This window comes from Pseudacidovorax sp. 1753, assembly GCF_040544975.1.
GTDB lineage: Bacteria > Pseudomonadota > Gammaproteobacteria > Burkholderiales > Burkholderiaceae_C > Xenophilus.
In genome coordinates, this window is the sequence record NZ_JBEPKY010000005.1 from 221,118 (window position 1) to 277,987 (window position 56,870).

49 protein-coding genes (2 of these 49 cut by a window edge) are annotated in these 56,870 nt (G+C 71.4%); 31 read left to right on the plus strand and 18 right to left on the minus strand.

Translation table 11 applies throughout. From position 1 onward, the window contains the following. The 7 genes from ABIC63_RS08195 to ABIC63_RS08225 all read left to right on the plus strand — a co-directional run. Nucleotides 1–161, plus strand: the 3' end of a protein-coding gene (locus ABIC63_RS08195) for a phosphotransferase (RefSeq protein WP_354319375.1). Its footprint begins 901 nt before the window's first position; only the last 161 of its 1,062 coding nucleotides appear in the window; its start codon lies beyond the left edge, outside the window; the stop codon is at nt 159–161. Between the two features lie 30 nt (nt 162–191). After that, a complete protein-coding gene (locus tag ABIC63_RS08200; RefSeq protein ID WP_354319376.1) occupies nt 192–1,409 on the plus strand; it encodes an acyl-CoA dehydrogenase family protein in 1,218 nt (405 codons plus the stop codon). A gap of 22 nt (nt 1,410–1,431) precedes the next feature. Beyond that, nucleotides 1,432–2,505 carry a DUF7064 domain-containing protein gene (locus ABIC63_RS08205; RefSeq protein ID WP_354319377.1) on the plus strand — a complete coding sequence of 358 codons (1,074 nt, stop codon included), beginning with the start codon at nt 1,432–1,434 and terminating at the stop codon, nt 2,503–2,505. Further along, nucleotides 2,502–3,317: an enoyl-CoA hydratase/isomerase family protein gene (locus ABIC63_RS08210; protein ID WP_354319378.1), complete on the plus strand. Its 816-nt coding sequence runs from the start codon at nt 2,502–2,504 to the stop codon at nt 3,315–3,317. The genes ABIC63_RS08205 and ABIC63_RS08210 overlap by 4 nt, the downstream gene beginning before the upstream one ends. Before the next feature lie 15 nt (nt 3,318–3,332). After that, the gene (locus tag ABIC63_RS08215; RefSeq protein WP_354319379.1) at nt 3,333–4,205 is read left to right on the plus strand and encodes a MaoC/PaaZ C-terminal domain-containing protein; all 873 of its coding nucleotides are present in this window, start codon (nt 3,333–3,335) and stop codon (nt 4,203–4,205) included. A gap of 59 nt (nt 4,206–4,264) precedes the next feature. Further along, nucleotides 4,265–5,248 (plus strand): NADPH:quinone oxidoreductase family protein, encoded by a 984-nt coding sequence (locus ABIC63_RS08220; RefSeq protein WP_354319380.1) that lies wholly within the window; start codon nt 4,265–4,267, stop codon nt 5,246–5,248. Between the two features lie 78 nt (nt 5,249–5,326). Continuing rightward, nucleotides 5,327–6,058 (plus strand): enoyl-CoA hydratase/isomerase family protein, encoded by a 732-nt coding sequence (locus ABIC63_RS08225; RefSeq protein WP_354319381.1) that lies wholly within the window; start codon nt 5,327–5,329, stop codon nt 6,056–6,058. Between the two features lie 73 nt (nt 6,059–6,131). On the opposite strand, the gene ABIC63_RS08230 is transcribed toward ABIC63_RS08225, so the two are convergent. The 5 genes from ABIC63_RS08230 to ABIC63_RS08250 all read right to left on the minus strand — a co-directional run bounded on the left by ABIC63_RS08230 (nt 6,132) and on the right by ABIC63_RS08250 (nt 12,334). Beyond that, nucleotides 6,132–7,235, minus strand: a complete 1,104-nt coding sequence (locus ABIC63_RS08230) for an NAD(P)-dependent alcohol dehydrogenase (RefSeq protein ID WP_354319382.1) — start codon at nt 7,233–7,235, stop codon at nt 6,132–6,134. 51 nt (nt 7,236–7,286) lie between these two features. After that, nucleotides 7,287–8,450: an AraC family transcriptional regulator gene (locus tag ABIC63_RS08235; RefSeq protein ID WP_354319383.1), complete on the minus strand. Its 1,164-nt coding sequence runs from the start codon at nt 8,448–8,450 to the stop codon at nt 7,287–7,289. Between the two features lie 81 nt (nt 8,451–8,531). Beyond that, a complete protein-coding gene (locus ABIC63_RS08240; protein WP_354319384.1) occupies nt 8,532–9,785 on the minus strand; it encodes a cytochrome P450 in 1,254 nt (417 codons plus the stop codon). A gap of 82 nt (nt 9,786–9,867) precedes the next feature. Beyond that, nucleotides 9,868–11,304: an aldehyde dehydrogenase family protein gene (locus ABIC63_RS08245; RefSeq protein WP_354319385.1), complete on the minus strand. Its 1,437-nt coding sequence runs from the start codon at nt 11,302–11,304 to the stop codon at nt 9,868–9,870. 19 nt (nt 11,305–11,323) lie between these two features. Next, on the minus strand, nt 11,324–12,334 hold the full coding sequence (locus ABIC63_RS08250) for a PDR/VanB family oxidoreductase (RefSeq protein WP_354319386.1): 1,011 nt from the start codon (nt 12,332–12,334) through the stop codon (nt 11,324–11,326). Between the two features lie 180 nt (nt 12,335–12,514). Here ABIC63_RS08250 and ABIC63_RS08255 point away from each other — a divergent pair, with 180 nt between their 5' ends. The 7 genes from ABIC63_RS08255 to ABIC63_RS08285 all read left to right on the plus strand — a co-directional run bounded on the left by ABIC63_RS08255 (nt 12,515) and on the right by ABIC63_RS08285 (nt 21,407). Beyond that, a complete protein-coding gene (locus tag ABIC63_RS08255; RefSeq protein WP_354319387.1) occupies nt 12,515–13,657 on the plus strand; it encodes an epoxide hydrolase family protein in 1,143 nt (380 codons plus the stop codon). A gap of 98 nt (nt 13,658–13,755) precedes the next feature. After that, nucleotides 13,756–14,760, plus strand: a complete 1,005-nt coding sequence (locus tag ABIC63_RS08260; RefSeq protein ID WP_354319430.1) for an NAD(P)H-dependent flavin oxidoreductase — start codon at nt 13,756–13,758, stop codon at nt 14,758–14,760. 115 nt (nt 14,761–14,875) lie between these two features. Further along, entirely contained in the window at nt 14,876–16,084 is a 1,209-nt protein-coding gene (locus tag ABIC63_RS08265; RefSeq protein ID WP_354319388.1) for an acetyl-CoA C-acetyltransferase, read from the plus strand. 10 nt (nt 16,085–16,094) lie between these two features. Beyond that, nucleotides 16,095–18,257 (plus strand): 3-hydroxyacyl-CoA dehydrogenase NAD-binding domain-containing protein, encoded by a 2,163-nt coding sequence (locus ABIC63_RS08270; protein WP_354319389.1) that lies wholly within the window; start codon nt 16,095–16,097, stop codon nt 18,255–18,257. Then, entirely contained in the window at nt 18,254–19,042 is a 789-nt protein-coding gene (locus tag ABIC63_RS08275) for an SDR family NAD(P)-dependent oxidoreductase (protein ID WP_354319390.1), read from the plus strand. Before ABIC63_RS08270 ends, ABIC63_RS08275 begins: the two co-directional genes overlap by 4 nt. 20 nt (nt 19,043–19,062) lie before the next feature. Then, complete coding sequence (locus tag ABIC63_RS08280) at nt 19,063–20,340, plus strand: acyl-CoA dehydrogenase family protein (RefSeq protein WP_354319391.1); 1,278 nt, start codon at nt 19,063–19,065, stop codon at nt 20,338–20,340. A 20-nt stretch (nt 20,341–20,360) separates the two neighbouring features. Further along, nucleotides 20,361–21,407, plus strand: a complete 1,047-nt coding sequence (locus tag ABIC63_RS08285) for a phosphotransferase family protein (protein WP_354319392.1) — start codon at nt 20,361–20,363, stop codon at nt 21,405–21,407. Between the two features lie 74 nt (nt 21,408–21,481). Here ABIC63_RS08285 and ABIC63_RS08290 read toward each other — a convergent pair whose 3' ends face one another. The 3 genes from ABIC63_RS08290 to ABIC63_RS08300 all read right to left on the minus strand — a co-directional run bounded on the left by ABIC63_RS08290 (nt 21,482) and on the right by ABIC63_RS08300 (nt 24,561). Further along, nucleotides 21,482–22,615 carry a CaiB/BaiF CoA transferase family protein gene (locus tag ABIC63_RS08290; protein ID WP_354319393.1) on the minus strand — a complete coding sequence of 378 codons (1,134 nt, stop codon included), beginning with the start codon at nt 22,613–22,615 and terminating at the stop codon, nt 21,482–21,484. A 189-nt stretch (nt 22,616–22,804) separates the two neighbouring features. Then, nucleotides 22,805–23,575 carry an enoyl-CoA hydratase-related protein gene (locus ABIC63_RS08295; protein ID WP_354319394.1) on the minus strand — a complete coding sequence of 257 codons (771 nt, stop codon included), beginning with the start codon at nt 23,573–23,575 and terminating at the stop codon, nt 22,805–22,807. A gap of 11 nt (nt 23,576–23,586) precedes the next feature. Further along, on the minus strand, nt 23,587–24,561 hold the full coding sequence (locus ABIC63_RS08300; RefSeq protein ID WP_354319395.1) for an NADPH:quinone oxidoreductase family protein: 975 nt from the start codon (nt 24,559–24,561) through the stop codon (nt 23,587–23,589). A gap of 173 nt (nt 24,562–24,734) precedes the next feature. On the opposite strand from ABIC63_RS08300, the gene ABIC63_RS08305 reads away from it, so the two are divergent. Next, nucleotides 24,735–25,703 carry a Bug family tripartite tricarboxylate transporter substrate binding protein gene (locus ABIC63_RS08305; RefSeq protein ID WP_354319396.1) on the plus strand — a complete coding sequence of 323 codons (969 nt, stop codon included), beginning with the start codon at nt 24,735–24,737 and terminating at the stop codon, nt 25,701–25,703. A gap of 49 nt (nt 25,704–25,752) precedes the next feature. Here the strand turns inward: ABIC63_RS08305 and ABIC63_RS08310 are convergent, their stop codons facing one another. Next, nucleotides 25,753–26,910, minus strand: coding sequence for an acyl-CoA dehydrogenase family protein (locus ABIC63_RS08310; RefSeq protein WP_354319397.1), 1,158 nt, complete (start codon nt 26,908–26,910; stop codon nt 25,753–25,755). 201 nt (nt 26,911–27,111) lie between these two features. Between ABIC63_RS08310 and ABIC63_RS08315 the strand changes: the two genes are divergently transcribed. The 3 genes from ABIC63_RS08315 (at nt 27,112) to ABIC63_RS08330 (ending at nt 31,153) form a co-directional block, all read left to right on the plus strand. Continuing rightward, nucleotides 27,112–28,656: an acyl-CoA synthetase gene (locus ABIC63_RS08315; RefSeq protein WP_354319398.1), complete on the plus strand. Its 1,545-nt coding sequence runs from the start codon at nt 27,112–27,114 to the stop codon at nt 28,654–28,656. 107 nt (nt 28,657–28,763) lie between these two features. Next, nucleotides 28,764–29,249 carry a DUF3606 domain-containing protein gene (locus tag ABIC63_RS08325; RefSeq protein WP_354319436.1) on the plus strand — a complete coding sequence of 162 codons (486 nt, stop codon included), beginning with the start codon at nt 28,764–28,766 and terminating at the stop codon, nt 29,247–29,249. Nucleotides 29,250–29,377: 128 nt separating this feature from the next. Beyond that, complete coding sequence (locus tag ABIC63_RS08330) at nt 29,378–31,153, plus strand: ABC transporter ATP-binding protein/permease (protein ID WP_354319399.1); 1,776 nt, start codon at nt 29,378–29,380, stop codon at nt 31,151–31,153. Nucleotides 31,154–31,202: 49 nt separating this feature from the next. On the opposite strand, the gene aroQ is transcribed toward ABIC63_RS08330, so the two are convergent. Genes aroQ through ABIC63_RS08360 form a run of 6 tightly spaced genes read right to left on the minus strand, consistent with a single transcriptional unit; the run spans nt 31,203 to nt 35,628 of the window. Continuing rightward, the gene (gene aroQ / locus ABIC63_RS08335) at nt 31,203–31,667 is read right to left on the minus strand and encodes a type II 3-dehydroquinate dehydratase (protein WP_354319400.1); all 465 of its coding nucleotides are present in this window, start codon (nt 31,665–31,667) and stop codon (nt 31,203–31,205) included. A 19-nt stretch (nt 31,668–31,686) separates the two neighbouring features. Next, nucleotides 31,687–32,508, minus strand: coding sequence for a shikimate dehydrogenase (gene aroE, locus ABIC63_RS08340; protein ID WP_354319401.1), 822 nt, complete (start codon nt 32,506–32,508; stop codon nt 31,687–31,689). Continuing rightward, on the minus strand, nt 32,505–33,761 hold the full coding sequence (locus tag ABIC63_RS08345) for a CaiB/BaiF CoA transferase family protein (RefSeq protein ID WP_354319402.1): 1,257 nt from the start codon (nt 33,759–33,761) through the stop codon (nt 32,505–32,507). Before ABIC63_RS08345 ends, aroE begins: the two co-directional genes overlap by 4 nt. Continuing rightward, nucleotides 33,758–34,237 (minus strand): MaoC family dehydratase, encoded by a 480-nt coding sequence (locus ABIC63_RS08350; RefSeq protein WP_354319403.1) that lies wholly within the window; start codon nt 34,235–34,237, stop codon nt 33,758–33,760. The genes ABIC63_RS08345 and ABIC63_RS08350 overlap by 4 nt, the downstream gene beginning before the upstream one ends. Before the next feature lie 24 nt (nt 34,238–34,261). Then, complete coding sequence (locus ABIC63_RS08355; RefSeq protein ID WP_354319404.1) at nt 34,262–34,672, minus strand: VOC family protein; 411 nt, start codon at nt 34,670–34,672, stop codon at nt 34,262–34,264. Then, nucleotides 34,669–35,628, minus strand: a complete 960-nt coding sequence (locus tag ABIC63_RS08360; protein ID WP_354319405.1) for a ketopantoate reductase family protein — start codon at nt 35,626–35,628, stop codon at nt 34,669–34,671. The genes ABIC63_RS08355 and ABIC63_RS08360 overlap by 4 nt, the downstream gene beginning before the upstream one ends. A 102-nt stretch (nt 35,629–35,730) precedes the next feature. On the opposite strand from ABIC63_RS08360, the gene ABIC63_RS08365 reads away from it, so the two are divergent. From ABIC63_RS08365 to ABIC63_RS08410, 10 genes are all read left to right on the plus strand, one after another. Further along, entirely contained in the window at nt 35,731–36,639 is a 909-nt protein-coding gene (locus tag ABIC63_RS08365) for a LysR family transcriptional regulator (RefSeq protein WP_354319406.1), read from the plus strand. A 93-nt stretch (nt 36,640–36,732) separates the two neighbouring features. Then, nucleotides 36,733–37,047, plus strand: a complete 315-nt coding sequence (locus ABIC63_RS08370; RefSeq protein ID WP_354319407.1) for a carboxymuconolactone decarboxylase family protein — start codon at nt 36,733–36,735, stop codon at nt 37,045–37,047. A 93-nt stretch (nt 37,048–37,140) separates the two neighbouring features. Next, nucleotides 37,141–37,674, plus strand: a complete 534-nt coding sequence (locus ABIC63_RS08375; RefSeq protein ID WP_354319408.1) for a sigma-70 family RNA polymerase sigma factor — start codon at nt 37,141–37,143, stop codon at nt 37,672–37,674. Next, a complete protein-coding gene (locus ABIC63_RS08380; protein WP_354319409.1) occupies nt 37,671–38,681 on the plus strand; it encodes a FecR family protein in 1,011 nt (336 codons plus the stop codon). Before ABIC63_RS08375 ends, ABIC63_RS08380 begins: the two co-directional genes overlap by 4 nt. Before the next feature lie 113 nt (nt 38,682–38,794). Beyond that, nucleotides 38,795–41,269, plus strand: coding sequence for a TonB-dependent siderophore receptor (locus ABIC63_RS08385; RefSeq protein WP_354319410.1), 2,475 nt, complete (start codon nt 38,795–38,797; stop codon nt 41,267–41,269). A 104-nt stretch (nt 41,270–41,373) separates the two neighbouring features. Further along, nucleotides 41,374–42,024, plus strand: a complete 651-nt coding sequence (locus ABIC63_RS08390) for a nickel uptake transporter family protein (protein WP_354319411.1) — start codon at nt 41,374–41,376, stop codon at nt 42,022–42,024. Nucleotides 42,025–42,057: 33 nt separating this feature from the next. Continuing rightward, nucleotides 42,058–42,693: a hypothetical protein gene (locus ABIC63_RS08395; RefSeq protein ID WP_354319412.1), complete on the plus strand. Its 636-nt coding sequence runs from the start codon at nt 42,058–42,060 to the stop codon at nt 42,691–42,693. Nucleotides 42,694–42,707: 14 nt separating this feature from the next. Next, nucleotides 42,708–43,856 (plus strand): efflux RND transporter periplasmic adaptor subunit, encoded by a 1,149-nt coding sequence (locus ABIC63_RS08400; protein WP_354319431.1) that lies wholly within the window; start codon nt 42,708–42,710, stop codon nt 43,854–43,856. Then, on the plus strand, nt 43,850–45,856 hold the full coding sequence (locus ABIC63_RS08405) for an ABC transporter permease (RefSeq protein WP_354319432.1): 2,007 nt from the start codon (nt 43,850–43,852) through the stop codon (nt 45,854–45,856). The genes ABIC63_RS08400 and ABIC63_RS08405 overlap by 7 nt, the downstream gene beginning before the upstream one ends. A 2-nt stretch (nt 45,857–45,858) precedes the next feature. Continuing rightward, a complete protein-coding gene (locus ABIC63_RS08410; protein WP_354319413.1) occupies nt 45,859–47,286 on the plus strand; it encodes an efflux transporter outer membrane subunit in 1,428 nt (475 codons plus the stop codon). Here ABIC63_RS08410 and ABIC63_RS08415 read toward each other — a convergent pair. Both ABIC63_RS08415 and ABIC63_RS08420 read right to left on the minus strand, forming a co-directional pair. Beyond that, entirely contained in the window at nt 47,268–48,908 is a 1,641-nt protein-coding gene (locus ABIC63_RS08415) for an FAD-dependent oxidoreductase (protein WP_354319414.1), read from the minus strand. The genes ABIC63_RS08410 and ABIC63_RS08415 overlap by 19 nt on opposite strands. Nucleotides 48,909–48,916: 8 nt before the next feature. Then, on the minus strand, nt 48,917–49,906 hold the full coding sequence (locus ABIC63_RS08420; RefSeq protein WP_354319415.1) for a tripartite tricarboxylate transporter substrate binding protein: 990 nt from the start codon (nt 49,904–49,906) through the stop codon (nt 48,917–48,919). Between the two features lie 151 nt (nt 49,907–50,057). Between ABIC63_RS08420 and ABIC63_RS08425 the strand changes: the two genes are divergently transcribed. Continuing rightward, nucleotides 50,058–50,954: a LysR family transcriptional regulator gene (locus ABIC63_RS08425; RefSeq protein ID WP_354319416.1), complete on the plus strand. Its 897-nt coding sequence runs from the start codon at nt 50,058–50,060 to the stop codon at nt 50,952–50,954. An 84-nt stretch (nt 50,955–51,038) separates the two neighbouring features. Further along, complete coding sequence (locus ABIC63_RS08430; protein WP_354319417.1) at nt 51,039–53,846, plus strand: hybrid sensor histidine kinase/response regulator; 2,808 nt, start codon at nt 51,039–51,041, stop codon at nt 53,844–53,846. Nucleotides 53,847–53,926: 80 nt separating this feature from the next. On the opposite strand, the gene ABIC63_RS08435 is transcribed toward ABIC63_RS08430, so the two are convergent. After that, nucleotides 53,927–55,261: an iron-containing redox enzyme family protein gene (locus tag ABIC63_RS08435; protein WP_354319433.1), complete on the minus strand. Its 1,335-nt coding sequence runs from the start codon at nt 55,259–55,261 to the stop codon at nt 53,927–53,929. Between the two features lie 503 nt (nt 55,262–55,764). Here ABIC63_RS08435 and ABIC63_RS08440 point away from each other — a divergent pair. Next, on the plus strand, nt 55,765–56,870 hold the 5' portion of the coding sequence (locus ABIC63_RS08440; RefSeq protein ID WP_354319418.1) for a CynX/NimT family MFS transporter. The gene runs 121 nt beyond the window's last position; only the first 1,106 of its 1,227 coding nucleotides appear in the window; the start codon lies at nt 55,765–55,767; its stop codon lies off the right edge, out of view.

Here is a 56,870-nt window from a genome sequence, read left to right on the forward strand (position 1 = left end):
CGGCCATCCAGCAGGGCATCGCGCGGCGCGCGCTGGACGGCAATGCCGCGAACCGCCGGGCGGCCGACGTGGCGGCCCGGGTCGAGGCCACCGCTGCAGAGGGCTGGCGCGTCGCCGCCGCCGTGCCGGGCCGCGCGTCGCTGCTCACTCGCGGCTTCTGACGCCACCCCTTCCCAGCCCCCAAGGAAATCATGGACTTCACTCTCTCGCCCCGCGCCGAGGCCCTGCAGCGGCAATTGCTGGCCTTCATGGAGCAGCATGTCTATCCTGCCGAAGACCGCTTTGCCGCCGAGCTGGAGGCTGGCGGCCGCTGGCACGAGCCACCCGTGATGGAGGCGCTCAAGGCGCTGGCGAAGCAGGCCGGCCTCTGGAACCTCTGCCTGCCCGACGATGGCCGCGGCGGCGGCCTCAGCAACCTCGACTACGCGCCCCTGGCCGAGATCATGGGCCGTTCGCCCATCGCCTCCGAGGTGTTCAACTGCTCGCCGCCCGACAGCGGAAACATGGAGATCCTGGCCCGCTACGCCTCGCAGGCACAGAAGAAGCGCTGGCTCGAGCCACTGATGGAGGGCCGCATCCGCTCCTGCTTCTCGATGACCGAACCGGGCGTGGCCTCGTCCGACGCCACCAACATCGAGGCGCAGATCGTGCGCGATGGCGACGAGTACGTGATCAACGGCCGCAAGTGGTGGACCTCCGGCATCGCCGATCCCCGCTGCGCCTTCATCGTCTTCATGGGCAAGAGCAACCCGACGAATCCGGACAAGTACCGCCAGCAGTCGATGGTGCTGATCCCGCGCGATGCGCCCGGCATCACGGTGCTGCGCAACATCACCGTCTTCGGCTACGACGACGCGCCGCATGGGCATTCCGAGGTGCTCTACGAGAACGTGCGGGTGCCGCTCGACCACATCCTGCTGGGCGAGGATCGCGGCTTCGAGCTGGCGCAGGGCCGGCTGGGTCCGGGCCGCATCCACCACTGCATGCGCCTTATCGGCCGCGCAGAGCGCTGCCTCGACCTCATGTGCGAGCGCGTGGGCCAGCGCGTGGCCTTCGGCAGGCCGCTGGCGCGGCAGACGGTGACGCTGGAGCGTATCGCCGAGTCGCGGGTGGCCATCGACCAGGTGCGGCTGCTCACGCTGCACGCGGCCTGGAAGATGGACACGCAGGGCATCAAGCATGCGCGCAAGGAGATCGCGATGATCAAGGTCGCCGCGCCGGCGATGGCCTGCAAGGTCATCGACTGGGCCATCCAGGCCCACGGCGCGGCTGGTGTCTCCGGCGACTTCATGCTCGCAAAGTCCTACGCCCAGGCCCGCGGGCTGCGCATCGCCGATGGTCCGGACGAGGTGCACCGCAACCAGATCGGCCGGCTGGAACTGGCCCGCTTCCAGCCCGCTCCGCACTGATCTCGACAAGCCAGGAGTCCCCATGTATATGCCACCCGACACCCTTCTGCGCATCGACGCCCGGGACGAGTACACCCACACGTCCGAGGCCGCAGGCAACTACAACGAGAGCATGTATTTCAATGCCTTCGACACGGCCATCGGCATCGGCGCCTGGTTCCGTCTGGGCAACCGGCCCAACGAGGGCCATGCGGAAATGACCTGCTGCATCTACCTGCCCGACGGGCGGGTGGCCTTCATGTTCGGGCGGCCGGCCATCGACAACAACGACGCCATGGATGCCGGTGGCATGCGTTTCGAGGTGATCGAGCCCTTTCGCCACCTGCGCTGCAGCTACGAGGGCGAGCTACTCATCATGGACGATCCCCTGGCAATGGCCGATCCGAGCCGTGCCTTCAAGACCTATCCGAAGAGGCCCGGGGCCTTCGTGCTGGACTTCGAGGGCATCTCGCCCATGCATGGCGGCGAGATCGTCACCCTCGACGGCCGGCCGATCGACGTCGATCCGGAGCTGTCGGTCTACCGCGGCCACACCGAGCAGAACCTCGCTGCCACCGGCCACATCACGGTGGACGGGCAGCGCCACGACATCGTGCGCGGCACCGGCTACCGCGACAAGTCCTGGGGCCCCCGGCACTGGCACAGCTTCTTTTGGTACAAGTGGATCCCGGTCACCTTCGACCGTGACTTCGGCGTGTTGCTGTCGATCAAGGGCCGGCCCGAGGGCGGGCCGAACCGCATCAGCGGCAATGTGCTGCGCGGCGGCGTCTACGAGCCTGTGATCGACGGCCACATCGAGGCGGAGTACGACCAGGCCTGGTATCCGCGCGCGGTGACTGCCACCGTCACCACCGCCCAGGGCGTCTACGTGCTCCGGGGCAGGGTTCTGCGTACCGTGCCGCTGCGCCACAAGCGCCGCGGCAGCAGCGACTGGCGCAGCTACACCCGGATCACCGAAAGCCTGACCGAGTGGCGCTGTGGCGACCGCACGGTGCTGGGCATGACCGAGTTCTGCGACCTGATGGAGGACGGCGTCCCCGCGTCCGAGGCTGGCCGCGCTGCGGCGCCCGCGGCAAGGCCGGAGGTCGCCCGGTGAGCGATGGCCACGGCCTGCATGTGGGCCGCCAGGCCGCCGTCGCCGTGCTCACCCTCGACCGTCCCGGCAGCCGCAACGCGCTCAGCCCGGCCCTGGCCGAGGCGCTCACCGCCGCGCTGCACGACGCGCGGCAGGACGATGCGGTGCGTGCCGTCGTACTGGCTGGCGCGGGCGGCGACTTCTGCGCCGGGGGCGACCTCAAGGCGATGGCCGATTCTGGCCCTCGCACGGCAGAGCAGCGCCTGGCCGGCATGCAGCGCTACCGCACGCTGACCGAGAGCCTTCTCGGCCTGGACAAGCCGCTCATCGCAGCGGTCGACGGCGTGGCCTTCGGCGCCGGGCTGAGCCTGGCTCTCACGGCCGACATCGTGCTCCTCAGTCGTCGCGCGCGGTTGGCCATGGCCTTCCACCGCGTGGGAATGGTGCCGGACCTGGGCGCCTGGTACACGCTCCCGCGCGTGGTCGGCCTGCAGAGGGCCAAGGAACTGATCTTCTCGGCCCGCGAGTTCGGCGCCGACGAGGCGCGACAGATGGGCCTGGCGCTCGAGGTGCTCGCGCCGCCGACGTTGCTGCCGCGCGCCCTGGCCATTGCACAGAGCTTCGCCGGTGCATCGCCGGTGGCCGTGCGCCTGAGCAAGCGGGCGCTGCAGGCCTCGCTGCAGAGCGGGCTCGGCGCCATGCTCGACCTGGAGGTGCTATCCAACCCCGTCGTCGCCGCGAGCGACTACGTGGCCGAGGCCACGCGCCGCTTTGCCCACAAGGAGCCGGCACAGTTCCAGTGGCCGACGCCCCCTTCCGCCAACGACGCCTGAATCGGCGCTTCTTCCATGATCGATTCCGACAAGACCCGTGCCTGGCACTCCGGCGATGTGCGCCAGCACTACACCACCAAGGACTGCATCCTCTACGCCCTCGGCCTGGGCGCGGGTGCCGATCCGCTCGATCCGCGGCAGCTGCGATTCGTCTATGAGAAGGAGCTGGCGGCGCTGCCCACCATGGCGGCCGTACTGGCCTCGCCGGGTTCGTGGATGCGCGAGCGCGCCGAACTGGGCATCGATTTCCTGAAGCTGGTGCACGGCGAGCAGGCTGTCACGCTGCATGCGCCCCTGCCCCCGTCGGCTGCGCTGGTCGGCCGCAGCCGCGTCACCCGCCTCGTCGACAAGGGGGAGGGCAAGGGCGCCGTGATGCATGTCGAGAAGGTGCTGACCGACGAGGCCACCGGCGAGCGGCTGGCCACCTGCGAGCAGGTGCTGTTCCTGCGCGGCAACGGGGGCTTTCCGCCCGGCGCAACCAGCGATGCGCCGGCACCTGCGCCGGCCGCCGTGCCCGATGCGGCGCCCGACCTCAGCGTCACGCTGGCGACGCTGCCCAATGCGGCCGTGCTCTACCGCCTCAGCGGCGACCTGAATCCGCTGCACATCGACCCGGGCGTGGCCACGCGCTCGGGCTTCCCGCGGCCCATCCTGCACGGCCTGGCCACCTGGGGCATGGCCGGCCTCGCTGCCGTGCAGCACTTCTGCGACGGCGATCCGGCGCGCCTCACGGGCCTGCGGGCGCGGCTGTCTTCACCCGTGTTTCCGGGCGAGACGCTGGCCTTCGACTTCTGGGACCTGGGCGCCGGGGAGCTTGCCCTGCGCGCCCGCGTACCGGCGCGCGAGGTCGTGGTGCTGAGCCATGGGCGCGTCACGCTCCGTTCATGAAAGGCCGCGCTTCAGGCGAGCTGGCGATGGCGGGTGTGACCCCCATCCTGCCCGCCATCATGCGTGCTTGGCGTGTCGAGGCCTTGAGCGAGGCCGGCACGATGCACCGGCGCGACATCCCGCTGCCGCAGGTGAAGGCCGGCGACTACCTGGTCCGGGTCGAGGCCGCTGGCCTGGCCTTCGGCGACACGTTGCTGGTGCGCGGCCGCTACCAGACCAAGCCTGCGCTGCCCTTCACGCCCGGGTCGGAGATCGTGGGCACCATCGTGGGGGGCGAGGGCCCGCTTCCGGTGGGCACGCGCCTCGCTTCCTCCTGCCAGCAGGGCGGCTTTGCCGACTACGCGCTCGCGCCGCAGGCCGCGGCGTGGCCCATCGGCGACACGATGCCGGCTGGCACGGCGCTGGCGCTGCGCAGCAACTTCCCCACCTCGCTCTATGCCCTGCGCCATGCGGGTCGCCTGCAGCCGGGCGAGACGCTTCTGGTGCATGCCGGCGCCGGTGGCGTGGGCAGCGCGGCGGTGAGCTTGGGCAAGTGCCTGGGGGCGCGCGTGATCGCCACCGCCGGCGGGGCGGCCAAGCTGCAGGCCTGCCGCGATGCGGGGGCCGACCTTGCGCTCGACGCCGCTGGCGATTGGCTGGCTGCCGTGCGCGCGCACGTGCCCGACGGTGTCGACGTGGTCTATGACCCGGTGGGCGGCGAGACCGGCGTGCAGAGCCTGCGCTGCCTGGCCCATGACGCACGCTACCTCGTGATCGGCTTTGCTGGCGGCAGCCTCACTGCGCTGCCCGCCAACCGGCTGCTGCTGCACAACGCCAGCGCCGTGGGCGTTCTGTGGGGCGAGGTGCGCAAGCGCGACCCGCAACTGGCGGCTGCGCTCACACGGGAGGTCTACGACCGGCATGCCGAAGGCCGCCTGCCGCTGCTGCCTGGACGCGGCTGGGATTTCGAGCAGGCGCCGCAGGCGCTGGCGGCGCTGGCCAGCCGGGCCAGCATCGGCAAGCTGTGGCTCACGCTGCAACATCGAGGAAACCTGCATGAATGAAGCCACCGGCGACCGGCCGCAACCGCGGGCCCTTGCGAAGGCGGCAGCGAAGGCACCGAAGGCCGCGAAGGTGCGCCGATGAGCCACACCGCGCCGCTCGTGCTGCGCGCAGACGCCGGCGGCGTCTGCACTCTGACGCTGAATCGCCCCGACAAGCGCAACGCCGTCAACCCGCCGCTGTTCGAAGCGCTGCGCGCCCACCTGGACGACCTGGTCGCGCACGGTGGGGAACTGGGTGTGGTCGTGCTGCGCGGCGCCGGGCCGTGCTTCTGCGCCGGTCATGACCTGGGCGAGATCGGCGCCATGGACCTGGCCTGGCTGCGCCACGAGTCGCGCACGCTGGAGATGTTCTCGCAACTGCCGCAGATCGTCATTGCGGCCGTCCATGGCGCCTGCGTCACCGGGGGGCTGGAGCTGGCGCTGGCGGCCGACTGGATCGTGGCAGCCGAGTCGGCGCGCTTCGCCGACACGCACGGCCGCTACGGCCTAGTGCCGATGTGGGGCATGAGCCAACGCCTGCCCCGGCGCGTGGGCACGGCCCGTGCGCTGGAGCTGATGGCCACCGCTCGCCGCGTCGACGGCCGCGAAGCCGAGCGCATCGGCCTGGCCAACACCTGCTTCGCCGACGTCGACTTCGAAGCCGGCGTGGCGGAACTGGCTCGTGCAGTCCTGGCCAACTCGCTCCACAGCAACGCGACCAACAAGCGGCTGGTCCACGACACCGACGGGTTCAGCCTGGCGCAGGGCATGGCGCACGAGCAGTTCCGCTCGCCGGGTTCGCGCAAGCGCCAGCCGCCGCCGGCGGCCTGAGCACCGGGCCGCCGGCTCCCCTGAGGCATCTGCCGGCCCGATGCTGCACAGGACGCGCTGGCGCCCCGGCTTCTCAGGGGACGAGCACCGCCTTCACGCACCGGCCTGCATGCTGGTCGGCCAACGCCTGGTCGATCTGCGCCAGCGGATAGGTCTGCACCAGGCGGTCGAAGGGCAGGCGGCCCGCCAGGTGCAGGCGCATCAGCTCCGGCAGGAAGGTCTCGATGTCGCTGTCGCCCTCGGTGATGCCCCGGAAAGTCAGGCCCGCGGCGATGGCCGGCACGATCTGTCCGGGCAGGGTGGCATCCATGCGCGGGGGAATGCCGAGAAAGCCGAAGCGTCCGCGCGGTGCGAGGGCCTGGATGCCGGCTTCCATCGTCTCGGCCCGGCCCGTGGTGTCGAGCACGCAGTCGGCGCCGGCCGGCAGGATGGCGCGCACGGCATCGGCCAGCGGCCGCGGGTCCGCGGGGTCGATCGCATGGGTGGCGCCCAGCGCCAGCGCGAGCGTGCGCCGGCTGGGCTGCGGTTCCGCGACGACGATGCTGCGGCAGCCCTGCACGACGCCGCCCATGACGGCGCTCAGGCCCACCGATCCGCCGCCCAGCACCACCAGGGATGAACCAGCCGGCGCCGCCAGCGAGCGCATGACGGCGCCCGCGCCGGTCTGCACGCCGCAGCCCAGCGCGCCCGAGATGGTCAGCGGCATGCCCACCAGCAGCGGCACGACGTTGCGCTCGTGAGCCAGCGCGTGGCTGGCGAAGGCGGACTGGCCGAAGAAGTGCCCGCCCACCGGCGCGCCCGCGCGGCGCAGCGTGACCGAGCCGTCGGCGCGTGTGCCGCCGAAGTTCAGGGGCCGCATGCGGTGGCAGTAGGCCGGTGCCGCGGTGCTGCACGAGGGGCAGTGGCCGCAGGACATGAAGGTCATCAGCACCGCGTCGCCGGGCCGCACCTTGGTGACGCGGGCGCCGACGCGCTCCACGATGCCGGCGCCCTCGTGGCCGAAGACCGCCGGCAGCTTGAGGCTGAGCAGGCCCTGGTGCCCCACCACATCGGTGTGGCACAGGCCGACGCCCGCAACGCGGACGACGACCTCGTCGTCGCGGGGATCGTCGAGGTCCAGCTCAGCCATCTCGAAAGCCTGGCCGGCCGTGGTGCTGAGGGCAGCGGTGATGCGCATCGCGGTGTCTCCTGGTGATGCGCTGCAGTGTTGCGGCCCGGGCCGCCGCGCTCAATGGCCGCGGTGGCCGGCGCTGCTGGCCGGGGCGGCCAGGCGGAATGAGGCCGGCGCGGACGGCGGCGGCGCTGCGCGTCCCTGGTGCTGGCGCCGGAACTCGCCCGGCGGCTCTCCCGTCCAGCGCTTGAAGGCCCGGTGGAAGGTGCTGACATCGGCAAAGCCCAGCCGCTCGCCGATTTCGGCCAGGCTCAGGTCGGTGCGGCTCACCCAGTCCAGCGCCTGTTCGCGGCGCATGGCGTCTTTCAGGTCGTGCCAGCTGCAGCCTTCCTCCTGCAGCCGCCGGCGCAGGGAGCGCGGGCTCAGGCCCAGCGTGCGCGCCACCGATTGCAGCGTGCCTGCAAAGCCGTCGCCGCCGTGCAGCTGCAGCTGACTGCACACCTGCTCGGCGGCAGCCGGCGGCGGGGCGCCCGCACGCATCAGCGGCGCAGGCAGGGCCGCCAGAAGGGGCTCCAGGCTCTGTGCCGAACGTGCCAGGGGCCGGTTCAGCCAGCCTGCGTCGAAGGCGATGCCGGTGCGGGCGCAGCCATACTGCGTGGGCACTTCGAAGAAGGGTTGCCGCTCGCGATAGCAGCTGTCCTGCGCGGGTGAGTGCATCCAGGCGCTGTGCACCGGGATCGGCCGGTCGACCAGCCAGCGCGCCAGTGCCAGCGTCCAGTAGACGGCGGCAGCATCCAGGGTCACGTCGGCGTCGGACGGCTGCGGCTGCATCTCGAGCCGTGCGAGGCCCTGCGTCACCCGCAGGCGCAGCGGAAAGCCGGGCGCGATCAGGCGATACAGCCGCAGCGCGAGTTGCAGCGCCTCGCCCAGCCGGGCGCAATGCAGCAGCTGGCGCGCCACGCTGGAGAAGCTGCCGAAGGGCACGGGCCGCACCCACAGGCCCACCAGCTCGTCGTCCATGCGCCGCGCCAGGTGCCGCAGGAGGGCGCCGAGGTCGGCCACCGGCACCGGCCATTGCGGGTCATCCTGGCGAGCGGGCGGCACCCGCATGTGTCGCAGCATCGCCTCGCGCGCAAAGCCGCGCCGCAACGCACCGCCCAGCAGCCGCAGGGTGCACCACAGGGGCACGGTGTAGGCCGCGCCCGCCTCATGGGTGGAGGCGGCACCGGCCACGTCGCGGAAGGACGGAAGGGGCTCGCCTGCATACGATGGTAGAACCATTTTGTCAGGTTAGCCGCAGCGTCCCCGCCTGCGGCCAGGGGTTTTCCATGGGCGCGTCGCGGTACGCGCCCGGATGCGGAGTCAGGCTGCCGCCATCGTGTAGCGCAGCGGCAGATGTTTGGGCCCCGACACCTGGTTGCTGGCGACCAGGGTCACCGGGCCGTCGATCCGCACGTCTTCGACGCGCGCCAGGAATTCGGTCAGGAAGGCCTTGAGCTCCATGCGTGCCAGATGCTGGCCCAGGCAGGCATGCACGCCGAAGCCGAAGGCCAGGTGCCGGTTGGGCGTGCGGTCGATGCGGAAGAGATGGCCATCGGGAAATACCTCCTCGTCGAAGCTGGCGGAGGGGTAGCACATCATCAGGTAGTCGCCCTTGCGGATCTGCCGGCCGCGCAGCACGTAGTCTTCCTGCGCCGTGCGCATGAAGTGGCGCACCGGCGAGGACCAGCGCAGGATCTCCTCAACCGCGCTGCCCAGCAACTGCGGCTCGCGGCGCAGGCGGGCGAGCTGCTCGGGATGCTGCAGCAGCGCGAGCAGCCCGCTGGCGAGGGAAGAGGCGGTGGTGTCGTGGCCGGCCGTGGCGACGATCAGGAAGTAGCCCAGCAGTTCCTGCGGGCCGAGTGGCCGGCCGTCGACCTGGGACTGCACCAGCAGCGTGGCCAGGTCGTCGCGCGGCTCGGCCCGCCGCTGCGCGATCAGTGTCTGGAAGTGCGTGGCGAATTCGCCGAAGGTCTGCTTCTTGGCGCGCTCCACCTCCGCGGAATCGCGCTGCTGCTGGTCCTCGCGCGGGGCGAGCAGCTGCTGGGTCAGGCGCAGCAGGTCGGGGTGGTGCTCTTCGGGCATGCCCAGCAGCGACATGATCACCCGCAGCGGATACCAGGGTGCGATGGACTGGGCGAAGTCGCACTGCCCGGTGCGGGCCATGAGGTCCATCATCTCGGTGGCGCGCGAACGCACCAGCGCGTCCAGCCGCTTGAGGTTGTGCGGCATGAACCAGGCCTGGGTCAGCCCGCGCATCGCGCGGTGTTCGGTGCCGTCCATGTTGACCAGGGAGCGCAGGTACTGGCCGGTGCCGTTGGTGTCCCTCATGCGCTGGGCGTATTCCTCGCGGTCGAGCAGGAACACCAGCGGGGCATTCAGGAAGCGGTCGTTCTGGCGCTCCACCTCGGTCACGTCCGCCAGCTTCGTCACGGCCCAGAAGGGCGGATAGCCCCCGGCCTGCGTGAGGTGCACCGGGTCTTCGGCGCGCAGCCGGGCGAAGACCGCGCGGGCGCGGGCCTCGTCGGCGAACAGACGGTGGCTGACGATCTCGTCGTCGAGTTCAGAGAGCAGCATGGGAAGTCTCCTTCTTTGGGGTGGGAAACGGCGTGGCCCGGCCAACCGGCCGCGCGGCGCGCCGCGGATGCGCCGCAGCCTCTCAGCTGGCGCGCTTCATCGAGATCGTCTGCGGCAGCGTGTATTCGCGCAGGCCTTCCTCGCCGTTCTCCACGCCCAGGCCGGACTGCTTGTGGCCGGCCATGGGCTTGTGGGGCGAGGCGGTCTGGATCTCGTTGATCCACACGGTGCCGGTCTGCAGGCGAGCCGCGATGGCGAGGGCCAGACGCTCGTCGCGGCACCACACCGAGCCGGCCAGGCCGTATTCGCTGGCGTTGGCGCGGGCCACGGCCTCGTCCACGTCGCGGAAGCGGATCAGCGCGCGCAGCGGGCCGAAGGCTTCTTCGTGCAGCACCGGCGAGTCGGCGGGCGGGTCGTCCAGCAGCGTGAGGGGAAAGAACAGGCCCGGTCCCGGCGGCAGCTCGCCGCCGGCCAAAAAGCGGTGGCCCCGGCGCCTGCAGTCCGCGAGCAGGGCGACCAGCCGCTCGTACTGCGGCCGGTTCTGCACCGGGCCGAAGTCCACACCTTCCTGGTCGCCCGGGCCCAGGCGCGCTGCCTTCGCCAGTGCGGTGAAGGCGGCGGCAAAGCGGTCGTAGATGGCGTCGTGCACGAACAGCCGCTTGGCCGCGATGCAGATCTGGCCGCTGTTGGCGAAGGCACCGTCGAAGAGCGCGCGGGCCGCGGCCTCGACGTCCACGTCCGGCATCACGATGGCGGCGTCGTTACCGCCCAGCTCCAGCGTGAGGCGCTTGAGGTTGGCCGAGGCGCTTTGCATCACGCGGCGGCCGGTGGCGGTGGAGCCCGTGAAGGACACCTTGTCGATGCCCGGATGGGCGGTCATCCACGGACCGAGCGCATCGTCGCCGCTCACCACGTTGAGCACGCCGGGCGGCAAAAGATGCTGCATCAGGGCGCCCAGGCGCAGCGTGGTGAGCGGCGTGAACGGCGAGGGCTTGAGGACCAGCGTGTTGCCCGCGAGCAGGGCGGGCGCGATCTTCCAGGCCGCCAGCACGATGGGATAGTTCCACGGCACGATGGCGCCGACCACGCCCACCGGCACGCGGCGTACCTCGACCAGGGCGGCCGGCGTGTCCTGCAGCACTTGCGGCGCCAGGCTCATGCGTGCGTATTCGCCATACCACCAGGCGGCCGCGGCGAGCTCGGAGCGGGCCTTGGGCAGCGGCCGGCCCTGCTCGCGGGTCAACAGCTGGGCCAGCGTTTCCTGGTGGGTGATGTGCAGCTGGGCCAGCGCGCCCAGCACCGCCTGGCGCTCGGCCCAGGGCCGCGCGGCCCAGCCGGGCTGCGCAGCGCGGGCTGCGGCCACGGCGTCGTCGAGTTGCGCGTGCGTGGCCACCGGCGCCTGCGCGAACACGTCCTCGGTGGCGGGATCGACCACGCCGCGCGTGGCGGCGGCGTGCACGGCGGCGCCGCCAATGGTCATGGGGAAGATGTCGTCGGCGAATGCGGAATGGGGGTTCATGGCGGTGTTCGCAGTGGGTCTAGAGTTCGATCACCAGTCGCGGCGTGCGCGACCGGGAGCAACAGGGCGTGAAGCAGTCGTTGCGGGCCCGGTCGGCCTCGGTCAGGTACTGGTCGCGGTGATCGGGCTCGCCCTCGACGACGCCTGTCACGCAGGCGCCGCACACGCCCTGCTCGCAGGAGAACATCACGTCGATGCCCGCCCGGGCGAGTGCATGCAGCGCTGTCTCGCCCGCCGGCACCAGCACGGTGATGCCGCGGTTGGCGACCACGATCTCGAAGGGCTGGTCGCCGGGCGACGCCTCGACGCTCGCCTGGAACACCTCCTGGTGCAGGTGAGAGGCCGGCCAGCCCGACTGCCTGGCGGTCTCCATCACATGGCCCAGGAAGCCAGCGGGGCCGCAGGCATACAGGTGGTCGTGCGGCCCGTGCTCGCCGAGGACCCGGGCCGCATCGAAGGCGGCCTCGGCGGGGCCGTCGTCGTGATGGAGGTGCACCGAGCCGGCGAAGGGCGCCTGCCGCAGCCGCTCGGCAAAAGCCGTGCGCGCCGCCGTCCGCGTGCAGTAGTGCAGGGCAAAAGGGCGGCCCTGCGCATGGAGCTGCTCGGCCATGGCGAGCAGGGGCGTGATGCCGATGCCGCCGCCGAGCAGCAGCACCCGCCCCGGGCTCTCCAGCAGCGGGAAGTGATTGCGCGGCGGCGAGACGCGCACCGTCCGGCCCACGGCCCAATCCTCGTGCACCGCGGCCGAGCCGCCGCGCGAGGCGGGCTCGCGCAGCACGCCGAGCAGGTAGCGGTGCCGTTCGGACGGCGCATTGCACAGCGAATACGCGCGCACCACGCCGGGGGCGCATTCCACCAGCAGATGGCTGCCGGGCGTGAAGGGCGGCAGCGGGGCGCCGACGGCGTCCACGAGGGCGAGCGAGACGGTGCCTTCGGCCTCGTCGCTGCGCGCCTGCAGACGCAGGGACAGGGTGAGAGCGGCCGCAGGGCCGTCGCCGGCCGGGCCGGGAAAAGGGGGGTGATCGGACATGGGACTGGCTCCGGCGGGCCGCAGGGCGCCCGCAGTGGGGCCGAACTCTAGGTTCGACCGCCGCTCGGCACCATGGCCGCAGCGGCCAGGGTGCTTGGCAATTCGGTCCCGTTTGCGCTCATGATGAAAAAAGGTTCGACCATTGATAGGATGATCGCCTTACCACGGTTCGGCCCCATCATGCCCAGCACCATCCGCGACTTCCGCATCGCCATCGACGACGACGTGATCGACGACCTGCGCGCCCGCCTGCGCCGCACCCGCTGGCCCGATCGCGAGGCGGTGGACGACTGGGGCCAGGGCGCGCCCCTGGCCTGGGTGCAGGCCCTGTGCGGCTACTGGGCCGAGCAATACGACTGGCGCGACCGCGAGGCCCGGTTGAACCGATTTCCCCAGCACCTGACGACGATCGACGGACTGGACATCCACTTCCTGCACGCGCGCTCGCCGCACCCGCAGGCCATGCCCTTGATCCTCACGCACGGATGGCCGGGTTCCATCGTCGAGTTCCAGAAGGTCATCGGGCCGCTCACCGATCCCGCCGCCCATGGCGGCGATGCGGCCGACGCTTTCCACGTGGTCTGTCCCTCGTTGCCGGGCTTCGGCTTCTCGGGCCGGCCCACGACCGTGGGCTGGGGTGTGGACCGCATCGCCGCCGCCTGGGCCGAGCTGATGGCACGCCTGGGCCATGGGCGCTATGCGGCGCAGGGCGGCGACTGGGGCTCGGCCATCACCACCGCGCTGGGTGCGCACGATCCGGCCCATTGCGCCGGCATCCACATCACCATGTCGATGGGCAGCCGGCCGCGGACAGCGGCAACGCCGACCGAGGCCGAGGTTCAAGCCTTGCAGCGCGCCAAGCTGTACCGCGACTGGGGCATGGGCTATGCGCGCCAGCAGTCCACTCGTCCGCAGACGCTGGGGTATGCGCTCGCGGACTCGCCCGCCGGGCAGGCCGCCTGGATCCTCGAGAAGTTTCAAGCCTGGACCGACTGCGGCGGGGCGCTCGAATCCGTGCTCGGCCGCGACGAACTGCTCGACAACGTGATGCTGTACTGGGTCACCAATACCGCCACCTCGTCGGCGCGCCTGTACTGGGAGAGCTTCGGCACCCGGCGCCGCGCGGCCCGCGTCGTGGAGGTGCCCACGGGCGTCTCGGTGTTCCCACAGGAGATCGTGCCGCCCGTCCGGGAGTGGATGGCCGACATGTACCCCTGCATCCGCTACTGGAACGTGCTGCCGCGTGGCGGGCATTTCCCGGCCTTCGAGCAGCCGGCGCTCTTCGTGGAGGAAGTGCGGGGCTTCTTCCGGCTGCTGCGGTGAAAAGGCACGCACCGAGCGCCGTTGACACCCATGCGACGCGCCGGTTCGGCGCGGCTCTCGACAGCATGGCAGGCCGGAGCGATAATGGTTGAACCAAAATAGACAAAGAAACCTACGACCGGGATGCTTCCATGAAGACACGCGTCACCGCAGCCCTGGGCATCCGGCTGCCGATCATCCAGGGTGGCATGCAGTGGGTCGGAACGGCCGAGATGGCCTCGGCTGTCAGCAACGCCGGCGGCCTGGGCACGCTCAGCGCCCTGACCCAGGCCACGCCTGAAGACCTGGACCGCGAGATCGAGCGCTGCCGCGGCATGACGGACCGGCCCTTCGGCGTCAACGTGACCATGCTGCGCACCATGAACCCGCCGCCCTATGAGCGCATCTTCGACGTGATCGTGGCGCGGGGCGTGCGCGTGGTGGAGACGGCGGGCAATGTGCCGGTCGAGGTCTTCGACCGGCTCAAGGGCGCGGGCATCACGGTCATCCACAAGTGCACCTCGGTGCGCCACGCGCTGGCGGCCGAGAAGCGTGGCGTGGACCTGGTGAGCATCGACGGCTTCGAATGCGCGGGCCATCCCGGCGAGGACGACGTGCCCGGCCTGGTGCTCATCCCCGCGGCGGTGCGGGCCCTGCGCATTCCCGTGATCGCCTCCGGCGGCATCGCCACCGGCGCCGGCATGGCGGCGGCCCTGGCGCTGGGCGCCGAGGGCATCAACATGGGCACCCGCTTCGTCGCGACGCAGGAAGCGCCGGTGCATGCGCACATCAAGCAGGCCCTGCTCGCCGCACGGGAGACCGACACCCGGCTCATGTTCCGCACGCTGCGCAACACCGCCCGCGTACTGCGCAACGCCGTCAGCGACGAGGTGGTGGCGCTCGAGAACCGCCCCGGCGGCTGCAGCTTCGACGACCTGCGTGCGCTGGTGGCCGGCGCGCGCGGACGCGCCACGCTGCAATCCGGCGCCGTCGACGACGGCGTGGTGTGGGCCGGCCAGGTGGTCGGCCTGGTGGACGACATCCCCTCATGTGCCGACCTGCTGGCGCGCATGGCCGGCGATTGCCGCGAGCGCTTGTCGGCGGCCGCGGCACTGGCGGCCTGAGAGGCCGAGTGTCCTTTGTCCATGCCCGCCCGCCCTGCCGGATCCGTGCGCACCTTCTGATGCGGCGCCCCGCCCGGCGCGCCTTTCCCTTCATCCAGCCCCTACGAGGATTCCCATGAACGAAGCGATGATCTTCGACGCCATCCGCACGCCACGCGGGCGCGGCCGTCCCGATGGCAGCCTGCACGAGGTCAACCCGGTCGACCTGCTGGCCGGCCTGATGCAGGCGCTGCAGCAGCGCAACGACCTGGACACCGCCGCCGTCGAGGACGCGCTCATCGGCTGCGTGATGCCCTATGGCGAGCAGAGCGGCTGCATCGCCAAGACCGCGGCCCTGCGCGCCGGCTGGGATCTGCAGGTGCCCGGGGTGCAGCTGGACCGCTACTGCGGCTCGGGCCTGGAGGCCATCAACATCGCCGCCGCCAAGGTCCGCTCGGACTGGGAGTCGTTGATCGTGGCCGGCGGCGTGGAGTCGATGTCGCGCATCTCCATGGGCGGCGCCCCGGGCCCGCGCGACACCAAGCCCGAGATGGTGTTCCAGCTCAAGCCCGTGCCCACGGGTGTCGCGGCCGACCTGCTGGCCACGCTGGACGGGCGTAGCCGGGAAGACGTGGACCGCTATGCCCTGGCCTCGCACCAGCGCGCGGCGCAGGCGCGTGTCGAGGGCCGTTTCGCGCGCTCCTTGGTGCCGGTGAAGGACGCCAACGGCCTCACGATCCTGGCCGAGGACGAGGCCATCCGTCCCGATACCACGCTGGAGAAGCTGGGCGCGCTCAAGCCCTCGTTCCAGGCCATGGGCGAGCAGGGCGGCTTCGACGCGCTGGCACTCATGAAGTACCCGCAACTCGCCCGCATCGACCATGTGCACACGGGCGGCAACTCCTCGGGCATCGTCGACGGTGCCGCGCTGATGCTGGTGGGCAGCGAAGACAAGGGTCGCGCGCTGGGCCTGGTGCCGCGCGCGCGCATCGTGTCGGTGGCCGCGCTCGGCACCGAGCCCACGCTCATGCTGGCCGGTCCCGCGCCTGCCACGCGAATGGCCCTGCGCAAGGCGGGCCTGGCGATGAGCGACATCGACCTGATCGAGGTCAACGAGGCCTTCTCGTCGGTGGTGCTGCGCTTCATGGACGAGATGGACGTGGACCCGGCCCGGGTCAACGTCAACGGCGGCGCCATCGCCATGGGCCATCCGCTGGGCGCCACCGGCTGCATGCTGATGGGCACGCTGCTGGACGAACTGGAGCGCCGGCAGCTGCGGCGCGGCCTGGTCACCGCCTGCGTCGCCGGCGGCATGGGCATCGCCACCATCATCGAACGCGTCTGAGGAGATCGCCGTGAGCCAGGACCACATCCAGGAAGCCATCCGCTGGGACAAAGACGCCAGCGGCGTCGTCACCCTGACCTTCGACATGGCCGGCCAGTCGGCCAACACCATGAACACGGTGTTCCGCAGTGCCTATGCGGCGGCCGTGGACCGTGTCGCCGCCGAGATCGACAGCATCACCGGCGTCATCCTCAGCTCGGCCAAGAAGACCTTCTTCGCCGGTGGCGACCTGAACAGCCTGCTGGCCGTGGGGCCGGACGAAAAGGCGGCGCTGTACGAGCGCTCGCAAGCCATGAAGGCGGTGCTGCGCCGGCTGGAGACGCTGGGCCGGCCCGTGGTGGCCGCCATCAACGGCACGGCGCTCGGCGGCGGCTTCGAGCTGTGCCTGGCCTGCCATGCGCGCTTCGCCCTCGATGACCCGCGGCTGATGCTGGGATTGCCGGAGTCGGGCCTGGGCCTGCTGCCTGGCGGCGGCGGCGTGGTGCGGCTGGTGCGCATGCTCGGGCTCGAGGCGGCGATGCCGCTGCTCGTCGACGGCACCACCTTCGACCCGGCCCGCGCGCAGGCGCTGAAACTGATCGATGGCGTGGCCGCCGATGCCGACGCGCTGATGGCGCTGGCGCGGCAGTGGATCGCGGCCAACCCCGCCCCGGCGCAGCCCTGGGACCGCAAGGGCTGGCGCCTGCCCGGCACCACGGCCACCGCGCCGGCCTCGCTGACCTACCTGCGGACGGCACCGGTGCTGCTGATGAAGAAGACGCGTGGGCGCTATCCGGCGCCGCTGGCCATCATGTCGGCCGCGGTCGAAGGCGCGGTGGTGGACTTCGACACCGCCACGCGCATCGAGAGCCGGCACTTCGTCGGCCTGGCCACCGGTCCGGTGGCCAAGAACCTGATCACCACCTTCTTCTTCCAGATGAACGAGGTGAAGTCCGGCAAGGGGCGGCCCGCCGGCATCCCCGTCGACTCCGTCGGCCGCATCGGCATCCTCGGCGCGGGGCTGATGGGGTCGGGCATTGCCCAGGTGTGCGCGGCGCGGGGCATTGCCGCCGTGCTCAAGGACGCGACGGCCGAGCAGGCCCGCAAGGGCCTGGAGCGCGTCGCGGCCAACCTCGACAAGCGTGTCGCCAAGGGCGCCCTGGCGCCCGAGAAGCGCGATGCGCAGCTGGCGCGGATCACGCCCACGGGCGATGCGGCCGACCTGGCGGGCTGCGAGCTGATCGTGGAGGCCGTGTTCGAGAACCGGCCGCTCAAGGCCCAGGTGACGCGCGAGGCCGAGCCCATGCTCGCCCCTGGCGGCATCTTTGCCTCCAACACGTCCACGCTGCCCATCAGCGGACTGGCCGAAGCCTCCGAAAAGCCGGAGAACTTCATCGGCCTGCACTTCTTCTCGCCGGTGGACCGCATGCCGCTGGTGGAGGTCATCAAGGGCCGCAGGACCTCGGCCGAGACGCTGGCGCGGGCGCTGGACTTCGTGCAGCAGATCGGCAAGACGCCCATCGTGGTCAACGATGCGCGCGGCTTCTTCACCAGCCGCGTGTTCGGCATGTTCACCAAGGAGGGCGCCGCGATGCTGGCCGAGGGCGTGGCGGCCGAGGTCATCGAGAACGCGGCCCTGGCCGTGGGCATGCCCGTCGGGCCGCTGGCCGTGATGGACGAGACCTCGATGGCGCTGGCGATGTCCATGCGCCGCCAGACCGCGGCCGACCTGGCGGCCGAAGGCCAGCCCCTGCCGCAGCATCCGGCGTGGGCGGTGATCGAGCGCATGGTCGACGGCCTGAAGCGGCCGGGGCGCGCGGGCGGCGGGGGCTTCTACGACTATCCGGCGGACGGGCCCAAGCGGCTGTGGCCGGGCCTGGTCGCCGAATACGGCAAGCGCGGTGTCGACGTGCCGATGGAAGACCTTCAGGACCGTCTGCTGTATGCGCAGGCCATCGAGTCGATCCGCGCCATGCAGGAGGGCGTGGTCGAGACGGCGCGCGACGCCAACATAGGCTCCATCCTGGGCATCGGCTTTCCGCGCTGGACGGGCGGCACGCTGCAGTTCGTCAACATGGTCGGCTCCCGGGCCTTCGCCGAGCGGGCCATGGTGCTCGCGCAGAAATACGGCGAGCGCTTCGAGCCCCCGGCGCTGCTGCTGGGCAAGGCCGAGCGCAACGAGCGCTTCGAGTGAACGGACCGCTCGGGCGACATGGCGTGAACCCCTCATCGACACAGCCCGGCGCCCAGGGCCTTCGCTTCGACGGCCAGCGCGTGCTCGTGGTGGGCGGCACCAGCGGCATCGGCAACGGCATCGCGCAGGCCATTCGCGCGGCGGGCGCCCAGGTGCATGTGTGGGGCACCCGTGCGCGCGCCGAGGACTACCGGGCCGAGGAGGGCAGCGACCTGCAGGGCCTGCACTTCTCGCAGGTGGACGTGGGCGATGCGCAGGCCATCGGCGCCTGGACGCCGCCTTTCGACCGGCTGGACGTGCTGGTGCTGTCGCAGGGCATCGTCGAATACGGCCGGGCCGAGTTCGACCTCGACACCTTCCGCCGCGTGGTCGAGGTCAACCTCCACAGCGTGATGGGCTGCTGCATGCATCTGCGCGGGCCGCTCAAGGCGGCGGGCGGCGCCGTGGTCGTCGTCAGCTCGGTCTCGGGCTACAGGTCGGCCGTCGGCAATCCGGCCTATGCCGCCTCCAAGGCGGCGGCGATCAACCTCACCCGCACGCTGGGCGTGGCCCTGGCGCCCGACGGCATCCGCGTCAACGGCATCGCACCGGGCCTGGTGGACACCAAGCTCACGCGCGTGACCACCCGCAATCCGCAGCGCCTGCAGGCCACCCTGCAGCGCATACCCGCCGCGCGCATCGGCACGCCGCAGGACATCGCCGCCGTGGCGATGTTCCTGGCGTCGCCGCTCGCGGCCTATGTCGTGGGCCACACCATTGCGGTGGACGGCGGCCTGACGGCCTGACAGCAGCAGGAGAGAACGCGATGGCCTGGGACTTCGAGACCGATTCCGACTTCCAGCAGCGGCTGGACTGGGTGGACCGCTTCGTGCGCGAAGAGGTCGAGCCGCTCGAGCATGTGCTCGTCAGCCCCTATGCGGTGCAGGACCCGCTGCGCAACCGCCTCGTCCGGCCGCTGCAGGCGCAGGTCAAGGCTCGCGGCCTGTGGGCCTGCCACCTGGGGCCGGCCCTGGGCGGACCGGGCTACGGCCAGGTCAAGCTGGCCCTGCTCAACGAGATCCTCGGGCGCTCGGCCTATGCGCCCACCGTCTTCGGCTGCCAGGCGCCCGATACCGGCAATGCCGAGATCCTGGCGCACTACGGCACGCCCGCGCAGAAGCGCCGCTGGCTCGAGCCGCTGCTGGCCAACGAGATCGTCTCCAGCTTCGCCATGACCGAGCCGCACGGCGGCGCCGACCCGACGCTGATCCGCACCACCGCCCGGCGCGAGGGTGGCGACTGGGTGCTCAACGGCCAGAAGTGGTTCGCCTCCAGCTCCAACTACGCCGCCTTCTTCATCACGCTGGCCGTCACCGACCCGGAGGCCAAGCCGCACCGGCGGCTGTCGGCCTTCATCGTGCCGGCGGACGCCCCGGGCCTGCGCCATGTTCGCGACGTGCACCTGGCCGGCCGCAAGCCGCAGGGCCATGCCCACGGTTACCTCGCCTTCGAGGACCTGCGCGTGCCGGCGGACCACATGCTGGGCGGACAGGGCGACGCCTTCCTGGTGGCGCAGACGCGGCTGGGCGGGGGGCGCATCCACCATGCCATGCGCACCATCGGCGAGGCCCGCAAGGCGCTGGACATGATGTGCGAGCGGGCGGTATCGCGCCCGAGCCGGCGCGGCACCCTGGCCGACAAGCAGCTGGTGCAGGCCATGGTGGCCGATTCGTGGATCCAGCTGGAGCAGTTCCGCCTGCTCGTGATGCGCACCGCATGGCTGATCGACAAGCATGACGACTACAAGAAGGTGCGCAAGGACATCTCGGCCGTCAAGGCCGCCATGCCGAAGGTGCTGCACGACATCGTCTCGCGGGCCATCCAGGTGCACGGCTCGCTGGGTGTGAGCAACGAGATGCCTTTCTTCGACCAGCTGCTGGCGTCCTACGTCATGGGGCTGGCCGACGGCCCGACCGAGGTGCACCAGATCACCCTGGCCAAGGAGCTGTTGGCGCAGGTCCGGCCGGGCGATGAGCTGTTCCCGAGCCAGCACCTGCCCACGCTGGCGCAGAAGGCGCGCGAGCGCTTCCGGGAGGCGCTCTGAGCAGGGGCGCCGACATCGCTGTGGATGCCGCCGCAGTCCTGCCGGTTGCGCTGGATCGGCTCCAGGACTGGCTCGATGGCCAGGGCGTCGGCCGCGGGCCGCTGGAGGGTTGCCGGCTGCTGACCGGCGGCACACAGAACATCCTCCTGCGCTTCGAGCGCGACGGCCAGGCCTATGTGCTGCGCCGGCCGCCCGCGCATCCACGGCCCGAGAGCGACCAGGCCATGCTGCGCGAGGCCCGCGTGCTCGGCGCGCTGGCGGGCAGCGGCGTCCCGCATCCCGCGCTGGTCGCCGCCTGCGCCGACACGCAGGTGCTGGGCACCGCCTTCTTCGTCATGCGTGCGGTCGAAGGCTTCAATGCCGGCACCGGCGGTCTGCCGCCGCTGCATGCCGCGCGCCCCGACCTGCGGCGGCGCATGGGCCTGGCCATGGCCGAGGCCATCGCGGTGCTGGGCAACCTCGAGCCCACGGCCCTGGGTCTGGCGGACTTCGGCCGCCCGCGGGGCTTCCTGACGCGACAAGTGCAGCGCTGGAGCCGTCAGCTCGAAAGCTACGGCACCCATGCCGGCTGGCCGGGGCCGGCGGGCCTGCCGGATGTGGCGCCCATCGCCCAGTGGCTGCAGGCCCATCAGCCTGCGGACACGGCGCCGGGGCTGCTGCATGGCGACTTCCACCTGTCCAACGTCCTGTTCCGCCACGACAGTGGCGAGCTGGCTGCGGTGGTGGACTGGGAGATGTCCACCGTGGGCGATCCACTGCTGGACCTGGGCTGGCTGCTGGCCACCTGGCCGCGGCCCGATGGCTCGCACCACCTCACGCTCGGCATCGCACCGTGGGAGGGCTTCGCGCGCGAGGAGGAACTGGTCGAGCACTACGCCCGCTTCACCCGGCGCGACATTGCCGCCTTCCGCTGGTATGCCGTGCTGGCCTGCTACAAGCTGGCCATCGTGCTGGAGGGCACGCATGCGCGGGCCTGTGCCGGCCTCGCGCCGGTGGCCACCGGCGAGCGGCTGCACCGGGCGGCATGCGGCCTGTTGCTGCGTGCCGCCGGATGGATCGAGCGCTGAGGATGCCCGCGCCGAACCGCAGCGGCCGAGTGCCGCACGCTTCGTGAAGCGCAGCCCTGAGGGGCCGCGCCCCTTCAGCCCGCGCCGGCGCCGCGCAGCGCCGCGATCTCCGTGTCGCCGTAGCCGAGTTCACGCAGGATCGCCTCGGTGTCCGTGCCCGCGGACACCGGCGGGCGCGGCCGTTCGGGCGCCGAGCGGCTGAAGCGCGGCGCCGGCGCCGGCTGCGTCAGGCCGTCCTGCGTGTAGAAGGCGTCGCGGGCCACCTGGTGCGGATGGCGGGGCACCTCGTCCAGGGCCAGCACCGGCGCGAAGCACACGTCCGTGCCTTCGAGCAGGGCGCACCATTCGTCGCGTGTCTTATGGGCGAACCGGCGCGCCAGCTCGGCTTTCAGCGCCGGCCAGCGGCCGGGCTCGTGCTGCGGCCAGGCCGCGGGGTCCTCGATGCCCAGCTTCTCCAGCAGCAGGGCGTAGAACTGCGGCTCGATGGTGCCCAGCGAGATCCAGCCGCCGTCGGCGCAGCGGTAGCTGCCGTAGAAGTGGCTGCCGCCGTCCAGCACGCCGGTGCCGCGCGGCTTGCTGCGGCCCGCGGCCTGCATGCTGTGGAACAGCGTCATGAGCAGCGACACGCCATCGACCATGGCTGCATCGACCACCTGGCCCTGACCGCTTCCACGCGCCTCGAACAGCGCACAGGCGATGCCGAAGGCCAGCAGCATGGTGCCGCCGCCGTAGTCGCCGACCAGATTGAGCGGCGCCACCGGTGCCTCGGGCGTTCCGATCATGCCCAGCGCGCCCGCAAGGGCGATGTAGTTGATGTCGTGGCCCGCCGCCGCGGCCAAGGGCCCCTGCTGGCCCCAGCCGGTCATGCGGCCGTAGACCAGCCGCGGGTTGCGTGCCAGGCAGGTGTCGGGCCCCAGCCCCAGCCGTTCCATCACGCCGGGGCGGAAGCCCTCCACCACCACGTCGGCGCCGTCGATCAGTCGCAGCAGCACCTCGCGGGCAGCCTCCTGCTTGATGTCCAGCGCGATGGAGCGCCGGCCGCGGCGCGAGATGTCCTGGTGCGACGGCACCATGCCGCCAGCGGCCGGGCCGGGGCGGTCGACGCGGATCACGTCCGCGCCCATGTCGGCCAGCAGCATGGCGGCCAGCGGGCCGGGGCCGATCGAGGCGATCTCGATCACGCGTACGCCGTGGAGCGGGCCGGGCATCAGCGGGGCGCTCCGGCGGCGGGGATGGGTGTGCAGAGGGACATGGGGTCTCCTGAGTTCGGGTCAGTTTGAATTAATGGTTGGACCAAATAAATCTATCATGGCCGTCGGCGGCTTGTCGACGGACGCTGCGAAGCCATCGAAGCCGTGATGGCGCCGTTGCCGCGGACGGCCGCCGCAGCGCATCGCTCAGCGGCCCTGCCAGACGGGCGGCCGCTTCTCGAAGAAGGCGCGCAGGCCTTCGGCCAGGTCCTCGCTGCCGCGGATGCGTGCGAGTGCCGCCTCGGTGGCCTGCCAGCCCGCGGCGTCGGCGGCGGCCAGAAGGCCGTTCATGGCCTCCAGGCTGGCCTGGACCGAAAGCGGTGCATTGGCGGCGATCTGAGCGGCCAGTGCACGCGCATCGGCCTGCGCCTGGCCCGGCTCGCTCAGCCGGTTCACCAGGCCCAGCGCATGGGCGCGGGCCCCGTCGATGGGCTGGCCGGTCAGCACCAGCTCGCGCGCGATGGCGGGCGGCAGCGTCTGCAGCAGGCGGAACAGCGCACCGCAGGTGGGCAGCACACCACGCTTGACCTCGGGCAGGCCGAGCTGCGCATCGCGGGCCGCGACCACCATGTCGCAGGCCAATGCGATCTCCAGCCCGCCACCGAGCGCCAGCCCCTCGATGGCGGCGATGACGGGCTTGCGCCGCCTTCGGCGGATGAGGCCATATTCACCGCCGCGGGCCGTCACGTAGTCGCCCTTGGCCGCCAGGTCGCTGCCGGCGCAGAAGACCGACGGGCCGCCGTCGAGCACGCCTGCGCGCAGGGCGGGATCGTCGTCAAGCAGGTTCAGGGCCGCGTCCAGGGCGTCGGCCATGGCGCGGTCCACGGCATTGCGCTTGGCCGGGCGGGCTAGCGTGATGCAGAGCAGCGCGTCCTCGCGGGCGACGCGGACGCCGCCGCGCGTGTCGGAAGTGACCATGGCGACGCGCCTCAGAAGGTGATGACGACGCGGCCCACGCCCTGGCGCTCCTGCGCCAGGGCCGCCGCCTCGTCGAAGCGTTCGACCGGCAGCACCTGCCGGACCAGGGGCCGCACCCGGCCTTCGGTGAACCAGCCGACGCTCTCGCGCAGCAGGGCCGCCGCGCGGGCCGGCTCGCGTTCGCCGAACTGCCGCACGTCCACCCCCACCAGGGCAGCGCCCTTGACGATGGCCAGGTTGGTCTTGAGGGCGCCGATCTCGCCGCCGGCGAAGCCGACCATCAGGTGCCGCCCGCCCCAGCCCAGGGTGCGGAAGGCCGCATCGGTGGCCGGGCCTCCCACGGGGTCGAACACCACATCCACGCCGCGCGGACCGGCCAGGCGCTTGACCTCCTCCTTCCAGTCGTCGCTGCCACTGTCGATCACCGCGTCGGCGCCGGCATCGCGCGCGGCGGCGCGCTTGGCTTCGCTGGAGGCCAGGGCGAGCACGCGCGCGCCGAGCGCCCGGCCGATCTGCACCGCCGCATGGCCGACCGCACCGGCGGCGCCCAGCACGAGCAGGGTGTCGCCGGCCTTCAACGCCCCGCGTTCGCGCAGTCCGTACAGCGCGGTGTAGGCCGAAGCGCTGGCCACCGCGGCCAGCGTCGGGTCGATGCCGGGGGGCAGGGGCTGCACGCGTGCAGCGGGCACGCAGATGTACTCCGCCCAGGCGCCCTGGCGCGTGCCGCAGACCGGGTCGCCCGGCGCCAGGTGCGTGTCCGTGCCCTCGCCGATGGCATCGACGATGCCGCTGTATTCGCTGCCCGGCACGAAGGGCGGCGGCGGGCGCACCTGGTAGGCGCCGCGCGCGAGCAGCAGGTCGACGTAGGAGATGCCGCAGGCCTGCACGCGGATGCGCACCTCGCCGGGTGCGGGCAGGGGCGGGGGCAGGGTCTGGAGGGTGATGCGGTCGTCGGGGCCGTAGCCGGGAACCTGCAGGGCTCTCATGGGGCGATGTCTCCGCGGCGGCACGGGCGCCGCCAGTCAGCTCGGGTTGGTAGGCCCGAAGATGCTAGCCGATAAATCGTATGGTTGAACCTATTGACGTGTCGCGCCGGCTTTGAAACATTGGCGGGCGCGGCGCACGCGGCCGCTCGCCACCCCTCAAGACGGAGACATCCATGCCCATTTCTCGCCGCCAGACCCTGGCCCTGCTCGGCATCGCACCTTTCGCTGCCGGTGTGCAGGCTCAGGCCTTCCCCGACCGTCCCATCAAGTTGATCGTGCCCTACCCGCCAGGCGGGCAGACCGATGCCGTGGCACGGATGTTTGCGCAGAAGGTGGAAGGGCTGCTCGGGCAGCCTGTCGTGGTGGACAACCGCCCCGGTGCCAATTCGATGATCGGCAGCGAGGCCGTGGCCCGCGCGCCGGCCGACGGCTACACGCTGCTGTTCAACATGACGGCGCTGGTCACGAATCCGCTGCTGCTGCCGCAGGTGAACTACGACCCCTTCCGCGACTTCGTGCCGGTGGCGCGCTGCTACGAGATCACGGGCATCTGGGCCGTGCCTGGACAGGGGCCCCGCACGTTGGCCGAATTCATGCAGCGTGCGCGGGAAGCCCCCAAGCCGCTGAGCTTCGGCACCACCGGCCATGCCTCGACCTCGCACTACTTCGGCGAGATCATCTCGCGCGCTGGCGGCTTCAGCCTGAACCACGTGCCGTACAAGGGGGAGGCGCCGATCCTGCCCGACCTGATGGCTGGCCGCCTGGATGCCGGCGTGGTGTCGGGCTACTCGGCCATGCAGTTCGCTGCCGACGGGCGCATCCGTGTGCTGGCCACGACCGGCGCGCGGCGCATTCCCTCGCTGCCGGACCTGCCCACCTTCCAGGAGCTGGGCATCGGCGGCTTGACGGCCGAATCTTTCGCCGGCGTCTTTGCGCCCGCGAAGACCCCGCAGCCGGTGGTCGACCGCCTTGCCGATGCCTTCAGCCGGGCCGGTGCGATGCCCGACGTGCGCGAGCGCATCGCAGGCTTCGGCCTGCAGCCGCCCACGCCCATCACGCCGACGCAGTTCGCCGCCGTGATGCGCAAGGCCTACGACGAATGGGCGGGGATCAAGAGCAAGAGCGCGATCCAGCTGCAATAGCGTCGGCGCCGTCCGGCCGGGCCCCGGCGCGGCCCCGCCCGGCGCGGCGTCAGACCGCGCGCTGGGCCATGTCGCGGGCGATCAGCTCCTTCATGATCTCGTTGGTGCCGGCCAGGATGCGGTGCACCCGCACGTTCTGGTAGAGGCGGGCGATGGGGTACTCGGTCATGTAGCCGGCGCCACCGTGCAGCTGCAGGCATTCGTCCACCACCTTGCCGCAGGCGTCGGTGACCCACCACTTGGCCATGGCGGCGGTCGCGGGCGACAGCGTGCCGGCCAGGAGGCGGCGGGCGCAGTCGTCGATGAAGGCGGCCGCCAGGTGGGCCTGGGTCTCGCATTCCGCCAGCCTGAAGCGGGTGTTCTGCATCTCCAGCAGCGGCTGGCCGAACACCCGCCGGCCGGCGGTGAAGCGCAGCGTCTCTTCGATGGCGCGCTCCATGCAGGCCAGGGACATCAGCGCGGTGATCAGCCGCTCCCGCGCCAGCTCCTTCATCAGCTGCCGGAAGCCCTGGCCCTCCTCGGGCCCCAGCAGGTTCTCGCAGGGCACGCGCATGCCGTCGAAGAACAGCTCGCAGGTGTCCTGCGAATGCATGCCGATCTTGTGCAGCGGCTGGCCCCGGCGCAGGCCAGTCACCTTCGCGGTCTCGACCACCAGGATGGACACGCCGCGCGCGCCCTGCGACGGATCGGTCTTGGCGACCAGGCAGATCAGGTCGGCGCTGGTGCCATTGGTGATGTAGGTCTTGGCCCCGTCGACCACATAGTGATCGCCATCGCGCAGCGCCCGCGTACGGATGGACTGCAGGTCGCTGCCGGTGCCCGGCTCGGTCATCGCCAGCGCACCGACCAGCTCGCCGGTGGCCATCTTCGGCAGCCAGCGGCGCTTCTGGTCCTCGCTGGCGAAGTTCTCGATGTAGTGGGCCACGATGCCGCTGTGCAGCGAGTTGCCCAGGCCGCCGGCGATGGCACGGGCCTGCTCGGCAAAGATCACGGCCTCGTGCAGGAAGCTGCCGCCGCCACCGCCGTAGGCCTCGGCGATGCCGGGGCACAGCAGGCCGGCGGCGCCGGCCTTGTACCAGACCTCGCGGTCCACATGCTGCTGGGCGCACCAGCGCGGCTCGTGCGGCACCAGTTCGGTTTCGTAGAAGCGCCGTGCGGCATCGCGAAGCGATTCGAGTTCGGCATTCATCCACTGGGGCTGGTGCATGGCGGTATTTCCGGAACGAGGGCGAGGTGGCGGCATGGGTGCGCCGCCGGCTGGCGGCCACCGGGCGGGATATCGGCGCCGGCTGGGGCCTTGCCCCCTGCACCGCAGGCCATGAATCATGCTACCATAAATTGGTTGAACCAAATCAATATGAGCCTCCAGAGCCATACGGGCCGAGACCGCACTTCTTCGAGATCCGACATGACCCATCCCCGTCTCGTCGCCAGCCGCCATCCCGATAAGCCGGCGGTTGTCATGACTGCCACCGGTATCACGCTCAGCTACGGCGCATTGGTGGCGCGCGCCAATCAGGGTGCCCATCTGCTGCGTGCGCTCGGGCTGAGGCCCGGAGACCACATTGCGGTACTGATGGAGAACAACCTGCGCTTCTACGAGGTCTACTGGGCCGCGATGAGCGCAGGGCTGTATTTCACCCCCATCAGCACGCACCTGAGCGCGCCCGAGGCGGCCTACATCGTCAACGATTGCGGCGCCGTGGCGCTGGTGTCCTCGGCCGCCATGCGGGCGGTCGCGCAGGAGCTGCCGGCGCTGTGCCCTGGCGTTGCGCACTGGCTGGCCGTGGATGCGGCCGCCGGTCGCTTCGTGCTGTGGGAAGAGGCAGCCGGCGCCCGGCCCGACACGCCGATCCCCGACGAGGTGGGCGGACACAACATGCTCTACTCCTCGGGCACCACGGGCCAGCCCAAGGGCATCAAGGTGCCCTTCGCCAACAGCCCGATCGACGCGATGGTGCCCATCATGGCGATGTTCGCGCGCACCCTCGGGTTCGACGACGACACCGTTTACCTCTCGCCGGCGCCGCTCTATCACGCGGCGCCACTGGGCTTTTCGACGGCCGTGCAGCGCATGGGCGGCACCGTGGTGGTGATGGACAGGTTCGACCCCGAGGGCTTCCTTTCCGCCGTGCAGAAGTTCCGCGTCACGCACACGCAGGTGGTGCCGACCATGTTCGTGCGCATGCTCAAGCTGCCACCGGAGGTGCGGGCGCGCTACGACGTGTCCTCGCTGCGCAGCGCGCTGCATGCAGCCGCGCCTTGCCCGGTGGACGTCAAGCAGCAGATGATCGACTGGTGGGGTCCCATCGTCGTCGAGCAGTACAGCGGTTCGGAGGGCTCGGGCTGCACCTTCATCACCGCTGCGGAATGGCTGGCGCACCGGGGCTCGGTGGGCAAGGCCCTGCTCAACACGATCCGGATCGTGGGCGACGACGGCCGGCTCATGCCGCCGGGCGAGCCGGGCACCATCTACTTCGAGGGGAGCCGCCGGTTCACCTACCACAACGATCCCGGCAAGACCGAGGGCGTGTTCAATGCGCAGGGCTGGTCCACCCTGGGCGACGTGGGCTATCTGGACGAGGAGGGCTATCTCTACCTCACCGACCGCAAGGCCTACATGATCATTTCGGGTGGGGTGAACATCTATCCGCAGGAGGCCGAGGGTGTGCTGACGCTGCACCCCAAGGTGGCGGACGTGGCCGTGTTCGGTGTGCCCAATCCCGACTTCGGCGAGGAAGTGAAGGCCGTGGTGCAGCCGGTGGACATGGCAGAGGCGGGGCCGGCGCTGGAGTCCGAACTGCTGGCCTATTGCCGTTCGCGGCTGGCGGCCATCAAGTGCCCGCGCAGTATCGACTTCGAGGTCCGGATGCCGCGCCAGGACAACGGCAAGCTCTACAAGCGGCTGCTGCGCGACCGCTACTGGGCCGGCCGCGACAGCCGCCTCGTCTGACAGCGTCTAGACAAAATCAAACATGGCTCGCCAACCTACGCCAGAGCATACGAGACTGGGCCAGCCAGGCCCAGGCAGTGGCGTTTTTTGCGGAGCGGTCATGGGGCATGACCATGCGGCGCCCGCGCTCCAGCCAAGCGTGGGTGCGCTCGACGACCCAGCGCCTGGGCGGAAAAAAAGCCGCCGACCTGGACGAGGTCTTCCGCACCATCGACCGCATGACCAGGCGCCAAGCCGGGCATCGAGAGGGCTGCGGTCGCGGGATGGCCGCCTGCACTGCGCGTAGGCGGCGGACTTCACGGGGTTCAGCCGCCGTCCGCAACGGCCCGGCAACGCCGAACCCGGATCATGTGTGGCACTCGATCACCATCACGAACGTCCGGGAGCCGGTCATGCATTGCATGGAAAAGTATCTTGCCGAAGAGCCCTTTGCCCTGCGCCGCATCGCGCGGTCGGACATCAACGTCAACGATCGCTTCGAGATGCGGCACTTCGCCCAGGAGCTGGGGGTGGACGAATCGCACCTCGCCCGCTCCGTCGAGCATGCGGGCCTCTGCGGCCGCGCCGTCCAGGATCAGCTGGGCTGCGGCTGACGTCTTCTGCCTCGCCCGAGTCTGAAACCCACCGTGCCCGCGCGGCCCAGGCGCAAGACAAGCCACCCGTTCCTGACTTCAGATCCCCGGTGTCCGCCATCGCGCCTCCCACATCCTCCGTCGATCTTTTGCCCGCGCCGCGAGACAGCGGCCACAAGCGGCAGCGCAGCCGCGCCCCCACGCTCTCGATGGCGGCGTGGCGGCAGTTCATGGAAGTGGCCCGTCCCTACTGGGTCGGCGACCAGCGGGTCAAGGCCTGGAGCCTGCTGGGCGTGCTGCTGGTCGTGATGCTTTGCGAGACCCAACTGGCGGTGATGCTGATCTCTCGCACCGGCGAGATGACCTCGGCCCTGGCTGCGCGGGATGCCGATCGCTTCTGGAGCGCCGTTCGATGGAGCCTGGTCGTGCTGGCCTTCGCCGCGCCCATGTATGCCGGCTATTACTACATGCGCGACTACTTGGGCAACCACTGGCGCCGCTGGCTCACCCACAGGTTTCTCGACGGCTACCTGCAACAGCGCCGCTACTACGAGCTGGGCAGCCGCGAAGACCTGGACAACCCCGACCAGCGCATCAGCGAGGACATCAACACCTTCACCGGCCGTTCGATCAACTACGCGCTGATCTTCCTGGGGTCGCTGATGCAGCTGGTGGCCTTCAGTGCCGTGCTGTGGTCCATCTCGAAGATGCTGGTGCTCTTTCTGGCGATCTACGCCACCGTGGGCACGGTGGTGGCGTTGTACGTCTTCGGGGCGCCGCTGATCCGGCTCAACTTCTGGCAGCTGCGCCGTGAGGCCGACTTCCGCTTCGGTCTGATGCGCTTTCGCGAGAACGCCGAGTCCATCGCCTTCTATCGCGGCGAAGCCCAGGAGCGGGCGGAGCTGGACAACCGCTTTCAGGCGGCCTTTGCCAACTACGGCCGGCTCATCAAGAAGCAGCGCTCGCTCAACCTGTTCCAACGGGCCTTCAGCCAGCTCACCTTGGTGGTGCCGAGCATCATCCTGGCCGGCGAGGTGCTGGCGGGCAATCTGGAGGTGGGACGTGCCGTGCAGGCCGGCGGGGCATTCGCGGCCGTCCTGGGCGCGGTGAGCCTGATCGTGGACAACTTCGAAGGCCTGAGCCGCTTCGTGGCCGGCATCGATCGGCTTCATACGCTGGCCGGGGTCGTCATGCCGGGCAGCACGCGTGCGCCTTCGGCGCTGGCCGTGGCCAACGCGCCTGCCGGTCAGATCCAGAGCGAATGCGGGGACGACGAACTGTGCGTGGAGAAGGTGACGCTCTACACGCCGCAGTTCAACCGTCTGCTGATCCGCGATCTGTCGCTGCGACTCGGCCCTGGCGACGGGCTGATGATCGCGGGCCCGAGTGGCTGCGGAAAGAGTTCCTTGCTGCGCGCCTTGGCCGGCCTGTGGCGCAATGGCAGCGGCACCGTGCGAACTCTGCCGCCCGAGCAGGTCTTCTTTCTGCCTCAGCGCCCCTATATGCAATTGGGAACGCTGCGCAGCCAGATCCTCTACCCGGCCGACGCATCGAAGCACAGCGATGCGCAGTTGCTCGACATCCTCGATGCGGTGCATCTGGGCGGACTGGCCGAGCGCGTTGGCGGCCTGGATGCGGTGCACGACTGGGAGAAGCTGTTGTCCATGGGCGAGCAGCAGCGCATGGCTTTTGCGCGCGTTCTGGCTCGCCGGCCGCGGGTGGTCATCCTGGACGAAGCCACCAGCGCGCTGGACGCCGCCACCGAGGCAGCGCTCTACCAGCGCCTGCGCGACACCGGTGCAACCATGATCAGCATCGCGCACCGGCATGCCGTGCTGCGCTATCACACCCAGGTGCTCGAACTGGTAGGCGGCGGCGAGTGGCGCATGCATGACGCGCAGGCCTTCGGCCTCGAGGCGGCCTGAGTCAACGGCTGCGTCGCCGCCAGGCCGCGACGCGTCTCTCGGGTCTGCGCTACTTCAGCGTGCTGCCGACTGCGCCGCGGGCCTGCGCATGAGACACGGCGGTGCGTAGCGCCAGGCGGTAACTGTCCACCCCGAACCCGGCGATCTGTCCCTGCACGATGTCTGCGAACACCGAATGATGCCGGAACGCCTCGCGCGCATGGATGTTGGACATGTGCAACTCGACGACGGGGCAGGTCAGGATGGCCAGCGCGTCGCGGATGCCATAGCTGTAATGCGTCCAGGCGCCGGCATTGAGCATCACGCCGTCGACCGCATCGAAATACGCCTGGTGGATGCGCTCGCACATTGCGCCTTCGAAGTTGGTCTGGAAGGACTCGACCTCCACGCCCAGTTCGCCCGCCAGCGTCTGCAGCTCGCCGTCGATCTGCGCCAGCGTCGTCGTGCCGTACTGCTTCGGGTCGCGCTTGCCGAACATGTTGTGGTTGATGCCGTGCAGCATGAGGAACTTCATCGCGGTGTCTCCTGCGCTTTCACGCCAGCGGCACGGTCAGCTTGGCGATGACCGCGGCCGTGTCGGGCCGCACGCCGCGCCACCAGTCGAAGGCCTCGGCGGCCTGCTCGACCAGCATGCCCACGCCGTCGGCCAGCCGCTTGACGCCCGTCTGCTGCGCCATGCGCAGGAAGGGCGTCAGGCCCTTGCCGTAGGCCAGCTCGTAGGCGAGCCCATCGGCGGTGAACACGGTGGCCGGCACCGGCGGCAGCTCGCCGCGCAGGCTGGCCGAGGTGGCGTTGAAGACGAGGTCGAAGCGCTGGCCGTCCAGGTCCTGGTAGCCGCAACCGCGAACCGGACCGCGGCTGCGCAGTTCGGCGGCGAGGTCGGCGGCCTTCTCGACCGTGCGGTTGGCGATGACCAGTTCGGCCGGCTCCTGCTCCAGGAAGGGCAGCAGCGCGCCGCGCGTGGCACCGCCCGCACCCAGGATCAGCACGCGCTTGCCGCGCATCGCGCAGCCCAGGTTCTCGACCACGTCGCGGGTCAGGCCCACGCCATCGAAGTTCTCTGCCAGCACGCGCTCGCCCTCGAACTTCAGCGCGTTGACCGCGCCCGCCAGGCTGGCGCGCGGTGAACGCTCGGTGGCGAAGGCAAAGGCGTCGAGCTTGAAGGGCGCCGTCACGTTCATGCCGCGGCCGCCCGCCGCGCGGAAGGCCTGGGCATCCTCGGCGAACTGGCCGAGGCGACCTTCGATGGCGGTGTAGACCAGGTCCTGGCCGGAGGCCGCGGCGAACATGCCATGGATCAGCGGCGACTTGGTGTGGCCGATGGGGTTGCCGATGACGGCGTAGCTATCGCTCATTGCTTCATCTCCTTGGTATAGAGCACGCCGTCGGCCTGCATCCGGGCGATCTCGTCGGTGCTGTAGCCGAGTGCCGCGGCGATCTCGGCGTTGTGCTGGCCCAGGTCGGGCGCGACCTGGCGGATGGTGGTGTCGCAGTCCGAGAACTTGAAAGGCAGGTTGGGCAGGCGGATCTTGCCGAGCACCGGATGCTCCTGCTCCACCACCATGCCGCGGGCCTGGATCTGCGGATCGGCCAGCACCTCGTCGATGCGCTGCACCTTGGCACAGGGCACGTCGATGCCGTCGAGCAGCGCCAGCACGTCGGCCACCTGGCGTGAGGCCACCCAGGGCTTGACCACGGCCAGGATCTCCAGCCGGTTCGCGTTGCGGCTGGTGGAGGTGTGGAAGCGGATATCCGCACCGAAGCCGGCCGGGCCGCCGTGGGCTTCCACCAGCGCGGCGAAGCGCTTCCAGGCATCGTCCACCTGCGCGGCGATCACCAGGTCGCCATCGGCGGCGCGGAACACGCCGTAGAGCGTGGAGGTCGGCATGTCATGACCGGTTTGCTCGGGCAGCACCTGGCCACCCGACAGCGTGTAGCACTGCACCGCGTACTCATGCATGGAGACCAGCGTGTCGTACAGCGCCATGTCGATGTGCTGGCCCCGGCCCGTGCGGGTGCGGCCCAGCAGGGCGGCATTGATGGCGGCCACCGCGTGGATGCCGGTGTACATGTCGCCCAGCGAGATGCGCAGCAGTGGCGGCGCCTCGCCCGGCGTGCCCACCATCTGCATGATGCCGCTCTTGGCCTCGGCGATCAGCCCGAAGCCGGCACGGTGCGCGTCGGGCCCGGTATGGCCGTAGGCCGAGATGGAGCAGTACACCAGCCCGGGATTGCGCGCGCTCAGCTCGGCATAGCCCAGGCCCAGCTTGTCGAGGGCGCCGGGGCGATAGTTCTCGATGAACACGTCGGCGCCGTCCACCAGCTTGTGCATCAGCGCCTTGCCGCGCGGGTCCTTGGTGTTGACCGACAGGCCCTGCTTGCCCATGTTGAGCTGCAGGAAGTAGCCGGAGTAGGCGTCGTCCTCGCCCACGAACCAGGCATGGTGCCGGCCAGCGTCGCCGCTGCCCGGGCGCTCCACCTTGATGACCTCGGCGCCCAGGCCCGCCAGGCAGCGGCCCACGTAGGGGCCGGCCAGGAAGTGCGAATAGTCGATGACGCGGATGCCGGCCAGCGGCAGCGGCTGGGTGTTTTCAGCGGCCGCGCTCATGCCGGCCTCCGCGGAATCATCAGGCGGTGCTCGCCCTTCTGCACCACTTCGCCATGCTGGTTGACCAGCTCCGAGGGCAGGATGACGATGCCCCAGCCGGGGCGGCTCTTCGAGGCGCGAAGGCCGGTGACGGTGAAGCGCACATGCAGCCGGTCGTCGATCTTGATGGGCAGCAGGAAGTCCCAGGTCCAGCCCAGCGACATGCCCGGGAGGAAGCGGTATTCGCTGCGCGTCTTCAGGCCGTCGGCGATGGAGAGGCCGAACAGGCCATGGGCCACGCGGGTGCCGAAGGGCGTGGTCTTGGCGTAGTCCTCGTCGATGTGCACCGGGGTGTAGTCGCCGGCCAGCTCGGCGTAGGCATTGATGCGTGCCTCGGTCACTTCGTACTCGGGGCTGGTGCAGGTGTCGCCTTCGCGGGCGTCGTCCCAGTACTTCTCGGGCGTGGAGAAGTGCTGCGGGGGCGGGGTCAGTTTCATGGGTCGTCTCCGGATCGAAAAAGGTCAGCCGCGCGGCTTCACGGCCAGGGCCTGGGCCACGCTGCCGGGCGCGGCCTGGATCAGCTCGACGGCCAGGCCGTCGGGCAGTTGCAGCCAGTTGCGGCCCTGCGGCAGCGGCTTCACGCCCCAGGGCTCGGCGGCGGCCAGGGCGGCTTCCAGGTCGTCCACCATCACGCCCAGGTGGGCCAGCCAGCCGGCGTCGTTGGTGGGCGGGGCCTCGAAGTCGGGCGTGGCCATCAGCTGCATGCCGCCGAGCGTCCAGTACTGGCGCGGGTCGTCGGTGGGGCCGTCGATCTCGCGCACGTCCATGCCCAGCACTTCGTAGAAAAAGCGGATGTGCCAGTGGATGTCGCGCACGCGGATGGCCACATGCTCGACATAGGCGGTGGTGGGTGGGGTGAAGGGGGTGCTCATGTCTTCGTCTCCTGGTCGTTCGGTGCTCGGCGTGCCTGGCGTGCCTGCTCGACGCCCTTGATGCAGGTCACCAGCGTGGCATTGACGGGCGTGGCCACGCCACAGCGCTGGCCCCAGCGCACGACGGCGCCGTTGATGAAGTCGATCTCTGTGATGGAGCCCTTCTCCAGACTCTGCAACATCGAGGTCTTGAAGTCGTCGGGCAGGCCGGCGGCGGCCTTGGTCCAAGGCGCCTTCGGGTCGGTGTACGAGATCTGCACGCCGCTGGCGCGAGCGACGTCCATCGCCTCCTGCACGGCGGCGACGGCGGTCGCCTCGATCTCGGGGATGGCGTAAAGCGGGCCATAGGGCAGGCCGGTGATGCCGCTCACCGCGCCGGTGGCGACGTTGATCAGCAGCTTGTCCCAGATCGTGCCCATGATGCGGGTGCTGACCGTGGTGCGCAGGCCGGCCGCCTCGAAGGTGTCGGCGATGCGCTGCACGCGGGGGCTGGCGCTGCCGTCCAGCTCGCCGATCAGGGTTTCCTTGCCGACGGTGCCGCTGATGATGTGGCCGGGCGCGAGCATCACGCCGCCCACGTAGGTCTTGCCGGCGATCACGCGCTCGCGGCCGACGGCCTCGGCCAGGATGTCCTCATGGCCCAGCCCGTTCTGCAGCGACAGCACGACGGTGTCGGGGCCGACCAGCGACGCAGCCCCGGCGATGGCCTGCTGCGTGTGGAAGGACTTCACCAGCACGATGAGCAGCTCGACCGGACCCAGCGCGCTGCAGTCCACCTCGGCACGCACCGCGACGCGGCGCTCGCCGTCCGGCCCCCGCATGCGCAGTCCGCCCGCCCAAATGGCGTCGACATGCGCCTGGCTGCGGTTGATGAGCACCACGTCGTTGCCGGCCTCGGCCAGCGTGCCGCCGATGGCGCAGCCGAGTGCGCCGGCGCCAAGAACTGCGATCTTCAAATGCGTCTCCTGTGATGAGGCTGCATTCTTGGATCCGGACTTCATCGTGTGAAGAACATGGGGCACATACACTGCATGTGGATTTCACATGATGCCCCGACCATGTCCGACCTTTCCCTGCTGGACGGCCGGCAGCTGCAGCTGATCGACCTGCTGTACGCCACCGGCAGCGTGACGCGCACCGCCGAGAAGCTGGGCCAGACGCAGCCCACCGTCAGCATCTGGCTGGCGCGGCTGCGCGAGCAGGTGGGCGATCCGCTGTTCGTGCGCACGGCCCAGGGCATGCTGCCCACGCCCCGCACCGAAGCCATGATCGACACCGTGCGCACCGTGCTGGCCGGCCTGCGCGCCATCGCCGAGGCGCCGACGGCCTTCGATGCGGCCACGATGCAGCGGCGCTTCCGCATCTTCATGACCGACGCCAGCCACATCACGCTGCTGCCGCGGCTCTTCTCGCATGTGCGGGCTCTGGCACCGGGCATCACGCTGGAGGCGGCGGCCATCCATGCGGACATGGCGGCCGAGCTGGAGCCGGGCGCCGCCGACCTGGCGCTGGGCTTCATTCCGGCGCTGGACGCGGGCTTCTACCAGCAGACTCTTTATGACCAGGACTGGGTCTGCCTCGTCCATCCCGACCATCCCAGGATCCGCCCCTCGTCCTTCGGCATCGAGGACTACCGTCGCGAGGCGCACGCGGGCATCGTGCAGGGCACCGGCGCCGCGCTGCTCGACGCCACGGTGCGGCGTCTGCAGATCGAGCGACGCGTCGTGCTGAGCATCCCGGGCTTTCTGGGGCTGCCGGCCATCCTGTCCACCACAGACCTGATCGCCACCTTGCCGCGGCACATCGGCGAGACGCTGGCGGCGCTGGGCGGGCTGCGCGTGCTGCGCTGCCCGGTGCCCATCCCCAGCTTCCCGGTGCGGCAGCACTGGCATTCGCGCTTTCACCAGGATGCCGGCAATCGCTGGCTGCGCGGCCTTTGCGCCGAGTTGTTCGTGAAGGTGGGATAGGGCCGATCCCTGCGATGCATCAGTCCGGTACCCGTGTGTGCCTCGGACAATCACACCGCCTCGATCCGAGGCCCCGACCACAAAGGAGTTGCCGTGAGCGTTTCGAGTTCTTTCGCCCTGTTCATGAACGAAGCGCCGGCGCAGGCCGCAGCCTGGGCGCAGGCGGCCCAGGCCCTGGGTGCGGCGAGCGCTCTGGACAGCAAGACGCAGGCCCTGAGCTATCTCGCGGTGCTTGCCGCCACGGGCAACACGTCTGGCGTTCCCTTCCATGTCCTGGCCGCCCGCTCACTGGGTGCCACCCGCCAGGAAGTGGCGAGTGCCGTGCTGGTCGGCCTGCCGGCGGCTGGCGCCGTCGTCATCGCGTCGCTGCCGGCCGCCCTGGCGGCCTACGACGGACAACCCACCTGATCCGCCAGGTGGGGTGGAACCACACTTCGCGCATTCAAATAAAAACAATTATCATTTAGCACCATGTGAAACGACGAGGGTGCGAGGGGCGCGATGTCCACGGCTTCCATGGCGGCGGCGTCCGCCGCACCGGCGCAGGACGTCGGCCTGCTCTACCGGGACCACCACCATTGGTTGCGCAGTTGGTTGCTGCGCCGGCTCGGTTGCTCGGAGCACGCGGCCGACGTGGCACATGACACCTTCATGCGCCTGCTGGGCGCGCGTGAGGCGCTGCCTCTTCTGCGCGAGCCCCGCGCATATCTGCGCACGACGGCCCAGCGACTGCTGGTGGACAGAGCGCGACACGACGCCATCGAACGCGCCTGGCTGGCCGAGGTGCAGGCGCTCGCGGTGCAGGACGAGGCCTATCCCTCTCCAGAGGACGCACTCGAAGCCCTGCGAACGCTGCAGACGCTGGCCCGCGTGCTGGATGCCGTAGCGCCACGGGCGCGTGCCGCCTTCCTGCTGCATCACCTGGACGGTCTGACGCACGAGGCGGTGGCCACCCAGCTGGGTGTGTCGGACCGCATGGTGCGCAAGTACCTGGCCCAGGTGCTGTTGCAGGTGGCCGCCGGCGAAGCCGCATGAGCAGGCAGCCCGCTGACGGCAACGCAGAGGAGCAGGCCGCCGACTGGCTGGTGGCGCTGACGGCCACCGACCCCGTCGAGCGCGAGCACGCCCGCTTCGGTTTCGAGGCGTGGAAGGCGGCCGACCCCCGTCATGCCGCAGCGGCCGCGCCCATGGAGCGTCTGCTGGGTGGGCTGCAGTCGCTGCGGCACAGCCATGCGGCCGGCGCGCGCGCGGCGCTGCGTGCAGGCGAGGCCGCGGCGGGCCGTGGCACGCGCCGGCGCCGCGTGCTCGCCACCGGCGTGATGAGCCTGGTGCTGGCCGCGCTGGTCGCAATGCCGCTGTGGCGCAGCGAGTGGCCCCAGAGCCTGGCGGCCGACCTGCGCACCGCACCCGGCGAATGGCGCACGCACCGCCTGCCCGACGGCAGCCTGCTCACCCTGGCCGGTGGCAGCGCTGTCGACCTGAGCTTCGACCGCGGTCGCCGTCGGGTGCGCCTGCTACGGGGAGATGTGCTGGTCGACGTCGCCCCCGACGCTGCGCGGCCCTTCGAGGTCCGCACCCGCGACGGAGAAATTCGGGCCCTGGGCACCCGCTTCGTGGTGCGCCGCGAAGACGATGCCACGCGGCTGGCCATGATCGAGTCGGTCACCGCCGTGCGGCCCGACCAGGGACTGAATCAACCCCTGGATGCCGCCATGCGGGTGCATGCGGGCGAACAGGTGCGCATCCGGCCCGACGCCGTCCAGCGGCTGCCGGGCATTGAGCCCGCCCAGCTCGCGCGCGAATGGACGCGGCGCGAATGGGCGGTGGTGGACATGCCGTTGACACAGGTCCTGGAGGAGCTCGGCCGCCATCGCGCCGGGCGCCTGGGCTATGACGCAGAGGCGCTGTCGGCACTGCGCGTGAGCGCGGTGCTGCCGCTGGACGACATCGACCGCGCGTTGGCCCTCCTGCAGGCGAGCTTTCCGCAACTGAGGGTGCATCGCGTCATGGCCTGGTGGGCGCAGGTCGATACGGACGACTGACGCATCGGCCGCCGGTCTGGAGGAAATTTTTTGCGGGACCGGTTCCGGATGTGCAGGCCGGGCCGTCAAGGGAAGTGAACACCGCTTCTTCCTGTCCCGACCTTCCGCTCACCATGACCGTCGCTCCCCCCGTTGCCGCCTTGCGGCCCACAGCCGTGGCTGTCGCTCTGGCTCTCGCTGTTCTCACGGCACTGCCGTCCGCCAGCTGGGCGCAGGCCACCCCCGCGAGCGCGGTTGCGCGCTTCGACATACCGGCCGGTCCGCTCGATCAGGCGCTCGTGCGATTCGCGCAGCAGGCCGGCGTGAGCCTGTCGCTGGATGCGTCACGCGTCGCCGGCCTGCACAGCGGCGGCCTGCGCGGCAGCCACGGCGTGGACGACGGCTTTGCCCTGCTGCTGCGCGGCACCGGCCTGCGTGCGGCGCCCGCCGCCGGCGGCTATGTGCTGGCACCCGCCACGGCTGCGGCCAACCCGGCGGGCGACCCCGCCGCCACGGCGGCTGCGACCCTGGCCACTGTCACGGTCAGCGCCGAGGCGGACGGCGCCACCACCGAAGGCACGGGCGCCTACACGGCCCGCAGCACCAGCCTGGCCACCCGCCTGCCGCTGGCGCCGCGGGAGACGCCGCAGTCCATCAGCGTCATCACGCGCCAGCGGCTGGACGACCAGGGCCTCACGCAGCTCACCGACGTGGTCCAGCAGACGCCGGGCCTCACGCTCGCGCAGGCCGGCAACGCCGGCAGCGACAGCTCGCCCATCTATGCCCGCGGCTTCCAGGTCGACAACTACCTGGTGGACGGCGTGCGGCTGGTGGACTCCAACTACACCGACATTTTCCAGACCTTCGACACCGCTCTGGTCGACCGCGTGGAGGTGCTGCGCGGCGCCAGCGGCCTGCTCAATGGCATCGGCTCGCCGGGCGCAGCCATCAACCTGGTGCGCAAGCGGCCCACCGCCAGCTTCCAGGCCAACGTGCGCGGCGAGCTGGGGTCGTGGTCCCACCGCCGAGGTGAGCTCGACGTCTCGGGCCCGCTCAATGCGGCCGGCACGCTGCGCGGGCGCCTGGTGGCCGCCAAGCAGGACAACGCGTCGTACATCGACCGGCTGCACGAGAAGAAGGACGTGCTCTATGGCGTGCTCGAGGCCGATGTCGGGCCCGACACCCTGCTGCACGCCGGCCTGTCGTGGCAGCGCTTCGATGCGACCGGGCATGCGCGCGGCGGCCTGCCCGCCTACTTCAGCGACGGCAGCCGCGCCGTGTGGGACGTGTCGGCCTCGGCCGCGCCGCCCTGGGCAACCTCGCACCGCGAATACAGCAGCCTCTTTGGCGGGGTGGAGCATCATTTCTCGCCGGACTGGTCGCTCAAGGCCACCGTGGCGCGCAGCTTCAACGCCTACGACGAGGTGATCGGCTATGCGTCCAACGGCAATCCGGACCGGCTGACCGGCGCGGGCGTGGGCCTGTGGGCCGGGCGCTGGGCCGCCACCCCGCGGCAGGACGCGGCCGATGTTCAGGTCAACGGTCGATTCAACCTGCTGGGGCGCCAGCACGATCTGGTGTTCGGCGCGACGGCCGTGCGGACCGCCTACTTCGCGCCGGCCTACACCAACTGGCGGCATGCCGGCTGGGATCCGTCGATCCCCAACATCTACCTGTGGAACGGCCTCTCGCCACTGGAACCCTACAACCCGCAGGTGGGCACCGACGACTCGGACGAGCGCCTCAACAGCGCCTACGGCACGGTGCGTTTCAAGCCACTGGATGGCGTGGCCGTGCTGCTCGGCGCCCGCGTGACCGACTGGCGGCGCCAGCAGCGCAGCCAGAGCTGGATCAGCACAAGCCTCACCACCACCGACCGGCGCGAGCGTGGCGTGGTCACGCCCTATGCCGCCGTTACGTGGGACTTCGCCCGCGACTGGACGGCCTACGCCAGCTACACCGACATCTTCAAGCCGCAGAACTACAAGACGCCGACGGGCGACCAGATCGATCCGCAGACGGGCGCCAGCCGCGAGTTCGGCATCAAGGGCAGCGTGCTCGACGACCGGCTCAACCTGAGCGCGGCCGTCTTCGAGAGCAAGCAGGACAACCTGGCCGTCTCCATTCCCAACACCTTCGCGCCGGACGGCTCCCAGGCCTACCGCGCCGTGTCGGGCACGCGCACGCGCGGCTTCGAGATGGAAGCCAGCGGCGAGCTGCGCCCGGGCTGGCAGCTGTCGGCCGGCTTCTCGCGCAACATGACGCGCGACCGCGATGGCCAGCGCCTGCTGACCCACGTGGCGCAGAACAACTTCAAGCTGGCCACCAGCTGGCGCATGGCCGGCGTGGGCAACGGCCTGACCGTTGGGGGCGCTGTGCGCTGGCAAAGCGGCATCTACACCGACGACCTGGGGCCGGCGCGCAACCAGCGCTTCGAGCAGGCTGCCTATGCGGTGGTGGACCTGATGCTGAAGTACCCCTTCACGCCGCAGCTCAGCGCCACGCTCAACGTGTTCAACGCTTTCGACAAGCGCTACTACAACACCACGGGCAACAGCTACTGGGGCGCACCGCGGCAGCTGCGGCTGGGCGTCGAAGCCCGCTTCTGATCGGCCGCGGTCCGCCGCGCGTCCGTGTCTTCCAACGTATCTCGTGCTGCCGTCAACGACGCGCAGCGTCCTCGCTTCCTTTCCATTTCCACGGAGAACCATCGATGGCCCACCGCGCCTTCTTCGCCCTTGCCCTGGCTGCCGCCGCGATCGGCAGTGCCCAGGCCCACCAGCTCTGGATCGAGCGGACCGCGCCCGGCACGGCCCGTGTCTACGTCGGCGATGTCGATGGCGAGCGCGACCGCGGCGACGAGGTCGCCAGGCTGGGCGCCAGCACTCGACTCTTTGCGGCCGATGCCGCCGCACCGTTGCCGCTCGCGGTCCGCGAGGACCATTTGCTGGCGGCCTCCGTGCCTGCGGATGCGGACCTGCGACTGATCAACGACCAGGTCTGGAAGCCCTGGCGCGGCAAGGACGGGGTGCTCAAGGCGGCTGTCTTCAATGCCCGTGAGGGCCGGCGCGACACGCGCGCCGTGCTCGACTACGAGTTCGTCCCCGAACAGGCCGGGGCCAGCCGCTTCCGCCTGGTCTTCAAGGGCCAGCCGGCGGCCAGCCGGGCCGTGACCGTGGTCGATCCCGCGGGCTGGAGCCGGCGCCTGCAGACCGACGCCGATGGCTGGCTCACCGTGCCGGACCGCGGCGCCGGCCGTTATGTGCTGATCGCCGCCCACACCGACCGCCATGCCCAGGACGTGGCCGGCACCCGCGTGGACGCCGTCGACTACACCGCCACGCTGAGCTATGTGGCGCGCTGAGGCCGGAATGCCAGTCCGGCCGGGGTTCGTGAAGTGAGCGCCGTCTCGCCGTTGATGCACGCGGCGCTGCTGGCCGCAGGCGCCGGGTTGCTCTCGGTGGCGGCCGCCCCGGCATTGGCCGGGCCGCTCTGGCTGCAGCCCACGGCCCAGGGCGCGCGCCTTCGCGCCGGTCCGCCCGACCAGCCCGCCCTTGCCCTGCCACCGCTGCAGGCGCTGGCCGCGCCCGGTGCGGATGCCGCGCACGTGCCCGGGCCCGATGGCCGCATCGCGCGCGGCAACGCGGCGGCCGGCGACCTGCGCCTGACCGCTGTCGAGGCCGAGGGCCAGCGCGTGCTGGTCCACCATCAGGCCCGCCTGGGCCGGAAGGAGACGTCGCCCATCAACGACCTGGAGCTGGTGCCGACCGAGCCGGGCGGCCGGCGCTTCCGCCTGATGTGGAAGGGCCGCCCCGTGGCGGCCACCCAGGTCGAGGTGCAGACGGATGCTGGCTGGCAACGGCTGCTGCGGCCCGATGCGGATGGAACGGTGACGCTGGGCACGCCCTTTCCCGGGCTCTATGTGCTGTCCGTGGCAGCGAGCGTGGATGGCGGCAAGGCGCGCTTCGAGGGCCAGGACTATGACGAGGTGCGCCACAGCGCCACGCTGAGCTTCGAGGTGACGTCTCCGTGAAGCGGCGCTGGATCATGGCCGCCGCGGTGCTGGCCGCGGGCGCGGGCCTGACGGCATGGATGGCGCAGCCCGCCGTGCAGCACCAGACCGAGACGGTGCGCCGCCACGACGTGGAGGCCAGCGTGACCGCCATCGGCACCCTGCAGCCGCGCCGCTTCGTGGACGTGGGGGCGCAGGTCTCGGGGCAGATCCGCCGCCTGCACGTGGCGGCCGGCGACACCGTGCGCCAGGGCCAGCTGCTGGTGGAGATCGACCCCAGCGTGCAGCAGGCCGTGGTCGATGCCGGCCGTGCCCAGCTGCAGGCCCTGCGCGCGCAGCTGGCCGAGGAAGAAGCGCAATGGCAGCTGGCCCGCGACCAGGCCGCGCGGCAGCAGCGGCTGGATGCCGACGGCGCCACGCGCGGCGAGGACGTGCAGACCGCGCAGGCCGAGCTGGCGGTGCGCAGCGCCCGCCTGGACCAGTGGCGCGCCCAGATCGCCCAGACCCGCGCCACCCAGCGCGCCGACGAAGCCCGCCTGGGCTACACCCGCATCTATGCGCCCATGGACGGCACGGTGATCGGCGTGGAGGCGCGCGAGGGCCAGACCCTCAACGCCACCTACCAGACGCCGCGCGTGCTGCGCCTCGCCGACCTGGCCACCATGACCGTGTGGACCGAGGTCTCCGAGGCCGACATCGGCCGCGTGCGCGCCGGCATGCCGGCCAGCTTCACCACGTTGGGTGGCGAAGACCAGGCGCAACCCCGGCGCTGGCACAGCCGCGTGCGGCAGGTGCTGCCTGCCCCGCCGCTGGCGGACAAGAGTGCCGAGGGTGCTGCCGCCGCGCCCGCCGCCACCAAGGCCGTGACCTACACCGTGCTCTTCGACGTGGACAACGCCGACGGCGCGCTGCTGCCGCAGATGACCGCCCAGGTCGGCCTGCGCGTGGCGCAGGCGCCGCAGGCCGTGGCCGTGCCGCTGTCGGCGCTGCAGCCGGTGCCCGGCCAGCCCGGGCGCACCCAGCTGCGGGTGCTGGATGCACGCACCGGCGCCCAGGTCCGCGAGGTGCAGCTGGGCGTGCGCAGCCGCCACCTGGCCGAGGTGACGCAGGGCCTGGCCGAAGGCGAGCAGTTGATCGTCGGCGAGACGCAGGTGCCCCGGTGGCCCGCGTGGCTGCAATGGTGAGCGCGGCGTCCGGGGCGGCACCGCCGCTGATCGCGCTGGCCGGCGTGCGCAAGCGCTACGGCGGCGGCAGCAGTGACCAGCCCGAGACCGAGGTGCTGCATGGCATCGACCTGGAGATCCGCGCGGGGGAATTCGTGGCCATCGTGGGCCAGTCCGGATCGGGCAAGTCCACGCTGATGAACCTGCTGGGCGGCCTGGATCGGCCCAGCGCCGGCCACTACCGCTTCGAGGGGCGTGACGTCGCCTCGCTGAGTCCGGACGCGCTGGCCCGGCTGCGCCGCGAGGCCTTCGGCTTCGTCTTCCAGGGCTATCACCTGATCGCCAGCGAGACGGCGCGGGAGAACGTGGAGTTGCCGGCCTTGTACGCCGGCCTGCCACCGCCAGCGCGCGCGCAGCGGGCGCAGGCCCTGCTCGCGAGCCTGGGCCTGGCAGACAGGGCCGGCCACCGGCCGCACCAGCTTTCGGGCGGGCAGCAGCAGCGCGTGGCCATCGCCCGGGCGCTGATGAACGGCGGCCGCGTGCTGCTGGCCGACGAGCCCACCGGCGCGCTCGACAGCGCCAGCGGCGCCGAGGTGATGGCACTCCTGCACCAGCTCGCGGACGAGGGCCACACCATCGTGCTCATCACCCACGACCGTGGCGTGGCCGAGCAGGCCCGCCGCGTGGTGGAGATCCGGGACGGCCGCATCGTGGCCGATGGCCCGGGACCGGGCGCGGCATCGTCGGCGTCGGCCGCATCGGCCGCGGCCGGTGGCACGCAGGCCGCTTCCGCTCCGATGTCGCCCGGCTCGCCCGGGCCGGCCCGGCCCTGGCATGCCGACCTGGGCGAGGCCGCGCGCGCCGCCTGGCGCGGCATGGGCCGCAACCGCCTGCGCACCGGCCTCACCCTGCTCGGCATCGTGATCGGCGTGGCCTCGGTCATCGTCATGCTGGCCGTGGGGGAGGGGGCGCGCCAGCGCGTGGTGCAGCAGATGGGCACCCTGGGCACCACCATCATGTACCTGGGCGGCAGCGCGCCGGCCGAAGGGGGGCCGCCGGGCCGGATCACCGACGAGGACCTCTCGGCCATCGCCGGCCTGCCGGACGTGGCCCATGTCATGCCCGTCATCGGCGACCCGATCCCGGTGCGCCGCGGCCGGCTGGAGCGGCAGGTCTACGTGTTCGCGGCCGAATGGTTCATGCCCCAGGTGCACCAGTGGCCGCTGGCGCAGGGCCGCTTCTACACCGAGGCCGAGGACCGTGCGCTCACGCCGCTGGTGGTGCTGGGCCATCGGGCGAAGGCGCATTTCTTTCCCGGCGATCCGGACCCGCGGGGCCGGCAGCTGCTGATCGGCGACTCGCCCTTCGAGGTCATCGGCACCCTGGCCGAGCGGGGCGCCGAGTCCGGCGCGCAAAGCTACGACGACATGGTCTTCATTCCCTACCGCGCGGGCCGGGCCCGCGTCTACCGCGTGCAGACCCAGCCCGACTACACGGTCGTCGCCGCCGCCTCGCCGCAGCAGGTGGCGCCAGCCGAAGCGGCCATCCGCCGCCTGCTGCTGGCGCGCCACGGCCGCGCCGATTTCGAGATCAGCAACGCCGCGGCGCGCCTGCAGGCCGAGGCCCAGACGCGCCGCAGCATGACGATGATGCTGGGCCTTATCGCCGCCGTGTCGCTGGTGGTGGGCGGCATCGGCGTGATGAACGTGATGCTGATGACGGTGCGCGAGCGGCTGCGCGAGATCGGCATCCGCATGGCCGTCGGCGCCCGCCAGCGCGACGTGCAGCGGCAGTTCCTGACCGAGGCGGTGCTGCTGACGCTGGCGGGTGGTGTGGCCGGCGTGCTGGCCGGCGGCATCACGGGCGCCGTGCTGGTCGCCAGCGGCGTGCCGGTGGTGTTCTCGGTCCGCGCGATGGCCGGCGCGTTCGCCTGTGCGCTGGCGACCGGGCTGGTCTTCGGCTGGGCGCCGGCGCGTTCGGCGTCGCGCCTGGACCCGGTCGTGGCCCTGGCCGGAGACTGAGCATGCGACACCTCCTGCCCACGGCGCGCCGCCCCGGCGCGCGTGCACTGGTCCTGGCGCTGGCCGGGCTGCTGGCCGCCTGCGCCGCGCCGGCGCCACCGGCCGGCCGGGCTGTGGCGCCGGTCCTGCCCGAGCGGTGGTCGGCCGCCGATCCGGCATCCTCCGGCGCCCTGCCGGCCGAAGAGGGCTGGTGGACGCGCTTCGGCAGCGCCGAACTCGACGCCCTGGTCGCGCGCGTGCAGTCCAGCTCGCCCGATCTGGCCGCCGCGGCGGCACGGCTGCGGCAGGCGCAGGCTCGGGCGCGCCAGGCCGGCGCCAGCCGCTGGCCCGCGCTGGAGGCCCAGGTGCAGGTCCGCGGCCAGGGCGGCCTCGGCGGGCAGGCGGTCGACGCCGAGCCGCGCCACGCGCTGGGCCTGAGCGCGGCCTGGGAATGGGACCTGTGGGGCCGCCTGGAGGCCGGGCGCGACGCGGCGCACGCCGCCGTGCAGGCCAGCGCGCTCGACGCGCGGGCGCTGCGCCTCCTGCTGACGGCCGCAGCAGCCGATGCATGGCTCGAGGCCGCGGGCCTGGCCGAGCGCATCCGGCTCGGCGAAGCCAGCCAGGCAGCGGCCGAGCGCATCGCCGCCCTGACCGAGGTGCGGCTGCGGGCCGGGCGTGCCACCGCCCTCGAAGCCAGCCGGCAGCGCGGCCTGGTGCAGGCGCAGCGCGCCCAGGTGCAGGCGCTGCACCAGCGGTGGGCGGAGCTTCGCGCCACGCTCACGGTCCTGACGGGCCGACCCGACCCGGGCCCGACGCCGACCAGCCGGCTGTCCGAACTGACCCTGCCTGCGGTCGCCCCCGGCCTGCCCGCATCGCTGCTGGCGCGCCGCCCCGACATCGCCCGCGCGGCCGCCCTGCTGGCCGCCGCCGACGCGCAGCGCCTGGCCGCGGAAGCCGCACGCTGGCCCCGGATCACGCTGACCGCCGGCCTCGCCGCCGAGAGCGCCTCGTCGCGCACGCTGCTGCGCGATCCCGCCTATGCGCTGGCGGCGGGGCTGGTGGCGCCCCTGCTCGACGGTGGCCGCCTGGCGGCCGAACGGGACGAGGCGGAGGCGGTGCAGGACGAGCGGCTGGCCGCGTACCGGCACGCGGTGGTGCAGGCCTTCGCCGAGGTCGACGCAGCGCTGCAGTCGCAGGCTGCGTTGCGGGCCCGGCGCGAGGCGCAGGCCGGCGCGCTGGCCGAGGCCCGCCGCGCCCATCGCCTGGCCGAGACGCGCTGGCGCGCCGGGGCCGACGACGCGCTGGCCCTGCTGGACGCGCAGCGCACGCTCTTCCAGGCCGAAGACGAGGCGGCCTCGCTGCACCAGGCCCTGCTGCAGATGCAGGTGCGGCTCTACCGCGTGCTGGGCGGCGGCTGGCGCGCACCCGGTCTTCAGCGCGCCGTCTGGTAGCCGGTGCGCAGCGTCGGCGTGAGTGCGCCGAAGCGCGGCCAGGCCAGCATCACGCCCTGGCGCTGCAACAGGCGCTGGAAGTCCGCCAGCAGGCCCGGTGTGCTGCGCACGGCCCGCGGCAGGGTGCGGCGCTGCTGCGCGAAGGCGGCGAGCAGGCCGGCGGCCTCGCCGATGCTCCATTCGGTCTGGTGTTCGCGGTAGGCGCCGTTGGTCACGCGCGTGGTGCCGATGTTCTTGCAGGCCGGCAGCAGGTTGTCCACCCGCACCGGCAGCAGGGCGCCCAGCGGGATCTGGAACGGGTAGGCGTCGATGTCCACCGTGTTGCGCCCGCGTGTGCTCGGGTGCAGGTCGATGCGGTAGCCGCCCAGGCCCACGCTGTCGGCGAAGACTTCGGCGCCGTCATCGCCCGGGCGGGCCTGCACGCCGATGTGCTGCTCCAGCACGGTGAATTCCGCCACGATGCGGCGGCCTTCGCGGTAGTAGGCCTGCTTGGCCAGGCCGTCGGCCGTGCCCAGCACGTCGCCGCGCAGGCGCAATTCCGGATAGCCTTCGCCGCCGTCGTGGCGCGGCGCCTCGGTCTGCATCCAGTAGAAGAAGGCCAGGCTCAGTTCGCGCGCGGCCTGCAGGGCCTGCTGCTGTGCGGTGCGGTCCACGCCCACCACCGGCTGCTCCCAGTAGTCCATCTGCGGCCAGTTGGCCAGCGTGATGTCGCTGGCATAGGCGCCCGGTGCGAAGTGCCCGCGCCAGGCGATGCGGCGCGCATGCCACAGGTCGTACAGCCCCTCTTCATCGGTCGGGCCCACGAACAGCGGGCGCACGCGGGGCTGGTGGGTCACGAAGTCGCTGAGGGTCCAGCTCAGCTGCGGGCCGGGCCAGCAGGGCAGCTGCAGCGTGCGCAGGCGGTCGTAGTCGCGCGGGCGCTCGATGGTGTGGTCCTCGCCCGGCCGAAGCTCGGCCGCCAGGCACCAGGTGATGGCCTGCTGGTCGTACGGATCGGACTCGTCCAGCGCATGCGGCTCGCCCGTCTGCGCGCGGGCTTCGGCGCCGAACACATGCTCGACGCCGGCAAGCGGCAACAGGTCGCCGATCTCGGTGGCGTCGATGAACATCGGGGCCTGCAGCACACGCAGGCGGCCTTCGCGCAGGTCGAAGGCATGCAGGGCCCGCACGGTGTCGCCCTGCACCTCGGCCGCATCGATGCGGTGCTCGCGCAGCACGACGAGGCGGCCCGCCGCCTCGTGCGGCGCCAGCAGCGCGTCGATCACCCGCACGGCCACCCAGGGCTCGTGGCAGAGCGTGCTGACGTTGCCCTGGCCCGGGTTGAGTCGCGGATGCAGCCGCGCCTCGGGCGTGAGCGGCAGGTGGTCGCGGTAGTAGGCCCGGATGCCCTGCCGCAGCTGCGCATAGCTGAGCGAGGCGCTGACATGCTCGATCCACGGATGCTCGTCGAAGGGCACGCCCTGCGCGGTGAGCTGGCCGCCGAGCCAGTCGAGCTCTTCGACCAGCACCACCCGCAGCCCCTGGCGCAGCGCGGCCAGGGTGGCGGCGATGCCGCCCAGCCCGCCGCCCGCCACCACCAGGTCGGCCTGCAGCTCATGGCCCACACCAGCCCCTGCGTGCACCGCGCGCGTCATTCGGCCCGCAGCCCCAGGCGGCGGATGGCGTCGCCGTAGCGCACCGTCTCGGACGCGATCAACTGGCCGAAGGCCGCGCTGGTGCCGCCGCCGGGCTCCACGCCCAGCGCCTGCAGGCGCTGCTGCACGGCCGGTTGCGCCAGGGCGGCGTTCACCTCGCGGTTCAGGCGGTCCACGATGGCCGGCGGTGTGGCGGCCGGGGCCAGGATGCCGAACCAGCCGGTCACCTCGAAGCCGGGCAGCGCCAGCTCGGCCACCGTGGGCACCCCGGGCAGCACGGCCGAGCGCTTCGCCGTCGTCACGGCCAGCGCGCGCAGCTTGCCGGTCTGGATGTGGGGCAGGGCGCTGGACGGGATGTCGAAGCCCAGGTCCACCTCGCCCGCCAGCAGCGCCGTGAGGGCCGGGCCGGAGCCCTTGTACGGAATCATCTGCATGTCGACCTTCGCGTCGCTCTTGAGCAATTCCGCCGCCAGGCTGGTGGTGGTGGCCCCGCCGCCGCCCGCGGCGTAGTTGAGCTTGCCGGGCGACTTGCGTGCGGCGTCGAGCACGGCGCGGAAGTCCTTGAAGGGCGAGGCGGCTGGCACCACCACGACGACCGGCGAGGCGCCGACCTTGGCCACCGGCGCGAAGGTCTTGACGGTGTCGTAGTTGAGCCTGGGGTAGAGCGAGGTGCTGCCCGGGAAGCCGCTGGTCACGAACAGCAGCGTATGGCCGTCCGCCGGGGCGGTGGCCACGTAGCTGGTGGCGATGGTGGCGCCCGCGCCGGGGCGGTTGTCCACCACCACGGTCTGCCCGAGCGCCTTGCCCAGGGCGTCGCCCATGAGCCGCGCCAGGATGTCGCCCGAGCCACCGGGCGCGAAGCCGACCACCAGGGTGATCGGCTTGGAGGGATAGCTCTGGGCCCAGGCCGTGGATGTCAGGGCGGCGGTGCCGACGGCGGTGGCGGCGGCCATCGCCAGCCAGCGGCGGCGAAGCATTCGTTGCATGGTTGTCTCCTTGGAAGGTGTGGCACCGATGCTAGGAACCGCTGGCCCCGGCGCCCAATACCAAGGCTTTGGCGGGGCATGCCTGGCTGTTATGGTTGGGCGTGTCGATGAACCTCTGTTGTTCTGGCCTTCGTGGCCTCGGCCCCTCGCCATGAACCTGCGCCAGATCGAAGTCTTCCGGGCCGTGATGAGCGCCGGCTCGATCACCGGGGCGGCCCGCCTGTTGCATGTGTCGCAGCCGGGCGTGAGCCGCCTGGTCCGGCACCTGGAGCTGCAGCTGGGCGTGGCCCTGTTCGAGCGGCGCAATGGCCGGCTCTTCGCCACGCCGGAGGCGCGGGCGCTGCAGGTCGAGGTCGACAAGGTCTACCGGGGCGTGCGCCATGTGCAGGACGTGGCGCAGCACCTGCGCTTCGGTGCCCACGCGACGCTGCGCGTGCTCTCCAGTGCCAACACGGCGCTGGAACTGGTGCCGCGTGCGACGGCGCGGCTGCTGGCGCGCTTTCCGGATGCCCAGGTCGGTTTCGAGGCGCTGCCGACGCGCGAGATCGTCAAGCTGCTGGTGGCGGAGGACGCGGACCTCGCCGTCTCTTCGGCGCCCCTGGAGCATCCCGTGCTCGACCTGCGCGAGATCGGCCAGTGGCGTCTGATGTGTGCCCTCGCGCCAGGCCACCGGCTGCTGGCGGCACCGGTCTTCGATTTCGATGCGGCGCTGCGTGAGCGGCTCGTGCTCTACAGCCCCGAGGCGCCCCAGAGCCAGGTCATCGACCGCTGGCTGGCCGAGCGCGACATCGTGCCGCGGCGTGCGGTGGAGGTGCGCTCTGGCCACGCCGCCTGCGCCATGGTGGCCAGCGGCGCCGGCGTGGCCTTCGTCGACGACCTGTCGGCGCGTACCTTCGCGCCAGGCCGTCTGGTGCTGGTGCCCGTGCCCCAGGCGCCCGCCTTTGCGTTGCTGGCCGCCAGCAACACGCACCGGCCGCTCTCCATGCTCGGCCGGGCCTTCATGCAACTGCTGGACGAGGAGTTCGCCGCGCTGGCAGCGCCGGGATGACCCCGGCGCACGGCGGCCGGGGGCCTGCTGCACAATCGCCCCGCCGCGCCCGTCGGCGGCCGGCCACATCCCCTGAGGAGACGCATGCGCATCATCACGATGCAGGGCCGGCTGATGCTGATCGCGTCGATGGCCATCCTTCCCCTGGCCATCGTCTGCGGCATGGCGCTGCACGCGCTGGCCGAAAGCCAGCAGGCCCAGCACCGGGCCACCACCCTGGGCGTCGCCCGTGCCGTCGCCACGGCGGTGGACAGCGAATTACGGCTGACCATCGCCGCGCTCGGCGCGCTGGCCCTGACCGAGCCGCTCGGCACCAGTTCCGGCGCCGGCCTGTCGCAGGCGGTGAGGCTGGCCACTGCCGTGCGTCGGTCGCACCCCGAATGGATGGCGCTGTTGCTGGCCGCGCCGGATGGACGCCTGCTTTTCAACACCGAGAGTGCCGCCGCAGGCGCGCTCGAGCGCGTGGTCGACGATGACAGCCTGGCCCAGGTGCTGCGCACCGGCCAGCCCGCCGTCGGGGCAATGGTGCCCGGCCCCCGTGGCCGTCTGGCGTTTGCGGTGCGTGTGCCCGTGGTGCGCGACGGGCTGACGATCCAGGTGCTGACCGCCGTCGTGCGGCCCGAGGCCATCACGGCGGTTCTGGGCCGCCAGCGCGTGCCCGAGGGCTGGTCGGTGTCGGTGTTCGACTCGCGCGAGCGCCGCGTGGCGCGCAACATCGACGACGCCCGATTGCGCGGCAGCGGCCCGAGCGACACGCTTCGCCGCCTGCTGACCGAGATGGGCGATGCGCCCGATGCCGTGGGCGTGTCGACCAACCTGGACGGCGTGCGCTCGCAGACCGCCGTGGCCCGGCTGGAGTCGGCGCCGTGGTTCGTGGTGCTGGGCGCTTCGGCCGACCTGGCCGAGTCGCCGCTGCGCCGCACCTATCTGGCCTATCTGGGCGGCCTGCTCGTTTCCCTGGCCTATGGTGCGCTGGCGGCCTGGTGGATCTCGCGCGGCGTCACGCGCCCCATGGCCCGGCTGCGCCAGCAGGCCGATGCGCTGGGGCGCGGCGAGCCCGTCGCGGCGGAGCCTTCCCGCGTGCCCGAGGTGGACGCGGTGGCCGATGCGCTGGCTGCGGCTTCGCTGCAGCGACGGCGCAGCGAGGCCGAGCGGCAGCAGCTGCTGGAAGCCGAGCGCGCGGCCAGCACCGCCGCGCAGGCCGCGCAGCAGCGACTGGCGCAACTCGTCAGCGCCGGCGCGGTGCTGTCGCAATCGCTGGAGGAAGATGCCACGCTGCGTGCCATCGCCGCGCTGATCGTGCCTGCCGTGGGCGACCTCTGCCGCATCGATCTGCTGGACGAACATGGCGTTCTGCAGCGCAAGCTCACGCATCACTTCGATCCGGCGCGCACGGCGACCATCGCGGCCCTGGTGGAGACCCGCGCCGCGCCGGCGGACGCCCCGGGCTCTTTTCCCTGGGCCGTGGCCACCGGTCGCACCTTTCTGCACAACCTCGATGACGAGGGCATGCCCGATGCGCTCGATCCGCAGCTGCGCGAATTCGTGCTCGCCTTCGGTATCACGGCCGGCTGCATCGTGCCGCTGATCGCGCGCGGGCGCACCATCGGCGCGATGGCCGTGCTGCAGGCCGAGTCGGGCCGCCGCATCACCGCCGACGACGGCGCACTGATCAACGACCTGGCCCAGCGTGCCGCGTTGGCACTGGACAACGTGCGCCTCTTCGCGCAGGCACGCGCGGCGCAGAAGCAGGCCGAGGACGCCAACCAGGCCAAGGACGAATTCCTGGCCATGCTGGGCCACGAGTTGCGCAACCCGCTCGCGCCCATCGCGCTGGCGCTGCAGCTGGTGCAGCGCCGCGACCCGCAGGCCTTCCCGCGCGAGCGGCAGATCATCGAGCGGCAAGTGCGGCACCTGTCGCGCATGGTCGACGACCTGCTGGATGTGTCGCGCATCGTCTCGGGCAAGGTCGTCCTGCGTGCCGAGGCGCTGGACCTGCGCGACGTGGTCGCTCGGGCACTGGAGCTCACGCTTCCCGCCCTTCAGCAGCGCGGCGACATGCCCGACGTCACGCTGCCCGCCGACCCCGTGCCGGTGCAGGGCGATCCACTGCGGCTGGCCCAGGTGGTCGGCAATCTGCTGAACAACGCCGCGAAGTTCACGGAGCCCGGCAAGGCGATCCGCGTCGTGCTGACCGTGCACACGGCAGGGCCGCATCCCTTGGCGGTGCTGCAGGTCATCGACGAGGGCATCGGCATTGCCCCCGAGTTGCTGCCGCGGGTCTTCGAGCGATTCGTGCAAGGCGAGCAGCCGCTGCAGCGTGCCGCGGGCGGGCTTGGGCTGGGCCTGGCGATTGCGCAGAGCCTGACGCATCTGCACGGCGGCGCGATCACCGTGCGCAGCGAGGGGACGGGACGCGGCAGCACCTTCGAGCTTCGCCTCCCACTGCATGTCGCGTCGCCAGCGCCGGCGGAGCCGTCGCTGGTCCTGGGGCAGGCGCCGCGTGTCCTGTCGGTGCTGGTGGTGGACGACAACCAGGACGCCGCCGACTCGCTGGCGAGCTGGCTCGAATTGGAAGGCCATGCCGTACGGGTGGCGTATTCGGCCGAAGCCGCCCTCGAGGCCCTGCTGCAGCAGGCGTCGGACGCGGCGATCGTGGACATTGGCCTGCCGGGCCTCAGCGGCCACGAACTGGCATCGCGGCTGCGCGCGCAACCCCGGACCGCCCACATGGCGCTGATTGCGCTGACCGGCTATGGCCGCGAAGCCGACCGGAGCAAAGCATTGGCGGCAGGCTTCGACGACCATTTCGCCAAGCCGGCGCAGGTGGAAATCCTCCTCGCGCGGTTGCGCGCACTCGACGCCCTGCGCCACGTCACGCCAGACGCCTGATCAGAGAAGCGGCGGCACTGGCCCGTGGACTGGCCGTTCCCGAACCGAGGCGCGGGTAAAGCCAGTTGCCAGCTGGCGGCTCAGGCGGCGCGCAGCGCCTTGGCGACGTGTCGGGTCGCTTCCAGCCCCGCCGATCCCCAGTGGAGCGCCGGTCCCAGCAGGCGGCGGAGCACCGCGCCCCGATCGGCGCCACCACTGCCTGCAAGCACCTGCCGCAGTTCGGCCAGATCCGGATCGAGGGTGCCGCCGTCCTCGGCCAACATGTCCAGCGAGACCGGTTCCTCGCCGAGGCGGGCCCGTCTTCCGTGCCGGAAGGCGCGAGGCGGTGCAGGCGGCCTTGCGCCCGGGCCCGAGCGGACGAAGGGCGCGCCGTCTTTCGCCGCAGTGCCGCGGATCCAGTCGTAGATGACCTGCAGTTCGTAATCGCCAAAAACGCCGAACATGCTGGCGTGGTCGCCCTGCAGCAGCGCCCAGAAACGGCTTTGCGCGGGGTCGGAGCCCCGTACCAGCCAGCCCTTGCGTTCCAGCGCAGCCACGAAGCCGCCAATGGCCTTGGGATCGGCCAGCCACTGGTTCACCGTGCGGCCTTCGATGCGGCAGTAGTCGGAATGCGCCAGGCTGCCCTCTGTGGCGCGGCCGCCGAGCACCTGCAGCAATGCTTCATGCCCGTCGAAAGCGGCGATGGCATCGGTCGTGCCCTGACCGGCATTGCTCAGCATGTAGCCATCGGCGACGCGAGCCCAGAAGGCTTCGCGGTCCGCGAGGGCAGGCAGGTTCTCCACCGCAGCGCGCAGCGCTCGTTGCGCGTGGCCGCCGGCGGCGTTGTCCACGGTGACATGCAGGGTGAAATAGGTCGGATCGATGCCCAGTTCATCCAGCTCGTAGGCGGTGATCAGCAGATGCAGCGGCAGTTGCTCATAGCCGAGGTTGAAGCCGATCACCTCGGGCAGCAGATCGGCCGTGCAGGCCGCCAGTGACAGTTGCAGCGCACCCTGCACATAGGCCTCGTCGGGCTGCTCGGCCCAGTCCACGATGCCCATCGAGTCGAGCAGGCGCCGATACAGCAGCACATGGTTCTTGTCCGGATCGCCATCGCCCAGTTCCTCGACATAGGTGAGGATCAGATCGTTCAGATGCGGATTGGCGGCGTCCGGCAGCAGGCCATACAGCCAGGCGCCATCGACCAGCTTGGTGGGCGCGACCGCCCTCAGGAAGTTCAGGGCATGCGAGCGGGTGCCGAAGTAGCGCCGCGGGCTGCCCGCTTTGCGCTCCGCCAGGTAGGCCTGGTACGCCGCCCCGGTGGACGCCAGGTTGGCCTGCTGCCACGCGGCAAGACCGTCCGGCGAGTCCGGCAGATCGCACGGCCGACCCCGCATCTCCTCTCGCCAGCGCTCGACAAACGCGCGGGCCTGCATGCGCAAGCCCGCATCGGGGCGGTCGTTGGCATGAAGCAATGACTCGTAGAGCTCACGTGCGCCTTGCGCCAGTTGGTGCCCGTCCTCGTTCGCAGCGTCGGCCGATGGCCGGGCCTGCAGCAGGGCGCGGGGCGTCGTCATTCGGGGCGCGGTTGTCTCTTCTGAGGCCGTCACGGCAAGTTGTTGGGTCTGCATAGGTCAACCTTCCCTGCCAGAACGCGCGGCGCGGGCAGGGGGGCGGCCCGGCTGGCTGTCGGCGCGGACCGACCCCCCACCCTCGGACTACGCACCCGGCCCGCCCCTGGCGCGCGCCGAGGGGCGGTGACGTCCTACCCAGGAAGACGGTCGCAGCGGCAGTCCCATGGACTTTCGCCGCGCCCAAGGCCGGCGTGGCCCGCCTGTGGCAGCATCCTGCCTCCCGCGGGCCACCCGCCGGCGTCTCTTTCCAGCAGGCAGTGCCTGACCACGCGGACCGGCGCATCTTGCCGGGCCGGTTCTTTCGCATGTCTACCTCGCACGCCGCTTCCTCGCCCGTCCGCCGCCCCCTCGCCGACCGCCAACGCCTGGGGCTGCTTGCCCTGTCGATCGTGCTCATCGCCTTCAACCTGCGACCGGTGTTCTCCAGCCTGTCGGTCGTGTTGCCCGACATCGTGGCGGCCACGGGCATGTCGGCGGCTGCGGCCAGCGCGCTGACCACGCTGCCCGTGATCTCCCTCGGTGCCTTCGCCATGGTGGCACCCTGGCTGGGTCGGCGCCTGGGGCTCGAGCGCACGCTGCTGGCCTGCATGGGGCTCATCACGGCCGGCACGCTGCTGCGCGGCTCGGCGCAAATGCCGCTGCTGTTCGTCGCATCGGCCATGGCAGGCATCGGCATCGCGGTGGCCAACGTGTTGCTGTCCGCGCTGGTCAAGCGCGACTTCGACGGTCGCACGGCGCTGATGATGGGCCTCTACACCATGGCCGTCTGTGCCGGCGCCGCCTGCGGTGCGGGTCTGACCGTGCCCTTGCAGCAGGCGCTGGGGCTGGGATGGCAGGGCGCGTTGGCAATGTGGACCCTCCCGGCCGCGGTGGCCCTGGTGCTGTGGGTGCCGCGGGCCTGGTCGACACGGCGGGATGCGGGCGAGTCCGGCTTCCGGGTGCGTGGATTGTGGAGTGACGTCCTGGCGTGGCAGGTCACGCTGTTCATGGGTTTGCAGTCGGCCCTCGCCTATTCGGTGATGGGGTGGCTGGCGCCCATGCTGCGCGAGCGGGGCCTGGCGGCGGCGACGGCGGGCTTCGTGGTGTCGCTGTCGGTGCTGGTGCAGGTGCCGACCTGCCTGGTGCTGCCTACGCTGGCACAGCGCCAGCGCAACCAGGTGGCGCTGGCCGTGGGGCTGGCCGTGCTCACGGTGGGCGCGTTGTGGGCGTGCATGTTTGCGCCGATGGGCGGGATCTGGGGATGGGCGGTGCTGCTGGGCATTGCGCAGGGCGGCACCTTCTCGCTGGCGCTCACGATGATCGTGATGCGCTCACCCGATGCGCGGGTCGCCGCCCAGCTTTCCGGCATGGCGCAGGGCGTGGGCTATCTGGTGGCCGCCACGGGGCCGATGCTGGTCGGCCTGCTGCGGGC

Bases quoted from the DNA above. Each gene is read 5' to 3' on its own strand.
- ABIC63_RS08200 (WP_354319376.1), top strand. From the start codon at position 192: ATGGACTTCACTCTCTCGCCCCGCGCCGAGGCCCTGCAGCGGCAATTG.
- ABIC63_RS08205 (WP_354319377.1), top strand. From the start codon at position 1,432: ATGTATATGCCACCCGACACCCTTCTGCGCATCGACGCCCGGGACGAG.
- ABIC63_RS08215 (WP_354319379.1), top strand. From the start codon at position 3,333: ATGATCGATTCCGACAAGACCCGTGCCTGGCACTCCGGCGATGTGCGC.
- ABIC63_RS08220 (WP_354319380.1), top strand. From the start codon at position 4,265: ATGCGTGCTTGGCGTGTCGAGGCCTTGAGCGAGGCCGGCACGATGCAC.
- ABIC63_RS08225 (WP_354319381.1), top strand. From the start codon at position 5,327: ATGAGCCACACCGCGCCGCTCGTGCTGCGCGCAGACGCCGGCGGCGTC.
- ABIC63_RS08230 (WP_354319382.1), bottom strand. From the start codon at position 7,235: ATGCGCATCACCGCTGCCCTCAGCACCACGGCCGGCCAGGCTTTCGAG.
- ABIC63_RS08235 (WP_354319383.1), bottom strand. From the start codon at position 8,450: ATGGTTCTACCATCGTATGCAGGCGAGCCCCTTCCGTCCTTCCGCGAC.
- ABIC63_RS08240 (WP_354319384.1), bottom strand. From the start codon at position 9,785: ATGCTGCTCTCTGAACTCGACGACGAGATCGTCAGCCACCGTCTGTTC.
- ABIC63_RS08245 (WP_354319385.1), bottom strand. From the start codon at position 11,304: ATGAACCCCCATTCCGCATTCGCCGACGACATCTTCCCCATGACCATT.
- ABIC63_RS08250 (WP_354319386.1), bottom strand. From the start codon at position 12,334: ATGTCCGATCACCCCCCTTTTCCCGGCCCGGCCGGCGACGGCCCTGCG.
- ABIC63_RS08255 (WP_354319387.1), top strand. From the start codon at position 12,515: ATGCCCAGCACCATCCGCGACTTCCGCATCGCCATCGACGACGACGTG.
- ABIC63_RS08265 (WP_354319388.1), top strand. From the start codon at position 14,876: ATGAACGAAGCGATGATCTTCGACGCCATCCGCACGCCACGCGGGCGC.
- ABIC63_RS08280 (WP_354319391.1), top strand. From the start codon at position 19,063: ATGGCCTGGGACTTCGAGACCGATTCCGACTTCCAGCAGCGGCTGGAC.
- ABIC63_RS08290 (WP_354319393.1), bottom strand. From the start codon at position 22,615: ATGCCCGGCCCGCTCCACGGCGTACGCGTGATCGAGATCGCCTCGATC.
- ABIC63_RS08295 (WP_354319394.1), bottom strand. From the start codon at position 23,575: ATGGTCACTTCCGACACGCGCGGCGGCGTCCGCGTCGCCCGCGAGGAC.
- ABIC63_RS08300 (WP_354319395.1), bottom strand. From the start codon at position 24,561: ATGAGAGCCCTGCAGGTTCCCGGCTACGGCCCCGACGACCGCATCACC.
- ABIC63_RS08305 (WP_354319396.1), top strand. From the start codon at position 24,735: ATGCCCATTTCTCGCCGCCAGACCCTGGCCCTGCTCGGCATCGCACCT.
- ABIC63_RS08310 (WP_354319397.1), bottom strand. From the start codon at position 26,910: ATGCACCAGCCCCAGTGGATGAATGCCGAACTCGAATCGCTTCGCGAT.
- ABIC63_RS08315 (WP_354319398.1), top strand. From the start codon at position 27,112: ATGACCCATCCCCGTCTCGTCGCCAGCCGCCATCCCGATAAGCCGGCG.
- ABIC63_RS08325 (WP_354319436.1), top strand. From the start codon at position 28,764: ATGACCATGCGGCGCCCGCGCTCCAGCCAAGCGTGGGTGCGCTCGACG.
- aroQ (WP_354319400.1), bottom strand. From the start codon at position 31,667: ATGAAGTTCCTCATGCTGCACGGCATCAACCACAACATGTTCGGCAAG.
- aroE (WP_354319401.1), bottom strand. From the start codon at position 32,508: ATGAGCGATAGCTACGCCGTCATCGGCAACCCCATCGGCCACACCAAG.
- ABIC63_RS08345 (WP_354319402.1), bottom strand. From the start codon at position 33,761: ATGAGCGCGGCCGCTGAAAACACCCAGCCGCTGCCGCTGGCCGGCATC.
- ABIC63_RS08350 (WP_354319403.1), bottom strand. From the start codon at position 34,237: ATGAAACTGACCCCGCCCCCGCAGCACTTCTCCACGCCCGAGAAGTAC.
- ABIC63_RS08355 (WP_354319404.1), bottom strand. From the start codon at position 34,672: ATGAGCACCCCCTTCACCCCACCCACCACCGCCTATGTCGAGCATGTG.
- ABIC63_RS08365 (WP_354319406.1), top strand. From the start codon at position 35,731: ATGTCCGACCTTTCCCTGCTGGACGGCCGGCAGCTGCAGCTGATCGAC.
- ABIC63_RS08375 (WP_354319408.1), top strand. From the start codon at position 37,141: ATGTCCACGGCTTCCATGGCGGCGGCGTCCGCCGCACCGGCGCAGGAC.
- ABIC63_RS08380 (WP_354319409.1), top strand. From the start codon at position 37,671: ATGAGCAGGCAGCCCGCTGACGGCAACGCAGAGGAGCAGGCCGCCGAC.
- ABIC63_RS08385 (WP_354319410.1), top strand. From the start codon at position 38,795: ATGACCGTCGCTCCCCCCGTTGCCGCCTTGCGGCCCACAGCCGTGGCT.
- ABIC63_RS08390 (WP_354319411.1), top strand. From the start codon at position 41,374: ATGGCCCACCGCGCCTTCTTCGCCCTTGCCCTGGCTGCCGCCGCGATC.
- ABIC63_RS08400 (WP_354319431.1), top strand. From the start codon at position 42,708: ATGGCCGCCGCGGTGCTGGCCGCGGGCGCGGGCCTGACGGCATGGATG.
- ABIC63_RS08405 (WP_354319432.1), top strand. From the start codon at position 43,850: ATGGTGAGCGCGGCGTCCGGGGCGGCACCGCCGCTGATCGCGCTGGCC.
- ABIC63_RS08410 (WP_354319413.1), top strand. From the start codon at position 45,859: ATGCGACACCTCCTGCCCACGGCGCGCCGCCCCGGCGCGCGTGCACTG.
- ABIC63_RS08420 (WP_354319415.1), bottom strand. From the start codon at position 49,906: ATGCAACGAATGCTTCGCCGCCGCTGGCTGGCGATGGCCGCCGCCACC.
- ABIC63_RS08425 (WP_354319416.1), top strand. From the start codon at position 50,058: ATGAACCTGCGCCAGATCGAAGTCTTCCGGGCCGTGATGAGCGCCGGC.
- ABIC63_RS08430 (WP_354319417.1), top strand. From the start codon at position 51,039: ATGCGCATCATCACGATGCAGGGCCGGCTGATGCTGATCGCGTCGATG.
- ABIC63_RS08435 (WP_354319433.1), bottom strand. From the start codon at position 55,261: ATGCAGGCCCGCGCGTTTGTCGAGCGCTGGCGAGAGGAGATGCGGGGT.